The following is a 57,545-nucleotide window of genomic DNA, read 5'->3' on the forward strand; positions in this document are numbered from 1 at the left end:
AGAAAACGCCGAAGTGGAAATTGAAATTCAAATCCACGGCATGACGTGCATGTTCCAATCGAAGCGTTCTTTAGTGGGCCATTACTTCGAATACCAGGGTAAAGTCATGGACATCGAACAGAAGAAAAAAGAAGCGGGGATGTTTCTGCATGACAAGGAACGGGGCAATAAATACCCGATTTTTGAAGATGAAAACGGCACGCACATCATGAGCCCGAACGATGTGTGCATGATTGATGAATTAGAGGACCTGATGGACGCCGGCATCGATTCTTTTAAAATCGACGGAGTTTTGAAGTCTCCTGAATACTTAACTGAAGTGACCCGCATGTACAGAGAAGCAATCGATTTGTGCTTCGAAAGCCGAGAGACATACGAAGAGAAAAAAGAGAGCTGGATAGAGCGGATTGAAAGCATTCAGCCTGTGAACAGAAGCATCGACACAGGATTCTTCTTTAAAGAAACGGTCTATTAAAAAGGAGGGTGCAACGGATGACAGCCGTAAATCAAACCATTTCCAAAGTCGTAAACGGAAAACGCGTCATTACGAAAAAACCTGAACTCCTTGCTCCGGCAGGAAACCTTGAAAAATTAAAAATTGCCGTTCATTACGGAGCGGACGCGGTTTTTATCGGAGGACAGGAATACGGACTCCGCTCAAATGCGGATAACTTCTCAATAGAAGAAATCGCAGAGGGCGTAGAATTTGCCAAAAAATACGGGGCAAAAATATATGTGACAACAAACATTTTCGCCCATAATGAAAATATGGACGGTCTGGAAGAATACTTAAAAGCGTTGGGAGACGCAAAAGTTGCCGGAATTATCGTCGCTGATCCTCTGATTATTGAAACATGCCGGAGAGTGGCCCCGGACGTAGAAATTCACCTCAGCACACAGCAGTCCCTTTCCAACTGGAAAGCGGTGCAGTTCTGGAAAGAAGAAGGGCTTGACCGCGTGGTGCTTGCCCGTGAAACGAGCGGACTGGAAATTAAAGAAATGAAGGAAAAGGTGGATATTGAAATTGAAACCTTTATCCACGGCGCCATGTGTATCGCTTATTCAGGCCGATGCGTGCTGAGCAATCACATGACAGCCCGGGATTCCAACCGCGGCGGCTGCTGTCAGTCCTGCCGCTGGGATTATGACCTGTATCAGACAGACGGTGCAAACGCGGTCGCGCTCTATGGCGAAGAAGACGCTCCGTTTGCGATGAGCCCGAAAGATTTAAAATTGATTGAATCCATTCCGCAAATGATCGAGATGGGCATCGACAGCCTGAAAATTGAAGGCCGGATGAAATCAATTCATTACGTTGCGACGGTTGTCAGCGTGTATCGCAAAGTCATCGACGCATACTGCGCTGATCCTGAAAACTTTGTCATTCAAAAAGAATGGCTGGATGAGCTGGACAAATGTGCAAACCGGGATACCGCGCCTGCTTTCTTTGAAGGCACGCCCGGGTATGAAGAGCAGATGTTCGGTGAACACGGAAAGAAAACAACATTTGATTTTGCCGGTCTCGTGCTCGCGTATAACGAGGAAACTCAAATGGTGACGCTCCAGCAGCGCAATTTCTTTAAACAAGGTGACGAAGTGGAATTTTTCGGTCCTGAAATCGACAATTTCACATTCACAATCGGCACTATTTGGGACGAAGACGGAAACGAGCTTGATGCTGCCCGCCATCCCCTGCAAATCGTTACATTTAAAGTAGACAAAAAGATTTATCCGAGCAACATGATGAGAAAGGGGAAGTAATCACCAATGGGTAAGAGTCCTGTAGTTATAGGCATCGCAGGAGGTTCCGGATCAGGAAAAACAAGCGTCACCCGTTCCATCTATGAACAGTTTAAAGGACACTCGATTTTAATGATCCAGCAAGACCTTTATTATAAAGACCAAAGCCATCTTCCGTTTGAAGAAAGGCTGAACACAAACTATGATCACCCGCTCGCATTTGATAATGACTATTTAATCGAGCATATTCAAGAACTTTTGAATTACCGGCCGATAGAAAAGCCGATTTATGATTATAAACTGCATACGCGTTCTGAGGAAACCATTCCGGTTGAGCCGAAAGATGTCATTATTCTGGAAGGCATTCTCGTTCTCGAAGATAAAAGGCTTCGCGACCTCATGGATATGAAACTTTATGTCGACACGGACGCGGATCTCCGTATCATCAGACGGATTATGAGAGATATTAACGAAAGAGGCCGTTCAATCGATTCTGTCATTGAGCAGTATGTGTCCGTCGTCAGACCGATGCACAATCAGTTTGTTGAACCGACGAAACGCTACGCGGACATCATTATTCCGGAAGGCGGGCAAAACCACGTCGCGATTGATCTGATGGTCACGAAGATTCAAACGATCCTTGAACAAAATGCAATTTTGTAATACCATAGCATAGACATAAATAACTCAGACCATATTATGTATAGGCTGGAAGGGAATGAGACAGTTCCCTTCTTTCCCTGTTTATAAACCGAAACATTTGCAGAAAACACATATTCAGTTTAAGATAAACAGTACCTATATGGGAGAGAAGAACGAGGACTGCCCTGTGTTCTCATTCTTGATTTTTTCGTTTATGCTCTCATACATAATCACACGTTATTGTAAGGAGTGAAGGAACATGGCACAAGAAAAAGTTTTTCCGATGACTCACGAAGGAAAACAAAAACTTGAACAAGAATTAGAGCAATTGAAAACGGTTAAACGTAAAGAAGTAGTAGAACGCATTAAAATCGCAAGAAGCTTCGGAGATCTGTCAGAGAACTCTGAGTATGATTCTGCAAAAGAAGAACAGGCATTTGTGGAAGGGCGCATCACGACGCTTGAAAACATGATCCGCAATGCGAAAATCATCGAGGACGACGGCGGTTCAAATGTAGTCGGTTTGGGAAAAACCGTATCATTTATCGAATTGCCGGACGGTGAAGAAGAATCTTACACGATTGTCGGAAGCGCTGAAGCTGATCCGTTTGAAGGGAAAATTTCAAACGACTCGCCAATCGCCAAAAGCCTGCTCGGCAGAAAAGTGGACGAAGAAGTGACAGTTCAGACGCCGGGCGGAGAAATGCTAGTGAAAATTGTGAAAATTTCATAAGATCTGTTTAACAATGAAACACCTCGTCCAAAATGTGGATGAGGTGTTTTTTTATGATCGTATCAAAAAGGCTGAAAGCGGCCATGATTTGTTTTCTGCTCGTGTTTTTCTTTCTGCTTGCGAGGCTGGCTGAAATTCAGCTGTTTTTCACAGAATCTTTTTCAAAATCCAATATTAATCTGATTCAGGAGAGCGTCAAGCAGCGGACGGAAGAAGTCCTTATTTCAGACGGACGCGGCTCTTTTCTTGATCGGAACGGCAAAGAACTGACCGGAAAAAAGCAGCCTGCGGTCATACTGTTTCCCTTTCTCGTGACGCAGGATTGGCCGGTTGACCGGGTATCAGACATTCTCGGAATGAAACAGGGGGAGCTCAGGCAGCTGCTCACGGAAGCAAAAAAACCGGTGATCCTGAACAGCAGAAAAATAAAACATTTGACGAAACAATCCGTGTCAAATATCAATTCTTTGAAATATCCCGGCATTTACGGCGTATATATGAAAGACAGCAAAGAAACAAACATAGCCGCTCATTTGTTGGGCGCGACAAACCAGGATCCTGAGCTTTTGAAAAAGAAATACCCCGGCAGGAAGGAACTGCCGATCACGGCAAAAATCGGGACAAGCGGGATGGAGCGGACGTTTGATGAGTTTTTACTGGCGGATCAGGACACAAAACTTTTGTATCATGTCGACGGAAGGGGAAACCCTTTATTCGGAATGGACGTCAAATATACGGCTGAAGCAAACGCGTTTTATCCGCTGCAAGTCAAAACCTCCATCGACCGCAATATTCAAAAAGCAATGGAAGATGTATTGAAAGACCGCGGGTTAAAAAAGGGGGGAGCCGTCCTTTTAGACATTGAAAAAAGCAGTGTGCTCGGAATGGTATCAAAGCCTGACGCCGACATGTCAAAGCAGCAGACACTGCAAAATTACATGCTGACGCCGATTTATCCGGGATCAGTATTTAAAACGGTGATCGCCGCAGCCGCAATAGAACAAAACGAAGTGAAGCCGGGCACATCCTTTAACTGCAATCTCAACCTGTACGGAGAGCCGGGGGATGACAAAGGCACGCTCAGTTTTGGAGAAAGCTTTGCCCAAAGCTGCAATTATACGTTTACAAGTCTTGCGGAAAAATTGATCAAAAAAGATGATTCCGTTATTGAAAACATGGCGGAAAAACTCGGTCTCACCCAGCGGGCGGGCTGGGAAGGCAAGCTGTACCGGGAAGACGGATTCAGGCAGCTGTATAATGAAAAAAGCGGGGTCATTTGGGGAGATGACAAAGACAAAACCGTAAAAAAAGCCGTCGCACAGACGGCGATCGGGCAAAAAAACGTGAAAGTCACGCCTCTTGAAGTCGCCAATATGATGGCGGCGATTGCGCGCGGCGGTGAAAAAAAACAAGTCAAAATCGCGGACAAAATTGAATACAAAAACAAAACGACGATGGCGTCATTCAAAGATCAGCCGTTAAAAGGGGAAAACATCGACAAATATACGGCGCAGCAGCTTCAAAAAATTCTCAGAGAAGTCGTCACCTCACCGAAAGGAACCGGCCGAAGGTTTCAGGATCTGCCGTATGAGATAGCAGGCAAATCGGGAACGGCCCAGACGGGAATGTTCACAAAAGAAAAACAGACGCTTTACCACAAATGGTTTGCGGGATACTTTCCCGCGGACAAGCCGAAATACGCTCTCGTGGTGCTGCACATGGACACGCCGGGGGATAAGGCTCTGACAAATACAGTGTTTTATGATATTGTTAAAAAGGTACATGAAAATGAAATAAATCAGACATAGAACAACCGCTCAGCCCATGTTAAAATATATGCTGAGCAAGAGGGATAAAGGAGTGCAGAATGATTGAGCAATAAACAATCTCGTTTTGAAAACCGTGATAAGCGCAGAAAAGCAAATATGGTGCTTAACATTTTAATTGCTATCGTATCTATTCTTATTGTCGTCGTTGCCGTCAGCCTCTTCATCAACAGTCCGTCGGGCGACGTGAGCGAAAAAGCGGACACGAGCCAGAAGCAGGAAACACCTGCATCAGGCAAGACGAAGCAGACATCGGATGAAGACATAAAAGACAGCAAAAAAGATACGGCATCAGACGATGACAAAAAAGATAAACAGGATAAGGACACATCTGATTCATCTTCAGACTCTGACAGCAAAAAAGACGATGATTCATCGAAAAGTGATGACAGCAGCAAAAAAGACTCTGATTCAAGCGATCCTTTTAAAGGCGCAAAAATAACAGAGGGCGGTTCATCAAGCGATGTCGAGAAAACAATTGTTAACCCAAAATGGAAAGCGGTCGGCACAAAGCAGACGGGAGAACATGCGGCGACGTATGACTCAAGCTCTGAAGACTGGGCCGAAATGCTTGACGCCATCTCTTACGCAACGGGCGTGTCAAAAGATCACATGACAGTGCTGTGGCTCGGAAACAATGGAAGTCCGCAAGATGCGAAGGGTAAAGTTTTAGACAAAACGAACGGCAAAAAGTATCAGGTCACCATCACTTGGAAAGACAAAAAAGGCTGGAAGCCGACAAAAGTAGAAACCTTAAAATAACCGCAAAAAAGCAGCTGATTATTCAGCTGCTTTTTTCTGTCATACGTCAGCTGAAAAATGCACCGACGCGCTGTAAAGGACTCTGCCGTCAACGGCCGTCACCTGATGGGATACGGAACGGACGCGAAGCATAATCGCCTGGTTGTTTTCAATCTGAACGTTTATTTTCTTTTCAAGCTCCTGCAAAGATGCCGCTTCGAAAAATTCTACTTTATCTTTGATTAAATCCAATTGAAAATTCATCAGTACAGATCCTCCTGATTTTTCTTCTGAGTCAATGAAAGTATAAGCCTTTCTGCCGTAATTGCGCAATAATCCCAAAGTATTTTAGTACCCTTCCATTCTTTTTTGTGATAGGATAGGAACTGTTCCACGATTAATCCATACTATACTTATAGGAATTATAAATTATGGAGAGTGAAAAATATGGGCCGTGAATTTATTCCTTTATTTGAAGATTGGGCAGCGACTTATGACGCCACAGTGCACGGGGCTGACAGACAATATGCTGCTGTTTTTAAAGGATATGACAACATTCTTGACAGCATTGTCGCACTTTCGGGTTCAAACGTTTTAGAGTTCGGACCGGGAACGGGGAATTTAACGGCGAAATTAGCCGCCGCGAACAAAAAGGTGTTTGGTGTAGAACCGTCTCCGTCAATGAGAAAACTGGCGGCTGACAAGCTTTCTGACAAAGCCGTGTTCAGTGACGGAGATTTTCTGGAGTTTCCCGCTCCGCCTTTTCAAATAGATACCATCGTCAGCTCGTACGCCTTTCATCATTTAACCGATGAAGAAAAGCGAACGGCTGTAAAGCAGTATGGCGCAATCCTTCAGAAGCATGATAAAATAGTGTTTGCCGATACAGTCTTTAAAGATCATGAAGCTTATGATGAAGCCATTCAAAAAGCAAGCCGAAACGGCTATCATCAATTAGCGGACGATTTAAAGACGGAACATTATCCGACACTCGCGACAATGAAAAACATCTTTTCAGAAGAGGGATTTGCCGCGCGGTTTACGCAGCAAAATGACTTTGTCTGGATAATGGAGGCGATTAAACGGTAAATCGAAGGGATTGTGTATAAATGAAACTGGCAGTCATCGGAGCAATGGAAGAGGAAGTTACGATTTTAAGAAGCAAACTAAAAGACGCAAAACAAGAGATAATCGCTCACTGTGAGTTTACAACTGGCAGCTATGAAGGCATCGAAGTCATCTTGCTGAAATCAGGTATCGGGAAAGTCAACGCGGCGATCAGCACGACGCTTCTGCTTGACCGTTTCAAACCTGATTATGTGATTAACACAGGCTCAGCGGGCGGTTTTCATCATACATTGAATGTAGGCGACGTCGTCATCTCAACAGATGTCCGCCATCATGACGTGGATGTGACGGCGTTTGACTATGAATACGGACAGGTGCCGGGTCTTCCGGCAGCATACAAAGCTGATGAAAAGCTGATCAGCATTACTGAGGAAGCGGTTTCTGAACTGAACGGCATTCAAGTCGCCAAAGGCACAATCGCTACGGGAGATTCTTTTATGAATGATCCGAAGCGGGTTGAAGACGTACGCGCCAAATTTGCGGATTTGTACGCGGTTGAGATGGAAGCTGCGGCTGTCGCACAGGTGTGCCACCAGTTCAAAACGCCTTTTGTTGTCATCAGAGCTTTATCTGATATTGCCGGAAAAGAATCTGACGTTTCATTTGATAAATTTTTAGAACAGGCTGCCGTTCATTCAACTGAGCTTGTCCTGAATGTCATCAAACGAATTCACTAAGCGGGGGATTCTCGTTCTCCTCCGCTTTTCCAGGAGGAGGACATATATTGAACGTGATAACAGATATTACAGAACTGATCGGAAATACACCGCTGCTCCGTCTCAAGCATTTTGATATACCGGAGGGAACAGCGGTTTATGCTAAGCTTGAGATGATGAATCCGGGCGGAAGCATTAAAGACAGGCTGGGCGGGATGCTCATTGAAGATGCGCTTCGCACGGGAAAGGTGAAACCGGGCGGCGTTATCATTGAGGCGACTGCCGGAAACACCGGGATCGGACTCGCTCTGTGCGCCAGAAAGCATCAGCTTCGCGCCGTTTTTTGCGTCCCGGAGCATTTCAGCAGAGAAAAGCAGCAAATTATGAAAGCTCTCGGAGCGGACATCGTGCATACGCCGAGAGAAGAAGGCATGCAGGGAGCCATTCGAAAAGCGCTTGAACTGGAGAGAGAGATTAATAATTCTTATGCCGTTCTGCAATTTAAAAACCGAGTAAATCCATTGACTTACTATAAAACGATCGGGCCCGAAATATGGAACGCGCTCGGCGGGGATATCCACGCTTTTGTCGCAGGAGCGGGTTCCGGCGGCACCTTTGCTGGTACGGCAGCTTATTTAAAGGAGAAAAATCCTGCCGTCAAAACGGTGATCGTTGAACCGGAAGGCTCGATCCTGAACGGAGGAGAGCCGCATGCCCATAAAACGGAAGGCATCGGCATGGAGTTTATCCCGGATTATATGGACGAGAACCATTTTGACGCCATTTACACGGTGGAAGACGATACGGCGTTTTCGCTTGTCAGAGAAGCGGCCGAGAAAGAAGGCCTCTTAATCGGAAGCTCTTCAGGGGCGGCTCTTTATGCAGCGCTAGAAGAAGCGAAAAAAGCGCCCGCCGGATCAAATATCGTCACTATTTTCCCTGATGGCAGCGATCGATATATAAGCAAAAACATTTTTCAAGGAGGTCAGTAAAATGAAGAAAAAAACGCTGATGGTGCACGGAGGAATTACGGGAGATGAAAAAACAGGAGCGGTTTCCGTACCGATTTATCAAGTAAGCACGTACCGGCAGCTGAAAGCGGGCGAGCACACGGGTTATGAATATTCAAGAACGGCCAATCCGACGCGGACGGCGCTTGAAAGCTTAATTGTGGAGCTTGAAGGCGGTGCGGCAGGATATGCGTTCGGCTCAGGCATGGCTGCGATTACTGCCGTCATGATGCTGTTTGACAGCGGCGATCATGTTATTTTGACGGATGATGTATACGGCGGCACTTACCGCGTGATGACAGGCGTGCTGAACCGCTTCGGCATTGAAGCGGACTTTGTCGATACGAGCAGCAAAGAAAAAGTCCAGAAAGCCATCCGTCCGAATACGAAAGCCATTTATATCGAAACACCGACAAACCCGCTATTGAAAGTGACTGACCTCAAACTGATGTCTGACATCGCAAAAGAAGCGGGCGTATTGCTTATCGTCGATAATACGTTTTACACGCCGTATTTCCAGCAGCCGCTCAGCTTCGGCGCGGACATCGTGCTGCACAGCGCGACAAAATATCTCGGCGGCCACAGCGATGTCGTCGGCGGCTTAGTCGTCACGGCTGATAAAGAGCTCGGTGAAAAGCTTCATTACGTGCAAAACTCAACAGGCGGCGTTTTAGGACCGCAGGATTCATGGCTCTTAATGAGAGGCATTAAAACACTGGGACTCAGAATGGATGCCATCAATCACAGCGCCGGGAAAATCGCCGAGCTGCTTGAAGCGCATGATGCCGTTCAAACGCTCTATTATCCGGGATCAGCGAAACATCCGGGCCATGAGCTGACAAAAGCGCAAAGCTCCGGTTTCGGCGGAATGATTTCCTTTGATGTCGGCAGCAGCGAACGCGTCGACGCGTTTTTAGAAAAATTGAACCTGTTTACGATCGCGGAAAGTTTAGGAGCGGTTGAAAGCTTAATCTCCGTGCCGTCCAGAATGACGCACGCTTCGATCCCGCGCGACCGCCGGCTTGCGCTTGGCATTACCGACGGGCTCGTACGGATCTCAGTCGGTATTGAGGATACTGAAGATTTAACGGCGGATGTGAAACAGGCGCTTGATTCACTTTTATAAAGAATGGATAGATTTACATTCTCTGTCGGCTGTCAGCTTGTATTATAATGTTGGTAGACTATAAAACTGGCAGGTGACCTTATATGGAGAAGAAAAGACTGAAATCATTAATAGAAGATTTTAAGCATTACGCATTTATTCTGCTTGCAGTCAGCACCTTCATTTATATCGGCGCGGTTCTTCCCGGACAAGGGCTGACTGCGGGCCAGAAAATGCTGATGTTTGTAACGGATTGTGTATTTTTAGCGGGCGCTTATTTCTGCGTTGACCGTTCACTTATTTATAAAAAGAGGCTGGAAGAGGCCGAAGAATAAAAAAAAGCCATTGTCTTTTGACAATGGCTTTTTCATTTCTTATTCAGACGGGGTTTCACGTAATTCTTTTCCCATTCCTTTTAAAAACTGCAGCCCGAAGCCGAGCGCGCGGTTAATATCAGGATCACCGACGGCTTTCATCAGTTCAAACATACTGACTTTCCTGTCCTCTTTTAAAAATCTTTGCGCCTGATCCGTCCCGGCCATGGCGCTTTCTAAAAGTCTGCCCATAAATTCGGGATCAGCTTTTGACAGCGCGCCTCCCGCGGCCATCATCGTATTCAGGAGATTGGTGACAGGTTCCCGGGAAATCTGTCCGAGTGCAATTTTGGCAATCTCCTCTTTTGCCTGGAGCATATAGCCGGCGGCATCAAAAATGCCCAAGCTATTCAGCTCTGCCATGATGGACATCGTTTTCGCGACGGCTTCTTCATTTTCTGCGAGAAGCGTCTTCAGCTCTTCCAGTTTTTCAGCTTTCAGCTGTTCCTCTGTTTTCGTTTCTTTTTGAATTTCAGTAATTGGGCTTGCCATAATGTTTCCTCCTTTCCTTAATCAGTTAAGTGCACATAGCCCGGACGGTTCCATTTTCGCTGAGCTTCCACACCGTTTTGCGGATGACGTTTTTTGTTCCGCGGATTCGTTTTCGGAAGCGGCGGAGTATCACAGGAACCGAGCACTTCCATGCGGACTTTTGTCTGCTTATAGGCAGGTGTATGTGTCCGTGAATCATACGCAGGCCCGGTCAGGAAATTAATCGCAGAATCTTTATCTGTAGAGTTCATCGGCAGATAAAGCTCATTTGCGCGGACACGGTCTGTCACAAGCGCGTTCAATTTAACCGCTCCAAAAGGAGAGACGAGCCGGATCATTGTTCCGTCGCAAATTCCGCGTTCAGCCGCGAGCTCCGGCGATACTTCAACAAATACATCCGGAACTTTAGACTGAATGCCTTTTGACTTGTTTGTCATGTTTCCTTCGTGGAAATGTTCAAGCATCCGTCCGTTGTTAATATGCAGGTCATATTCTTCAGGGAATACAGCAGGCTCCACCCAATCGCTCAGCGCAAAACGGGCTTTTTTGTCCGGGAAGTTAAAGCCGTCTTCATAAAGAAGCGGAGTGCTTTCTCCCGTAAAGCTTCCCCACAGGAAGCTGTTCCAGCCGCTAAGGACGTCGTAGCTTGCTTTTCCGAACAGCGGAGAAAGGCTCGCCATTTCTGAGAAAATGTCGCTGGGATGCGTGTAATTCCAACCAGCGCCTAAACGATTGGCGACTTCCTGAATAATCCACCAGTCGGGTTTTGCATCGCCGAGTGTCGGAAGCGCCTGATACAACCTTTGCACACGCCGCTCTGTGTTTGTAAATGTTCCGTCTTTTTCAAGAGATGGAACCGCAGGCAGGATGACATCCGCGTATTGCGCCGTTCTTGAAAGGAAAATATCCTGCACAACAAAGAAATCAAGGCTGGATAAAATGTCATGAACATGGTTGGCGTTTGAATCGACGAGCGCCATATCTTCACCGACGAGATACATGGCTTTCATGTTTCCTTCTTCAATCGCATGGAGCATTTCGATATTATCAAGACCCGGCTTGCCGTCAATTTCAACACCGTAAGCTTTTTCGAATTTAGCGCGTGCCGCATCATCGGTAATATGCTGATACCCCGGAAGCCAGCCTGGAAGAGTTCCCATATCGCAAGCGCCTTGAACGTTGTTATGTCCCCGCAGCGGATAGGCTCCGGCGCCCGGACGGCGGTAGTTTCCTGTGGCAAGCAGCAGGTTGGAAATCGCCGCTGATGTATCAGAGCCGCCTGTATTTTGAGTAACGCCCATGCCCCAAAGAACACAAGTGCCGTCAGCATCACGAATCATTTCGGCAATACGGATGATCGTATCCTGAGAAAGTCCGGTGATGCGCTCCGCATATTCCAATGTGTATTTTTCCAGCGTTTCTTTATAATCATCAAAGTAGTTGACATTTTCATCAATAAACGCTTGATCGTGCCAGCCTTGGTCAATCATATATTTCGTTACTGCCATGAGCCAGACCTGGTCAGTCCCTTGTTTCGGGCTGATAAAGAGGTCGGACCGTTCAGCCATTTCATTTCTGCGCAGATCGGCAACAATCAGTTTTTGGCCGTGCAGTTTATGGGCGCGTTTCACGCGTGTGGCCAGAACCGGATGTCCTTCCGCCGGATTGGCGCCGACGATGAGCACGAGGCCCGCTTTTGCGATATCTTTAATTGTGCCGGCGTCACCGCCCATTCCGACGGTGCGGAATAAGCCGTCCGTTGCCGGTGACTGGCAGTAGCGTGAGCAGTTATCCACGTTGTTGGTTTCAAATACTTGGCGCGCCAATTTTTGAATGACATAGTTGTCTTCATTCGTAATTTTAGAAGAAGAAATAAAGCCGACAGAACCATTTCCGTGTTCGGCCTTGATCGAACCGAGTCTTGAAGCGACAAGATCAAGAGCTTCTTCCCATGACGATTCAACAAATGCGCCGTTTTTCCGGATAAGCGGTTTTGTAATCCGTTCTTCCGAATTCACGAAGTCCCAGCCGAATTTCCCTTTCACACAAGTGGAAATCGCGTTAACCGGAGCATCGGAAACAGGCTGAATTTTAAGGATGTCACGTCCTTTTGTCCATACTTCAAAAGAGCATCCGACGCCGCAGAACGTGCAGACTGTTTTTGTTTTTTTCGTCCGTTTATCGCGCATAGCCGCTTCCACTTCTGACACGGCGAAGATGCTTGTATAGTCGGGTTCAACATTTTTTACTAAATCAATCATCGGTTCCATGACATCTTCTTTTATTCCTGTCATAAATCCGGCTTGGCCGAGCATTGATTTTTCCATCAGTGCGTTACAAGGGCAGACAGTGACACACTGGCCGCAGCTGACGCAGGATGATTCATTAATGGCGACGCCTTCATCCCAAATGACCCGCGGGCGGTCGCGCTGCCAATCAATTGAAAGGGTCTCATTCACCTGAAGGTTTTGACACACTTCCACACATTGGCCGCAGGCGATGCATTGGTTCGGATCATAGCGGTAAAACGGGTGAGACATATCAACCGCGCACTTTGAATCATCCTTCGGCGTATACGGATATTTCTGATGCTCAATTCCCATCATTTCCGCTGTATTATGCAGTGTGCAGTTGCCGTTGTTGTTATCGCATACCGTACAGTAAAGCAGGTGATTCTCGAGCAGGCGGTCCATGGCCTCTGTCTGAGCCTCTTTTACCCTTCCCGACGTAAGCGAGATGGACATCCCGTTTTCTGCAGCCGTGGAACAAGAGCGCTGCAATTTCCCGTTTACTTCAACAATACAGGTGTCACATGTTTGAATCGGATCCACTTCCGGTACATGGCATATTTGCGGAATCTCAATTCCGTTTTGGTTTAAAATATCTAAAATCTTAGACCCCTCTGGTGCTTCATACTCCGTGCCGTCAATTGTGACACGGATAGACTGAACGTCTGTCACTTCCAATTCCCCTCCATCTTTTAAACTCGAAAAAAAGCCATGCACATAGATACCGGCCTCCTGTCCGGAGAACGGTATAAATACGCATGGCGGAATAGTTCACTAGCAAGTCTTACTAACAGACCAATCCTATTTGTATAAAACGATAGACTCATAACACGTTTCCTATTACAAATCCATCTTCACTGCTTTTATTATAAGGTGATATTTATTATAATACAATACGAAAGGAAAACTTTAACCAGGTGAAATGTCACAAAGGGGAACCGGGAATGTCTTTCATAGGCTAAAATCGGAGGGGACAATATGTCTAAAAAAATTCATGAATTTAACGATATTATCCGGAAATTGCGCAAAGAATTATTTGGAAAGGGGCCTGAACGAATTCACACCGTTTTTGTGGATAACATGGCGGTATCTACACTTTACGGAAATCTAAGCGCAAGTGAGCAGTTTATCGCACGCACGCCTGAAGGAAGAGAAATGGTTCATGCGGCGCGAACCAGCTTAATTCAGGAGCTGTATTCAAAACAAACGCCTGACGGAATGGAAGAGCTCATCGGAGCAAAGCTGGTGCATCTGTTTTCAGATATTAAAATAGAGGAAAATATTGCCGTATCGGTGTTTGTCTTTGACCGCTCAATTGAAGAGCATAAAGAAGAAATCAAAAGCTGACAATATTCAATTGACACGAAATTGTCACATTTGATATGATATGAACTGCCAGCAGTGGCCTAAGGACGATTTTTTATGGAATGTGTGCATGATCTGTACATATTCTATACCGCATATTTTCATTCTGCTTGATATTGTTGTATGGGTATGCATACAAGTTAGGCAGCATTCAAACCCCGTTTTTTCAGACGGGTTAGTTGAATGCTGCCTTTTTTGTTAGGCGTCTTTGGAAACTGCGGGCTGAAATGATAAATGGAGGGGTTATTATGGCTTTTCGTAAACCGGACGAAATAGCGGAGCTTGCGGTCGAATCAGGGGTAAAAAAGGTGCATTCACCGCTTTCAGCACTGATTGTATTAGGATTTTTGGGAGGAGCGTTTATCGCACTCGGTTATTTGCTTGATATCCGTGTCATCGGCGACCTTCCGAAAGAATGGGGAAGCCTGTCGAGTTTAATCGGAGCGTCCGTGTTTCCCATCGGATTGGTGCTCGTCGTTCTTGCCGGCGCGGAGCTGATTACGGGAAATATGATGTCGGTATCCATGGCGCTGTTTTCCAGAAGAATATCCGCCGGTGCATTAGTGAAAAATTGGGTGATCGTGACGTTGATGAATCTTGTCGGCGCACTGTTTGTCGCTTACTTTTTCGGACATGTTGTCGGATTAACCGAAACAGGACCTTACTTGGAAAAAACGATTGCGGTCGCACAAGGCAAATTGGATATGCCGTTTGGAAAAGTCATTGTTTCGGCGATCGGCTGTAACTGGCTTGTCTGTTTGGCCGTCTGGCTTTCTTTCGGCGCGGAAGACGGAGCCGGAAAAATCGCGGGTATATGGTTTCCGATTATGGCGTTTGTCGCAATTGGTTTTCAGCACGTTGTAGCCAATATGTTTATCATCCCGGCTGCGATTTTTGCAGGTTCTTTTTCGTGGGGTGATCTGATTGGCAATCTCATTCCGGCCTTTATCGGGAATGTCATCGGCGGGGCAGTGTTTGTCGGTCTTATTTATTTTATTGCATATTCAAAAAAAGATCAGAAAAAGCAAGGGATGAAAAGAGTTTCCTGAGGTAAGAAAGATGCCGGAAAACACGGACAATTGAAGCGGAATGCCAGCACATTTTCCGTCCAAATCTTGAAAAAAATGTTTACAAAATGGAAGTTGGTGGATATACTTACAAAGTAAGAAAAAAGCAAAGGGAGGTTGAATCACATGACGACGTTAAACGGCAATCAAAATCTACAATTGAACCGATTCAGCCTGTGGAAGAGTTCGTGTCCTTCCTTAACCTCTGCCCGTCAAGCACGTTAATTTCGGAGTATCAGGACATTCGCAGCTCCCCGCAGGGAAAGAAGCACCGTCTTCTTTTGTCTGCGGATTTAGTCTGCCCGCAGCGCATATGAACTTTGCTGCGGGTTATTTTCGCTTGTGCGGATATTGAAAGGGGGTGAGCGATAATGACCATTAATCTTTTCTTTTTAACACTGACCATTTCAAAGCGTTTTAAAAGTGCGGAAGAGTATGAACGAGAACAGCAGGTCGAAGAGTTTTATAATGAAGCGAAAGAACGCCAGCTGAAACATTTTTATATGAACTAACGGACACGAAGGGCCAAAACGGAGGAGAAGGAGGAGATCATCATGTTCAGAATTGAACTGCTGAATCATTACACAATGGAGAAGGACCAGGTTTAGCGAGGATGTTGCTGTCACGTCGCAGACGGCCTGCATACCATGGTAAAGAAAGAAAAATTGGTAAGCGGGTGATAGCATGCAAGGCGGTCAGAACAGAATTCCATCCATCGGGCACGGGTATACGTCAATGCCCCATTCATTTAAACACGGCTACGGCAACCCGTATCGCCGGCAGAGAATGGCGGCGCTTTCCCGGCAGACAAGATATATAGCACCGTATTATTGGTACTAGAGCAGGCGGAAAACCTACGTTTTCCGTCTTTTTTTTATGAAAACAAATATAAATTTCAAATAAATCGAAACGTTCATGAAGAGAAGTGCGTCTAGTTAGTACCTCATACTAATACGAGGTAATATTATTTCTGAATAATAAATCACAGGAATGGAAAAGCGGGTGTTATACAATGTTGCAACATACATCTTCAGCATTAAAACGAATGCGCGCGAAATACTTTGCTGCATCAGAACCGGCAGAGTCAGTCATTCAGCAAATCTTGATGGACATACAGGAATACGACCGCATTTTGGAAATCGGGACCGGAAACGGCTCAATGTTTAAACAAATCATCGGACAGCTTGAAAAGGGCAGTCTTAAAAGCATAGAAACATCGAAACGTAAAATACGGAAAACACAGCGCGCAAACCGTTCGGTTATAAAAGCCGGGCTCGGAAACATTCAGCAGGGAAGGCCGGAAAGCATACCGTTCCGCGACCGCAGCTTTCATAAAGTCTTCTCATTACATACTGCTGAAACAGTCAGCGATTACCGGACAGCATGTAAAGAAGTGTACCGCGTTCTTCAAATTGACGGGTGTTTCTATATGGTTTTGAAACCTTCGCGGATGAGTGAGAAGGATGTGATTGGGGTGCTCTATGATCAGCATTTCAGAGACATTTCAGTTGTCAGCAGAGATTCATTCCATTTTATTACTGCCATTAAATAGAATATTTCTTGGGAAATAAAAAGAGCTGCTTAAGTCACTGCAGCTCTTTTTGTGAAATTGGGCATATTTCCTTATTTTTGGTTATTTCACATATATTTTATATTAAAAAAAGTTTTTTTCTTATACAATGGTAATCAGATGACCGTACATTTTAAATATTTTGAACAAACGGAATGAATATTCATTCCGCATTTAGAAAGGGGGATGAAATGACAGCTTCAAACAAGGTTGAACTCATTATGAAAGCGTCGCTTACTTTGTTTACAGATAGAGGATTTGACGCCACGACGATTCCGATGATTGCCGCTCAGGCCGATGTCGGAACCGGCACAATTTACCGTTACTTTGACAGTAAAGAGACACTTGTGAACGTACTGTATCAGGAAAGTGCGCAGCGTTTTATGAAAAAAGTCAAAACAGACTTTCAGGGGATATCTGTAAGAGAAGGGTTTCATCACCTGTTTTATTGTCTGATTGATTTTACGAAGGAAAGTGAGTATGCATTGTTTTTTCTTGAAACGAATAAGGACGCCTACTTTCTGAATGAAACGAGCCGTAAGCTTCTTGATGAAATAACACAGATGCTTGACGTCTTTTTTCAGCGCGGCAAGTCTGAAGGCGTGCTCCGCAATCTGCCGTCCAATGTGCTGATGGCGCTGCTGCTCGGGGCATATCTCAAACTCTATCAGCTTGTCCGGACGGGAAGCGTCGAAATAACAAAACCGTTTCTGAAAGAATTGGAACAATGTTCTTGGGATGCCATCAGAACTCATTAATTATACGCCGAAGGAAGGAAGATCGATATGAAACAGCTAAGCGCTATACCGCAGCCGAAAACATACGGGCCTCTGAAAAATCTCCCTCACTTGGAAAAAGAAAAACTGTCACAATCGCTTTGGAAAATTGCCGAAGAATACGGCCCGATCTTTCGTTTTGAATTTCCGAGCTCTGTCGGGGTCTTCGTATCAGGCCGCGAGCTTGCGGCAGAAGTCTGTGATGAAAAGCGATTTGACAAAAATCTCAGCAAAGCCCTGCTGAAAGTCCGTGAGTTTGGCGGTGACGGACTATTTACGAGCTGGACTCACGAAAAGAACTGGCAGAAAGCGCATCGGATTTTATTGCCGAGCTTCAGCCAGAAGGCGATGAAAGGCTACCATTCAATGATGCTTGATATTGCCATGCAGCTCGTGCAGAAGTGGAGCAGATTAAATCCGAATGAAGAAATTGACGTTGCCGAAGATATGACGCGCCTGACGCTGGATACAATCGGCCTGTGCGGATTTCATTACCGCTTTAACAGCTTTTACCGCGACACACAGCATCCTTTTATCACAAGTATGCTTCGTGCGCTGCAGGAGGCAATGCGCCAATCGCAGAGACACAGCCTGCAGGACAAGCTGATGATCAAAACGCGACATCAGTTCCAGCAGGATATTGAAGAGATGAATTCGCTTGTAGACCGGATCATCGCTGAGCGGAGGGAAAATCCGGATGAGAATCTGTCTGACCTTTTAGCATTGATGCTTGAAGCGAAAGACCCTGTAACGGGGGAAAGGCTGGATGATGAAAATATCCGTTATCAAATCATTACCTTTTTGATCGCTGGGCATGAAACCACAAGCGGGCTGCTTTCTTTTGCGATATACTGCCTGCTGAAAAATAAAGATAAATTGAAAAAAGCTGTTCAGGAAGCCGAGCGGGTGCTGACGGGAGAGACCCCTGAATATAAGCAGATTCAGCAGCTGACATATATCCGCATGGTGTTAAACGAGACTTTGCGGCTGTATCCGACTGCCCCGGCATTTTCTCTGTACGCGAAGGAAAATACGGTTCTCGGCGGGAAATATCCGATTGCGAAGGGACAGCCGGTGACGATTCTGACTCCGCAGCTGCACCGGGATAAAAGCGCGTGGGGAGAAGATGCCGAGTCATTCCGCCCGGAAAGGTTCAGTGATCCCGCGGCAATTCCGGCAGATGCGTATAAGCCGTTCGGAAACGGACAGCGCGCATGCATCGGGATGCAGTTTGCCCTTCAGGAAGCGACAATGGTGCTCGGCCTTGTCCTGAAACACTTTGAACTGATTGATCATACTGATTATGAGCTTACGATTAAAGAAGCTCTAACCATTAAGCCCGGTGATTTTAAAATCCGTGTGAAAAACAAGGACGTGTCCAATCATCAGCCCGTACAAAACCATAAAGCTGAAGGAAGCGGTCACAAAGAAGAAACGAAAGAAATCCCGTCCCACGGAACGCCGCTTCTCATTCTTTACGGATCAAATTTAGGAACTGCGGAAGGAATCGCGGAAGAGCTGGCTGATATCGGAAGAAGCAAAGGATTTTCAACTGAAACCGGCCCGCTCGATGATTATGCCGGGAAACTGCCTGTAAAAGGCGCGGTCGTTATTGTTACGGCTTCTTATAACGGGGCGCCGCCTGATAATGCGGCGGGTTTTGTGAAATGGATGGAAACCCTTGAAGATCAGGAATTAAAGGGTGTTTCTTACGCCGTTTTCGGCTGCGGAGACCGCAACTGGGCCGCCACTTACCAGAGGATCCCCCGCCTGATAGACAAAGTGCTTGAAGAAAAAGGGGCAAAACGGCTGACCTCTATCGGAGAGGGCGACAATGCCGATGATTTTGAGTACAGTCAGGAAGCCTGGGAAGACTCATTCTGGAAGGACATCATGAAGGCTTTTCATATAGAGGCCGCTCCAAAACAGGCAAACAAATCACAGTTATCAATCGAATACGTAAGTGAAGCAGCCGAGACGCCGATTGCCAAAACGTACAAAGCATTTGAGGCACAAGTTATCACAAACAAAGAGCTTCATACCGAAAGCAGCAAGCGCTCAGTCCGGCATATTGAGCTGAGTCTCCCCGAAACAGAAACGTATCAGGAAGGAGATCATCTCGGGGTGCTTCCGCAAAACAGCGGGGAACTGATCAGCCGTGTCATTCACCGATTCGGTCTTGATCCGAACCAGCACTTTAAGATCAAGGGCCGGCAGCTGCCTCATCTGCCGATGGACCGGCCGGTTAATGCGCCGGAGCTCTTGGCGTCCTATGTAGAGCTGCAGGAGCCGGCAACGAGAGCCCAGCTTCGCGAACTTGCCGCACATACCGTGTGCCCGCCGCATCAAAAAGAATTGGAGCATCTTTATTCTGATGATACGGCATATAAAGAAAACGTGCTGAAAAAACGAATGACCATGCTGGACCTGCTGGAAGATTATCCTGCATGTGAACTGCCGTTTGAGCGCTTTTTAGAACTTCTGCCGTCCTTAAAGGCGCGCTATTATTCAATCTCAAGCTCACCGAAGGCAACTAGCGGGGAGCTCAGTATCACGGTCGGCGTTGTGACGGCTCCGGCATGGAGCGGCCGTGGGGAATACCGGGGCGTGGCTTCGAACTATTTAGCCGGATTACAGAATGGCGATTCTGCCGTCTGTTTCATCCGCTCGCCGCAGTCGGGTTTCGCATTGCCTGAAAATCCGAAAACGCCTCTCATTATGGTCGGAGCAGGCACAGGAATTGCGCCGTTCAGGGGATTTATCCAGGCGCGTGCTGCCGAAAAAATGTCCGGTAACAGCCTGGGCGAAGCTCATTTATACTTCGGCTGCAGACATCCTGAACAAGACGATCTGTACAAAAATGAATTCGACCATGCGGAGAAAAACGGCCTTGTCACCGTGCGCCGGGCGTATTCCAGGTTAGATCAGGACTGTAAAGTATATGTACAGGATGTTCTGCTTCGCGAGGCTGAACAAATTATTGCTCTTCTTGACCAAGGCGGCCATCTCTATATATGCGGTGACGGAAGCAAAATGGCTCCGGCCGTGGAAAATGTACTGCTTCAGGCGTATGAAAAGGTGCATAACACTGATTCAAAAGTTTCCTTGGAGTGGCTTGAACAGCTGCAGGCGGAAGGAAGATATGCGAAAGATGTTTGGGCAGGTATGTAACAGAAGAGTGAGACAACTGAAGAATGTTTTTTAATTGAAGAAAGCCGGCACGATATTTGAAATCTACTGAATCAAAAGGAATAGTTATAGGGAGTATCGTGCCGGCCTTATCTTTAGTATCGGACAAAAGACACAAATCTTTAATGTTTTTATTGATTTACATGCAGACGGCTATGTCCCTTTTTTCTGAATTCCGCCAGAAATAAAACCGGATAAGACAGCAATAGCAAAACCGAAATAAATGAAATGATACCGATCCAATGAAAATGCGTCCAAAAGAAACCGCCGCAAGACCCGGCCACACTTGAACCGATATAGTATGCAAGCAGATATAATGAAGAGGCTTGCGCGCGATGATCACCGGCTGCGCGGCCGACCCAGGCGCTTGCGATCGAATGCGCGCCGAAAAAGCCGAAGGTAAAGACGGCAATCCCCGCGATTTTAAGCGCAAGCTGGGGCAAAAGTGTCACCGCTGCGCCGGCAAGCATAACAAAAATCGCAATCTTAATCATTTTCGCGCTTCCGAAAAGATCTGCTTTTTTCCCCATATAGACCGAGCTGAACGTTCCCGCGAGATAGACAATAAAAATAAAACCGATCACAGTCTGCGACAAATGGTAAGGAGCCGCCATTAAATGAAAGCCGATATAATTATATAATGTCACAAAACTCCCCATTAATATAAATCCCAGAGATATTAACAAAAGCAGCCGTTTGCGGTGCAGGACCGCTCCGTATTCCTTACATGCCGCTTTTACGCCCGCATGCCGCTCAGACGAATGGCGCGGAGCCGGAAGAAAACGCCAAAACAAATAGCTTAATACAATAGAAAGAATGCCGATGATGGCAAGCGCGGGCCGCCAGCCGAATACATCGGTCAGAAGCCCCGTTAACAGCCTGCCGCTCATTCCCCCGATGCTTGTGCCGCTGATATACAAGCCCATCATTTTCCCGAGGCCCTTCGGATCAAACTCCTCGCCTACATATGTCATAGCGACAGCCGGAACGCCTGCCAGGAAAATACCGAGCAGCGCCCTCATCGCCAAAAGCGCCGGAAAAGTCGGACTGAACGCTGTTAATAGACCTAAAACAGATGTAGCTGTTAACGACAGCACCATTAATTTTTTTCTGCCGAATCCGTCAGACAACGAAGCGGCGGCCAATAATGAAAATGCCAAAACGGCTGTTGAGATGGATAAAGTTAAGCTGGCAGCCGCAGCGGAAATATGAAACTCTTCCGAAAACAAAGGCATAAGCGGCTGTGTCGTGTAAAGCGTGGCAAAGGTCACAAAGCCGCTGATAAACAGAGCCAAGCTGGCCTTTCTGTAAGCCTTTGTATGAGGCTGAATAAACGTCATGAATGTCCCTCTTTTCTCACTGTTGGTTATATATGTATCGTACGCTTTTCATTTCAATGTGTCTAATTTATAATAACTATAGAATTAATGCGTGTAGGTTATGAAGAAAGGGGAGAAGGAGAAAATGGAGCTTCATCAAATTGACAACTTCATTGCGGCGGCAACTCATCAGCATTTCACAAATGCGGCAAAAGAAAGGATGATTTCTCAGCCTGCATTAAGCCGATCGATTATCAGGCTCGAAGAAGAATTAGGCGCGCCGTTATTTTACAGAGAGACAAAAGCCGTCCGGCTGACAAGGCACGGAGAGCAGTTCTTAATAAAAGCAAAACAAGCGAGACGAGCTTTAAATGAAGGCGTTGAACAAGTGAAAAAGAATATGAGCCTGGAACACGGCGAAATATCTGTATCTTTTCTTCATACACTCGGGCTGCGCTTAATGCCTCAGCTGATTGCCGAATTTAAAAAGCTATACCCAAACGTGACCTTCCGGCTTTATCAAGGCGCAAATGAAACGCTTCGCAAAATGGTGGAAACGGGAGATGCGGATATCTGTCTCACCTCCCCGCCGCTTCCCAGCGAGCTTTTACAATGGACAGTGCTGGAGAAAGAGCCTCTTTATGCGGTGCTTCCTGAGAACCACCCGCTTGCAGGAAATAAAAGCATTCAAATGAAAGAGATGCAGGACGAGGATTTTGTGGGTTTTAAACCGGGATACGGGCTGAGGTATATGTTTGATCTGATGTGCCGGGATTTGAATATACACCCGCATCTCGCATTTGAAGGAGAGGAAGTGTCAACCATATTAGGGCTGACCGCCGCGGGTCTGGGGGCTGCAGTGCTGCCGAAAACCGCGGAGCATTCATACTTTCCGGTCGTTTTTCTTCCGGTTGCAGATTACCAATGCGAACGCACCATAGCGCTAGCCCAGCTGAAAAACCATGCTCTCTCTCCCGCTGCTGAGCGTTTTAAACAGTTTGCACTTGAGTATTACAAAGCACGCAACTGAGCGGTCATTTTATTAAAATCGAAGTTGAAAATAAAGCAGAAAGAAATACAGAAAACGGAGGAAAACCATGGCGAAAAAAACAGTGAAAACAAATGCTGTCCGTATCATTGAGCAGCAAAACATTCCCTATGAGCTATTAGGTTACAAAACAGAAGGGGGACAGCCCGCAGACGGTCTTTCCGTTTCACAAAAAATCGGATACGCTGCCGAATATGTTTATAAAACCTTAGTAGCATCTGCAGGAACAGATCGTTATTACGTCTTTGTCATTCCCGTTGCAAAAGAACTGAATCTGAAAAAGGCTGCGAAGGCGGCAGGTGAGAAGAAAATAGAAATGATTGCCATGAAGGACCTTTTGGGAGTAACCGGCTATATGCGCGGCGGCTGCTCTCCGATCGGCATGAAAAAAAGGTTTCCGACTTTTATTGATAGATCCGCTGAAACACTGGAGTTTATGATTGTCAGTGCGGGGAAAATCGGAATGCAGCTGAAAGTAGCGCCTCAAGATTTAGCCGAAGCAAGCGGGGCGGTATTTACAGACATTGTATAAATGTCCGATGAATCTAATGGAATACACGTGTCAAGGGAGAATGATAATGAAAAAAAGATATAGAAACTTGAATGGCGTGAAGAATGAACATGGATTCAGGGACATGTTGAAATGGATGAAAGAACGAAGAGAGAAAAGTAAAGACTTAAGCGAGAACATTCCGAAAGCGGTCACTAGGGATGTCCGTGATGTTGCCGTCAATCGGACGGAAACCGCCATAACATGGATCGGCCATTCTTCATTTCTGATCCAAATACAGGGGCTTAACATAATGACCGACCCTGTATGGGCGCGGCGGATGGGTTTTCAAAAACGGCTGACAGAGCCGGGATATGAATTGAGCGAACTGCCTGACATTGATGCCGTGCTCATTTCACATGGGCATTATGACCATCTTGATTTTCCGAGTATAAAAAAACTGAGAGGAAACCCGGATTTTTACGTGCCTGCGGGACTGAAAAAGCTGTTCAACAAAAAAGGCCACAAAAACGTTCATGAAATGAATTGGTGGGATCGTTTTGAAATGCGGGGAGTGAATATATCATTTGTTCCGGCCCAGCACTGGACACGGAGAACGCCTTGGGATACCGATACCTCTCATTGGGGAGGCTGGGTCATAGAAAGCGAAAACGGCGAATCCATCTATTTTGCAGGAGATACAGGCTATTTTGAAGGCTTTAAAGAAATCGGAGAGAGGTTTCGTATTAAGGCGGCTCTGATGCCCATCGGAGCATACGAACCGGAATGGTTTATGCAAGTGTCACATATCAATCCGGAAGACGCCGTGAAAGCGTTTTTGGAGTTGAAGGCTGACAGCTTCATTCCCATGCATTACGGGGCATTCCGGCTTGCTGATGATACAGGCCCGGAAGCATTAAGCAGACTGCACGGCGAGTGGGACCGGCTTGCATTACCTCCTGAAAACCTGAAAGCATTAGCGCTTGGCGAAACATTTTGGCTGTAACAGCAGGTTTTCGCTGCCGACACCAATCGTTTAAAGACGGTTGGTGTTTTATTGTCAATCAAAGGTGAACAGCCTCTGTATAAAACATGATTTTTCCGGAACCTGCGGTAAAAAACAAAACTTTTTACTCATTTGTTTCACTATAAAATGAAAACGGTTTCGTGCGCGCAGTATATTTAACCTATCACAATTGCTCCAGCAGAAACGGACAGGAAGGATAGAAAAACAGATGAAATACATGAATTCAAGGCAGAAAAAGATTTTGTATCTGTTGTTATCTGAACCTGATGACTACTTAGTTGTGCAAGATTTCGCAGACAGGGTCCGCTGTTCTGAAAAAACGATCAGGAATGATTTGAAAACGATTGAAGATTTCCTGAATGAACATGCTCAAGCTCAGCTGATCCGCAAACCGGGATTAGGCGTCTATTTACATATATCTGAACAGGAAAGGTCACGGTTAAGCCGGCAAATTTATAATGAGCACTTTACATGCAGGCACAAGACCGATGAAGAAAGAATACTTCACATCGCTTATGATTTATTAATGAATTCAAAGCCCGTTTCCGCAAAAGAAATTGCCGCACAGCATTTTGTAAACAGAGCTTCCATTAAAAAGGATGTAAGTGCGGTTGAAGAGTGGCTGAAGCGATTTGATCTCACGCTGGTTTCTAAACAGCGGCTCGGCTTAAAGATTGAAGGGGACGAAAAAAACAAAAGAAAAGCATTGGCGCGAATTTCAGATTTGATTGATAATACGGAGTTTACAAGCCAATTTATAAAAAGTAAGTTTTTAAGTCATGAAGCGGACTTTGTGAGAAAAGAAATCAAGTTATTACAAAAAAACCATTCTATCTATTTTACGGATGAAACATTTGAAAGTTTGCTGCTGCATACATTGCTGACTATCCGCCGTATCAAAATGAAACAGCCGGTCGCCATTTCTGCAAGACAGCTGGACGCGGTAAAAAAGAAGAAAGAATATGAATGGACACTGGCTTGTTTAAAACGGCTTGAGCCGGTATTTGCCATACGGTTTCCTGAGGAAGAAGCCGTCTATTTAACTTTACATATAATAGGCGGGAAAGTCCGCTATCCATCGCAGCAAGAAAAGAAGCTTGATCTTGAAGATTCTGAGCTTTCCAAAGTCGTCAGGCATTTGATCAATCGTGTTTCAGAACTGCAAACGCTGGATTTTCATAAAGACCAGGAACTGATCAACGGATTGAACATTCATCTCGATCCGGTGTTGAAGCGGCTGAGCTATGATCTCTCTGTTTCAAACCCCATGCTTCACGACATCAAAAAAATGTACCCTTATTTGTTTCATCTTATCATTGACGTTTTAGAAGACATCAATCAAACATTTGATCTTTATATTCCTGAAGAAGAGGCGGCCTATTTGACGCTGCATTTTCAGGCAGCGATCGAACGGCTGCGCCGAAGCAGTCATAACCCTAAAAGGACGATCATCGTCTGCCATATGGGCATTGGCATGTCGCAATTGCTGCGGACTAAAATTGAACGCAAATTTCATCACATTACGGTAAAAGACTGTATCGCAAAAGCGGAGCTGACAGAGTATATCAAAAAGCATAAAGATATAGATTTCGTCATTTCTACGATAGGGCTTGGAAATGTAACGATCCCTCATATTGTCGTATCACCGCTTTTGGAGTCTGCTGATGAAAAGAAGCTCAGCGCATTTATGCAACAGCTTGATACATCACACCGCCGGGAGCAAAAAACGTTTAAAATGCTGAACGACACGACTCCGTTTCTCGTTTTTTTACAGCAAGAGACAGAGCACCGTTATCAGGTCATTGAAAAGCTGGCGCAGGCTTTATATGAAAAAGGCTATGTAGAAAAAGAGTATGGCATTCATGCAGTAATGAGAGAAAAAATGTCGGCGACAAATATCGGGGCGGGTATTGCCATCCCTCACGCGAACTCTAAATATATCAAACAATCAGCCATTGCAATCGCCACCTTAAAAGAGCCGATTGAGTGGGGGACGGAAAAGGTGTCGCTCGTTTTTATGCTTGCCGTCAAACACGAAGATCAAAACAAGGTAAAGCAATTATTCAGTGAGCTTTCCTATCTTAGCGAGCAGCCGGCACTTATTCAAAAACTGACGGAAGAAAAAAATGTAATGACGTTTTTATCGTATTTAAACTATTAAAAGCAGGGAATGGCTCCCTGCTTTTTTTCTGTTTATAGGGAAAAATGCCGTTATTTCCGGAACTTATGGTAAAAAAACGCGCTTATCACAGGCTGATTTCAGTATAAAGTTGAGACAAGATCTTGAAATTCAGACTGCAAAGGAGGATTTATATGAAACTGTTAGCGATTACATCATGTCCGAACGGCATTGCCCATACGTATATGGCTGCTGAAAATTTACAAAAAGCAGCCGGCAGATTAGGCGTTGAGATCAAAGTGGAAACCCAGGGCGGAATCGGGGTGGAAAATAGGCTGACCGAAGAGGAAATCCGGGAAGCAGACGCAATCATTATCGCGGCGGACCGTTCGGTGAACAAAGACCGATTCGCGGGAAAAAAGCTGCTGGCTGTCGGGGTTCAGGAAGGCATCCGCAAACCGGAAGAATTAATTAAAAAAGCGCTTAGCGGTGAAGTGCCGGTCTATCAATCTGCTTCAAAAGCTGAATCCGCAAGTCAGCAGGGCAAAAAACAAAACCCGATTTACCGTCATTTAATGAACGGCGTTTCTTTTATGGTTCCTTTCATTGTTGTCGGCGGATTATTGATAGCGGTTGCATTGACGCTTGGAGGAGAAAAAACACCAAAGGGCTTAGTCATTCCGGACGAGTCTTTTTGGAAAACGATTGAACAGATCGGCAGTGCTTCTTTTTCATTCATGATCCCGATTTTAGCCGGGTACATCGCGTTCAGCATCGCTGATAAGCCGGGTCTTGTCCCCGGAATGATCGGCGGATATATTGCGGCATCCGGCAGCTTTTACGACAGTGCAAGCGGCGCAGGATTCCTCGGAGGAATCATTGCGGGATTTTTGGCGGGATACGCGGCGCTTGGAATCAAAAAATGTAAAGTTCCTAAAGCAATACAGCCGATTATGCCGATCATTATTATTCCGGTGTTTGCCTCACTGATCGTCGGTTTGGCGTTTGTATTTCTGATCGGCGCCCCCGTCGCTCATATTTTCGCATCATTAACGGTGTGGCTTGCGGGAATGAAAGGTTCGAGCTCAATTCTTCTGGCATTGATTTTAGGAGCGATGATCTCCTTTGATATGGGAGGACCCGTAAACAAGGTGGCCTTTCTTTTCGGATCGGCAATGATCGGAGAAGGAAATTATGAAATTATGGGCCCGATTGCCGTTTCCATTTGTATACCGCCGATAGGGCTTGGGATTGCGACGTTTTTAGGAAAAAGAAAATTCGCCGCCGCAGAAAGAGAAATGGGAAAAGCTTCATTTACGATGGGCCTTTTCGGTATCACGGAAGGAGCCATTCCATTTGCGGCCCAAGACCCCCTTCGTGTGATCCCGAGTATTATGGCGGGTTCTATGACCGGCTCGGTGATAGCGATGATCGGCCATGTGGGGGACAGAGTGGCACACGGCGGCCCCATCGTTGCTGTACTTGGAGCAGTAGATCATGTATTGATGTTTTTTATCGCTGTAACAGCAGGCTCTCTTGTCACCGCTCTGTTGGTTAATGTACTGAAGAAAGATATGGCGAAATCCCCCGCGCCCGGCGAGGTGCTGCCGTCTGCTGCACCAAATGAAGCTGCAGCGGCAAAAGAAACAAAGGAACCATCTCAGGCTGACAGCCGAAAAGCCGGGATGACCGAAATCAAAAAACTGACTGACATTATCAGTACGGACTTGATTGAACCGCATTTATCCGGCGAAACGAGGGATGACATTATCGATGAAATGATCGAGAAAATGTCCCGTAAAGGTATGCTGCTGTCTGACAGCGGATTTAAGCAGGCCATTTTGAGTCGGGAACAGCAGGGAACCACGGCGATAGGTATGAATATCGCCATTCCGCACGGAAAGTCTGAAGCCGTCAAAACGCCGGGTGTCGCATTCGGAATAAGACGTTCGGGTGTTGACTGGAACAGCCTTGATGGTTCTGATGCAAAACTGATTTTTATGATTGCCGTACCGAAGGAAAGCGGCGGAAATCAGCATCTGAAAATATTGCAGATGTTATCCCGAAAACTGATGGATGACAGCTATCGGGAAAGGCTGCTCTCCGTTCAGACAAAAGAAGAGGCGTATGAGCTTCTGGAAGAAATCGAATAAAGCGGGGGATGATCATGTCTACTGAACCGATATTTTTCAATCCGGTTTTCAAAGAAAGAATTTGGGGAGGCGCCGCCCTGCGTGATTTTCACTATAATATTCCGTCCGAGCGGACAGGGGAGTGCTGGGCCTTCGCCGCTCATCAAAATGGACAGAGCACAGTTCGAAACGGCATGTATAAAGGATGTACGCTCGGTGAATTGTGGGAGCATCACAGAGATTTATTCGGAAACCTTGAAGGAGACCGTTTTCCTCTTCTTACAAAAATTTTGGATGCGGACCAAGACCTGTCCGTTCAGGTGCATCCGAATGATGACTTTGCCAAAATGCATGAAAACGGAGAACTTGGAAAAACCGAATGCTGGTATATCATTGATTGTGCAAAAGATGCGGAGATCATTTTCGGCCACAACGCAACAACAAAAGAAGAACTGATATCCATGATTGAGCGCGGAGAATGGGACGGGCTCCTGAACAGAGTTAAGGTAAAGCCGGGAGATTTCTTCTTTGTTCCAAGCGGCACCGTTCACGCGATTGGAAAGGGCACACTTATTTTAGAGACGCAGCAAAATTCAGATACGACTTACAGATTGTATGATTACGGAAGAAAAGATGCGGACGGCAGGATGCGCGAGCTCCATTTGGAAAAAAGTATAGACGTGATAGACGTTCCATCTGTCCGTGAACGGCCGACCGTTCACTATAAACAAACAGATGATCTGCTGGCAGCTGTTTTAATAGAATGTCCTTATTTTTCAGTCGAAAAGTGGGTTGTAAAAGGTGAAGCAAATCTATTCCAGCATCATCCTTTCCTTCTTGTCAGCGTGATCGAAGGAGACGGAATAATGATTGCAGGCGGGCATGAATATCCCTTTAGAAAAGGAGATCATATTCTCCTGCCTTCCGGTTTGGGAGAATATAAACTGGCAGGCCATGCAAATTGTATTGTGTCTCATCTGTGATCCTCAAAACCCTTCTCTAGCATCAGAGAAGGGTTCCTCATCACTTTTGCAAAAATACCGAAATTTCCAGCGTATCAGTGTTTTCGTTCCTGAATTTATTCTCTCAATTTGTATATCTCCCGAGCCATCGATTCAAGTATGTACATAGCGGGGATTTGGGTGGTGACATTCGCATTTTCAACCCATTCTTCCGTCACGTAATATGAAATATTCACATCGGACATTTTGGCAATGGTTGAATGTTTATGATTTGTAATACTGATGACCCGGCTGCCTTCTTGTTTCAGCTGATTCAGATGAGTCACCGTAGAATCTCCTTCACCTGAAACCGATAATGCGATCGTGATGCTGTTATGACGGAAATGGGAATGGGCCGGAAAGTAAGGATCTTTAATATACATTGAAAGTTTCCCTAAGCACGAAAAATATCTGGCTCCGTATTCGGCGAGAATTCCCGAACTTCCCACTCCGATAAAAATGACACTTTCTGCATCGGCCGCAAGGGCTGCTGCTTCCTTCAGCTTTTCTTCCATCCCTCCGCTTACTGTTCTTTCAAAAAACTCGGCAACGGAATGGTGGGGACTCTTTAAAATCGTTTTTTTATTTGCCTCCGTATACATTTTCAGCTTCACCTTAAACTCCGAAAACCCTTCACAGTTTATTTTTTTGCAGAAACGTAAAATAGAAGCCGTAGATACATGGGTTTCATTTGCCAATTCACGGATTCGCATATAGACGACTTTCTCGCTGTTTTGGGAGATGTAGTTGTATAAAGAAGTTTCAAGCTCATTAAATGAAGCAATCATTTCGTGTGTGAACATGCAGGGGGATTCTCCTTTTTATGAGAATGGTGAATGTACATCTAATCGTAACATATCATTTTTAAAAGAAACATAGTGTTATATTTATGTGACAAATCACTTTTTGTGTCATTCAAAACAAGACGTCAGCCAATGATTTACGGCGCGAAACAACTGCGGATATAATTCGTTCATACGCTTTATGCATGATCTCTTCAAGGGTCTCTGACAAAAGCGGCCGAAAAAAGGAGGACAATATGAGTATCAAACTGATAGCAGTTGATATGTGAATGATGAAATGGCATATAACAAAGAGCGTTTTATGAATCAGTATCGTGAATTAAAAGCGCGGGGAATTAAATTTGCCGTAGCAAGCGGAAACCAGTATGCGCAGCTTACATCCTTTTTTTCGGAGATCGAAAGTGAAATCGCTTTCGTTGCCGAGAATGGCGCTTTCGTCGTGAATGCCGGAGAAGAATTATTCGCGGGTAACATGTCTGAAGACACTATAAAAGCAGTGATCCGTGCTTTAGAGCAGTATGAGGTGAAAAACGTCATTGTCTGCGGAAAAAAAAGCGCGTATATTCATGAAAATGCCAGTGAAGATGAATATCTGCATGCCAGTAAGTATTATTATGTGTTAAAAAGGGTGCCGCATTTTGAAAACATCGATGATGACATTTTGAAATTTTCCATCAGCTTTCCCGCCGAACATTGTTCCGCACTTCTGAGGCATTTAAAAGACGCCATCGGGTCTTTCGTCACGCCTGTATCAAGCGGGCACGGTGACATAGATCTGATCATACCGGGGCTTCATAAAGCAAGCGGGATGAAGCTTCTCCAGAAACAATGGGGGATAAATGATGAAGAATGCGCGGCCTTCGGAGACAGCGGCAATGATCTGGAGATGGTGTCCGCCGTGAAATACGGAGTCGCCATGGATAATGCGCAGGAAAGCATTAAACAGGCTGCCGCGTATATCACGCAATCAAACAATGAAGAAGGGGTCTTAAATGCGATTGATTCCATCCTCACATGTGAAAAACCCTTTGTCTGAAAAAGACGTTTTAACTGCGGAGGTGCTGAACGATGATTAAATTAGTGATTACGGATTTAGACGGCACATTTTTAAATAATCAAGGCGATTTTGACAGAACGTTATTTGAAAAGACAAAACGAGTAATGGAGGAACAGCATGTCGCTTTCGCCATCTGCACCGGGAAGCAGTGTGAAAGGGTGGAAGCTTTATTCGGAGAAGATGCGAAAGATTTTTGGATTTTAGGAGACAGTGCCACACGTATAAAAAAGAACGGCAAGTTCGTATATGAATCTTTGATCAGCAATGAAGCGGGACTGTCAATTATAGGCGCTTTAGAAAAAATCAGCTGCGGGCATAGCATTATCGCATGCACAAAGATTGGCGCGATCGTAAAAGAAAATCTGTCTGAAAGTGAGATGAAATATGTAAATGCCTCTTATGCACATGTAACGAAAATAACTGATTTTACTGAGATAAAAGACGATTTTATCAAGATTACGGTTCATGATCCCGACGCCAACTGTCCGGAAACGAGAGAAAAGCTGCATGAATTTTTTCACCAATTATATATCGTGGCATCAGAGGATACCTGGATGGACATATCAAATATCGGAATACATAAAGGAACAACAGTACAAGAACTGCAGCGATTATTAGGGGTTTCGGCTGATGAAACAATGGCGTTCGGAGACGGCCGCAATGACAAAGAATTGATGGAAGCGGCATCCTACAGCTTTGCGGTTAAGAATGCCATTGACGAAATAAGAGATGCGGCGCACTTTGTCATCAAATCAAATGAGGAAAGCAGCGTCATGCACACGATTATGAGAATATTAGCGCTGCAAAAACAATGATGGGCTAAAGCCAATGCGGCAGGACTTACTAGGGAAAGAAAAAGCGGGCTATCCTCAGACTTTAATTCACTCCTGATTTACCTAAAATATGTTAAAAATGAATAAATATCTATATTTGACTCGATTGTATTGGTATAATATGTATAAAATGAATGAAACGGCATAATATCAAGATGAAAAAAATCACTTCATATCAGACAAAAAGTAGGAACTTCCTCGTTTTTGAATAAATTGGGAGGTGTTTGTATTAGCCCGCTGTTGAGTCCCGCGTATATCATTCTTATTTTTCTTCCGGCAGCTTCTTTTCTGTTAGGGATATTAGGGTATTTCATCTTTAAAAAAGTATGGATGATGGTTGTTATTGTCTTCATTTTGTCCTTGATATTCATGTTTATTGTAATAGGTGCCGAGCCGACATTTTTCATATGGGTGGCTATGATGACGGGGAGCTGTTTTGTCTCCGGTTCAATCACTAAGACGATATGGACTTTTGCAAAGCGAAAATATTAGACAGAAGAATCCTGTTTGAACAGCTATCTTTTTTTTGTCGATTGAAGAAAAAGAAGGATAGAGTTATCCGTTATGTTCTTATTTTTTGTCTGTTGTTGTCAGATCGGGCTTTCTGTTAAAAATGTCTGTCTATCGTTTTGTTCTTTTTTAACTAAGCGGAGCACTATAATTGAACTGTAGATACATAGAAAAACAAGAAAGGATAAGGAGGATTTTTATGTTTCAAACCTTAGACCATTTTTTGAAATCTTGGGAGTTCGAAGCCGATGCGACACAGAAACTGCTGAATCATCTGACTGATGAATCACTTAAACAAGAAATCACTTCACAACATTGGACTTTAGGCCGTATTGCATGGCATACTGTCGCTGCCATTCACATCATTACCTCAAACACAGATTTAACATTTCACGCTCCGGCTGAAGATTATCCTGTTCCTGCATCGGCGCGGTTTATTGCTGAGAGTTATCATCAAGCCAGTAATGCATTTGTACAGGCGTTAAAAACGCAATGGACTGACGATACGCTTCAAGAATGTGTCAACTTTATTGGTCAGCAATTGCCGAATGGTTCACTTTTGATGTTTTTAATTCAACATCAAAACCATCATCGAGGACAAATGACTGTCCTTATGAGACAAGCAGGTTTACCTGTTCCGGGTATTTATGGTCCGGCAAAAGAGGAATGGGCAACATTCGGTTTGGAAGCTCCGAAATAGGATATTGTTGTAAGGGCTCGAATGAATAGATGATACCAATCGATGTTGGTATCTTTTTTGTTTTAGTCCTAGAGTTATTAAACCGGTATCCATGACATGCAGACGAATCAACAGTTCAAAAGATGTAAATTAAAAGGTCAATAAATGCAGAAAGGTGATTATGATGATAACTAAAATGACGCGATTCAATATGAAAGACTTCAATAAACCAAACGAACCTTTCGTTGTTTCAGGGAGAATCATCCCTTCATTTGAGGACAATGTTTGGACATATACAGAGGAGAAATTTGCTGAACCTTATGTCAAAAAATATGACGATGAAGACATTGATGTCAGTTATATTGAAGCAGAGGATAAAGCTGTCTTTTTTTATTACGCAGAGAACGACTGTGTCGGCCGGAGTAAGCTTCGTTCTAATTGGAATGGATACGCACTGATTGAAGACATTGCCGTTGCAAAAGATTATAGAAAAAATGGTGTCGGGACGGCTTTATTACATAAAGCGGTTGAGTGGGCAAAGGAGAATCATTTATGCGGTCTTATGCTTGAAACACAAGATATTAATGTTTCAGCTTGTCATTTTTATGCCAAAAATAACTTTGTCATAGGAGCGGTCGATACAATGCTTTATTCCAATTTTTCAACAGCAAATGAAATTGCGGTTTTTTGGTACTGTAAATTTTAAAGATAACAGTATTTGATGTTTCGTCATTTAGCGGGTGTGGTCGCAAAGTATTCAAAACATCGGTTTGAAGATTTATAATAAGGTATATCAATCAATGCAGGGGGAGTTATGGATGAAGTGCAAAAAAATGAACAGGGTACATTTAAAAGAGGGAAGCGTATCAACGGCCCTATAAACTGCGTCTGCCCTCATTAATGGAGGGAAAGTTGTGAATACGCCTTATTCACAGTCAGCTTTACGGCACAACCAAGTGTTCATTTGGCTTTGTGTTTTGTCATTTTTCAGCGTATTAAATGAAATGGTTTTGAACGTCTCATTACCTGATATCGCCAACGATTTTCATAAACTGCCGGCGAGTGCAAACTGGGTGAACACGGCCTTTATGTTAACCTTTTCCATCGGAACTGCTCTGTATGGGAAGTTATCAGATCAGCTGGGCATCAAAAAGCTGCTTCTATTTGGAATTATGGTAAATGGCTTCGGGTCGATCATTGGATTTGTCGGACACTCTTTCTTTCCTGTACTCATTCTGGCCCGATTTATTCAAGGGGCTGGTGCAGCCGCATTCCCGGCTCTTGTGATGGTTGCAGTAGTACGCTATATTCCGAAAGAAAACAGGGGTAAAGCATTTGGTCTGATCGGGTCGCTGGTAGCAATGGGGGAAGGCGCCGGACCAGCTATTGGCGGAATGATCGCTCATTATATTCACTGGTCATATTTGCTGCTTATTCCGACAGCAACAGTTATCACCGTTCCATTCCTGATGAAACTGCTGGAAAAGGAAGAAAGAATCAGCGGGCGCTTTGATATGACGGGGATTATATTAATGTCTGCAGGCATCGTATTTTTTCTGCTGTTTACAACGTCATATAGACTATCTTTTCTGATCATCAGTATTCTGGCTTTCCTGATATTTGTGAAACATATTAGGAAAACTCAAAATCCCTTTGTTGACCCTGCACTGGGGAAAAATGTCTTGTTTATGATGGGCGTCCTTTGCGGAGGCCTGATATTTGGCACTGCTGCAGGATTTGTGTCTATGGTTCCTTATATGATGAAAGATGTTCACCATTTAAGTACTGCGGCAATTGGAAGCGGGATTATGTTCCCCGGGACGATGAGCGTCATCATCTTCGGTTACATTGGAGGATGGCTTGTTGATCGGAAAGGTTCTTTATATGTGCTGACCATTGGGATTGCATTGATGTCTTCCAGTTTTTTAATCGCTGCCTTTTTCATAGATGCGACACCTTGGCTCATGACCGTTATAATCGTTTTTGTTTTTGGGGGGCTCTCCTTCACAAAAACGGTTATATCTACAATTGTGTCTGGCAGTTTGAAACAAAAGGAAGCCGGCGCCGGAATGAGTCTGCTTAATTTTACAAGCTTTTTATCAGAGGGGACGGGTATTTCGATTGCAGGCGGTTTATTATCGGTCCGCTTGCTGGATCAAAGGCTGCTGCCTGTTAACGCTGATCATTCCGCTTATTTGTACAGTAATATGCTCATTCTTTTTGCAGGAATCATCGTTATGAGCTGGCTGGTAACCGTGAATGTCTATAAACGTTCGCAAAGAAATGACTAAAAAGGGAAAAGGATCAAACTTGATAAAAGTTTTGATCCTTTTTTTGAGGAGCTTCCTTATTCCGAAACCTTTTGTCGATCAATGAAAGGGGAGTTAAAGTGAATTACATTTATAAGAAAAAGGAAAAGAAAAATGGAAATTGTATCATTTCAATCAGAGATAAATGGGAGAATGCACTTATTGAGTTTGAACAAAAAAATAATCAAATTGAGATCATGATCAATTATCGTAACGAGAAAACAACCAAGTTTTCACTGCCAATCGAGACTTTTGAGAAAGTGTATGAGGATATTAAAATAGGCCGGAGAGAAAGTTAGTCATTCTGTTTGAAAATGACCATGAAGTTCGTAAGCAGTATGGTTTTAACACGCATTTGGATTCCCCTGACAAAGTAAAGGTTTTTGGGGATTTATGTTAAAACAATAGTAAGAACCTTGTGCAGCGGACAGGGAGTTTCGTTGCTTCATAAGGAGAGGGAACTATGAAAAATAAGATTCACATACTGGGAGCCTCCGGAGTCGGAACTTCAACATTGGGAGTTGCATTATCAAAGCATTTGCCTCATACGCATCTTGATACTGATGATTACTATTGGACAGATAAATTCACTAAGAAAAGAGAAATTCCTGAAAGAAGAAAGTTGCTTGAAAAAGACTTGACAATAAATGAGAAATGGATTCTTTCTGGCGCAGTGTGCGGCTGGGGCGATGATCTAAAAAGTTATTTTGACCTTGTCATCTTCTTATGGATTCCGCAGGATATACGGCTTGAGAGATTAAGGCATAGGGAATTTCACCGTTATGGAAACGAAGTGTTAGACGGCGGCAGTAAATATGAACAATCAAAAACATTTTTAGAGTGGGCTTCTTTATATGATAATGCCGGAATGGAAGTTAGAAGCAAAGCTTTACACGAACATTGGATGGCAGATTTATCTTGTCCATTGTTAAAAATTGAAGGAGATTACTCAGTCAATGAAAGAGTTGATCGTGTCTTGGATTATCTGAATTCTAATTAAACTAACGATGGAGATAACTGCAAAATCCAAAAGTCAAAGACGGTTCCGGCCATTTTAACGGAGCTGTTTTTTTATACCGCTTTCAGTTTCTCTGTTGTGAAGTCATTTATTTTCGGCAGCATCCCACAATAGAGAAGTGATTTGTTCTTTGTAAGGAAGTTTTTGGTTAAGTTGCAAGAAACGGAACTCCAATGAGTAGATACACCCTGAAACCTGTCCAGGTTTAAGCTGGTTACCATTGAGTGAAAAGCCATTGCCGCCGGCAAAGACAATACCTGGAATGAAAAGTATTGCAGGGAAAGCTAATTTGGTCATTTACCGTGAAAATACGGAAGGCTTTTACGCTGGCCGAAATATGTATATCGGTTTAGGGGAATGGCAGGTAACCCCGGAAGTGGCTGTATTGACTGGAGTTTTCACTAAAAAGGCGATTACACGTATTGCGCATGCAGCCTTTCAAAGTGCGATGGAACGCCGTAAGAAGGTTACATGGCTCGGGACTCTTTTTGAATACGTGCCGAGAAATGCCGGAACAATACCCTGAAGTGGATGATTATCATATTGATGCAATGACGGTACATTTAGTTCGTCGGCAGCTTGGGGCTTGCACTGTCAATTAATACAAATGGGAAAGCAGGCAATGGCCCAGGCTGCTCACGGTTCAGCACCTGACATTGCAGGGAAAATATTGCGAATCCTATCGTATTATACTTTCAACTGCTATGTTGTTTGAATGCTCAGTACACAGTATCGTGATAAAAAACTGAAAGAAGCAGCGGAATTAATAGAAAACTCACTTCGGGAAACCGTGAAGGCAGGAATTAAAACAGGAGATCTTGGCGGTCAATCATCAACGTCCGACTTTGCAGAAGCAATTGCAGAAAGGATCGGACGTTAAGGCGGAAAATAAGAGGTGAGAAGCAGATCATCAAAACGCAATAGGACACCTCAATTTAGATTTTCAGTAAGAACGGCTCTGCTCATTAAAAAACTCAATTCGTAGATTAGTGGTATCAATAATGCTGCAGATCGGGTTAGTAACTTAAAGAGGAAGGGATGAGACCCCTTCCTTAAAACCTTCAATTCGTCTAATTTCATTGTAAGATATATTGCTTTTTTGAAATGGGTATCCAAATTTCACTTTTAAAAGATGGCGATGTTACATCTTTATGCTCATTCCACAGGATTTCTGGGCCTTCAATTTGTTCATAATGTGACGATGGAAACCATTCGGAATAAATCCGCCCCCATACTTCCTGCAGTGCATCCGGAAATGATCCGGCTGCTTCGAATACAGCCCATGTTGAGGCAGAGACTTCAAGCTGTGATAGGTGATTTGGGCAATGTTTCGTTGTGGCTGCGCCAATATAGTGATCAAGCTCTCCGTTTTCCTCTGTCCGGCCTTCAGAAAAGTTCGTGGATGCACTAATGAGTCCTACAGGCGCTACATTAGAAAGCTCTTTAAGTTGATTGATTGCTGCTTCATCTAAACTTTCCCACATCGATGCAATGTCAGGATTCACGCCTTTGAACAAAATAGGGACTCTTTTTTTAATGCCGACGATGCGAAATGCCTCTTTTTCTTCAATGCGATAGTTCATTTCATTTCCTCCTTTGATTGATAACTGGAATGTCATTCGCGGATAAGCTTTAAGTGAATGGCCATTATGTCTAGCTTCTGATGGTCTTATGCCATGCAGATTTTGAAATGCTCGTGCAAAAGAATCTGGTGAGTGATACCCGTATTTTATTGCAAGATCAATCACCTTTACGCGGCTGTCTTTAAGTTCAAAAGCTGCAAGAGTAAGACGTCTGCGGCGAATATATTCCGATAATGAAATACCTGTAAGGAAGGAAAACATCCTTTTAAAATGATATTCAGAGCAGAAAGCAAGCCTTGATGCTTCTTTGAAATCAATATCGTTCGTGAGGTTTTCTTCGATATACGTTAATGCGCTGTTCATCCTTTTAAGCGAATCCATTTATTTGACCTCCTTTACCAAAAGAATAACAGGAGCGAAATGTATCTACCCGACATTTCGTGCACAGTTTTGCAGGATAACTTATATGTAATAAATTAAGTTATTCACCTGTATTTGTACAGAAAACCACCTAATAACTGCTTGGGTTTCATTGAAGCGGTAAATCCAATGCATGAAAAGATCAAAGATATCCGTGCACCAACAAGAAGGCAGCTTGTCATTTTCAAAGTATCTGATCAAATGAAAAAATAAATCAAGGCAGGCGATACCTAAAGCTAGGATAGAGGCAGCAACACCCAATATGCTTATAGAGCTCCTTATCATCCTTAAAGAAATGTTTAAAAGTCCAATTGTCCTCTCCGACTGGATTTGTTGAAAATGTGAAGCGACAACGTTGAGTAACGAAGACGTCCTAACAGCTCCTTGAATGCCTCATACTTTACTTCAAAAGACGTACAGATTAGACTACATATAAATCTTACTTGTTGATAAGGAACTTTATTTGACTGATCGGCACATAAATTTACTTTCAGCAAAACATCAAAAAGGTGTGCAACTTTATCAGCTGCACACCTTTTTGACTTTTTACGGTTTATAAAATGTGACATGTTTGCCATCTCTGTCAAACCAGCCTCTGAACGCCCAGTTATCCCAGCCGCCATCTCCTTGGTTGGTGAATTCCCCATCTTCAAACACCCAGATCCCGTATACCACTCCATTAAGAACGGCAGATCCATAGAATTTGACGCCTCTGAAGTGATCTTCGTAATTCTGGGCCAAATTAAATACCATGACATTATATTTCTGTCCCGCAGAGTAAAAAGTAGATTCCATCATGTTTTTGACAAAACCCGGTCGGTTTGCGTTCTGCACAACAGCACCTTGGATTGCATTTGCTATGCCGAGGACGTCAAGATTCACATTGAAATTAACACCAGGTATGCCAGTTCCGGCCTTAGGCTGATTAAGGTTCATTGTTTGTTTAACGGCCGGTGTTGATGTAACAGTGGGTTCAGCCTCTTTTTCTTTAGCGTGGGCAAAAGCAGGCAGACTGGAAGCAGCGAGCATCAGAGCGGTGACGGATGTGATTATCTTTTTATTCAATTCAATTCCTCCTTGAGATTTTTAGAGATCCATAGGCCGACAACAGACAACTTATTTCTCGTTTCCTGCTTTATGCCCCCCCTTTCCTTGAACAAAAGTATATAAAGTTTCTCGTTTGGAATAATGATGAAAAATGAGTATTTTCTGTTCGGTCAGAAATCATATAACTGGAAGGGAAAGAAATTATAAAACGGGTCAGATAGATAGGTCATATAAATCAATCGGGTCTTATTTGATAGATTGAATAGTATAAATTTCACTTTTCCAGAATACTTTGTAAGAAGATATCACAATTGTTTTCAATGCGGTCAAAAAGATTCATTTTCAGTGATTTAAAATTAAAATTGTTTTGGTTTTGCATCGCTAATTGCCTTCCTCATAGATCTTTATCATTGACCATTTTTGTTTTCTCTAATTCTTCTATAGTGTATGTAGTAACAAGATCAGCTTGATCATCATCTTTCTCCTTCCATCCTTTCCACACTCGTTGGCCCTCCCCCTTTTCTTTTTTTATCTATTTTCTTTACATTGTACAGATCTACCACTGTTTCATCGTTTAAACAATCAGCACTTGCCTGGCAGGTTACAAGTATCGGAAATGACATTGACAATTCTTGTATAATTCCAAGTTATTAATGAACTCTCTTCAAAGGGTGTTATAATAAACTAAAATTTAAACTAACCATGAATAGGGAATGAATGAAATGTTACATGACACTAAAATACTTATCATTGAAGATGATGAAGCAATAGCTGATCTCCTTTCATACGGGCTTTCACAAGAAGGTTTTCAAACGTGTGCCGCAGCCACCGGGGCTTTAGGGATGAAAAAAATAGATCAATTCAAACCCGATCTGCTGCTGCTCGATTGGATGCTGCCAGATTTCAGCGGATTGGACATCTGTAAAATAGTGACTCATCGCTATAATATCCCTATACTTATGATCACCGCAAAGTCAGATATCACTGATAAAGTACTTGGGTTGGAATTTGGAGCTGATGATTATATTACAAAGCCTTTTGATTTGCGCGAAGTTACCGCTAGAATTCGAACGATACTTAGGCGCCTTGAACAAGCTGACCTCGTAAATAATCAAGAAACGGCTAACGAAAATCATATTCAGTTTAAAAATATTGTGATCATCCCAGATGAAAGAATAGTAAAAAAAGACGGGAACATTGTTGATTTGACTCCTAAAGAATTTGATCTGCTTAAGACCTTGATTGACCATCCGCGGAAAATATTCACACGTTCTGAGCTGTTGGAATTCATCTGGGGGTATGACTTTGCCGGGGATACACGTACGGTAGACACTCATATACAAAGGCTCCGAAAGAAACTGAACGCAAGCGGATTGATTAAAACAGTGTTTGGTATCGGATATAAATTTGAGAAACAGGAGGAATAGAGAGTGTTACATACCATTAAGGGTAAATTCATTATTGGTTTCTTTCTGATTTTCTCTCTTTCTTTCCTTGTACTCAACCAAACGGTCAAAAGCGTGATTTGGTCAAGCAATGAAAAGATTGTGACCTCAGATTTAATAGACTTGAAAAAAAACAGTATCGTGTATATCAACCAGGCATTTTTAATCAATCATTATAAAAACAACGAACTTTACTTCGGTGATATGGCCGATGAAATAGTGGAAAGTCTAACTCATTCAACAGGAAACAATATAGGTGTTTATACCGTAAATGGCACTTTATTGTCTTCTTCTAATAAAACCGTTTTTTCACAAGGTGCTGATGAGGATCTTAAAAAAGCGATTAACGGCAAGAATGCTTACCATATCACTCATGACCAAAATAAAGCAGAAGTGTTTTTCTCTTTTCCAGTTGTCATTGACGGTACAAAAGTCGGCATTTTACGCATTTCCAAAAATTTTAATTTGCTTTACAAACAAAGCGGAGAGATTTTAAATATTATTTTTTATATTGCCCTTGCTATATTTGTTGCAGCGTTTCTATTCTCTTATATCCTCTCGAGACATATCACGATTCCAATCGTTAAGCTGACAGGGGCTACTTCAAAAGTCAAACAGGGAAAATTGGATGTGGATATCCACTTTCATAGAAAAGATGAAATTGGACAGCTTACGATTAATTTTAATGATATGGTTACCAAAATTAGAGATCAAATCTTAACGATTGAAAAAGATAGGGACAGGTTAAGAAAACTTAACGAACAGGAAAAACGTTTTTTTGACAATATGACCCATGAGTTAAAAACACCTTTGACTTCCATACAGGGATATGCTGAAATCATAAAACAAAAAGGTGCATCAGATCAGAAGTTTTTTAATAAAGGAATGAATCATATTGTGGAAGAAAGCCGGCGGCTGCACAATTTGGTCATAAAACTCCTTGAGGTATCCCGAGAAACATCTAAAGATCAATTTAATAGGATAGATGCAGGATCGATATTAAAAGATGTATGTGAATCTATGAAATTTCGGGCAGGGCGATATAAAAAGAAAATCAGGTTTGAAATTGAAGAAGACCTCTATGTATATGGTCAAATGAATAGACTGCGCCAGCTTTTTATAAACCTTCTGGACAATGCGATCAAATACAGTTTATCGAATTCAGCAATCACTATTACGGCAAAAGTTGTTGGAGATCAGGTTCTTTTCATATTCAAGAATCCAAGTGATCCATATGAAGATAACCAATACACAAAAGTGATGGAGCCTTTTTATTCAATTAACCGAAAGGCTGCGGAAGAGGGAAGTCTAGGCTTGGGATTAAGTATAGTTAAAACAATTGCAGAGGAGCATGGGGGAACAATCAAGATGTTCTATAAAAATAATAATACAATTATAAGTATCGAATTAGCTTATATGAAGGTTGAGAAATAATCATGAAGACCAAACAACTTATCATATGGTCAGGGTTAATATTAATTTTCGTCATTTTTGCGGCCAGTTATAATGTGAGAAAGCAATCTGAAACCATTATCATTCCAAACAAGGAAGAGAATCAGACTGAGGTTCAGAAGTCCGGCTCCTTTCATGTTAAGAAAATATATCGTCTCCCCAAGGTTGACCAGTTGCTTGGATGGTCTGCGTCAAACACTGTGGTTGGTTATTTCAAAGGGAATGACACAACTGAACGTTTAGCATCGCATCCTATTCAGCGCCTTTCTTTCCCCTTTGAAAAACCTGAAACTCTTCAAACCATTGAAAGCAACACTGCTGACATAAAAATGTCTCCCGATGGGAAAAACGCTGTCGGATTAACGATTTCAACGGATAGGATCACATTAAATCTAATGTCACTGACGAACAGAAACAAAAAGAAAATAGCCAGCTTTTCTTCTAACAAGGGTGCCTATGTACAAGATATTTCATGGTCAAATAACGGTAAAGATATTTGTTATATTGTCATTGATCCTGCGAAAAATGGAAAGGCCGCGGTCAATGTGTATAATACGGATTCTGGAACTCTCAAAACATATCCATTGAATGATTTAGATGAAAAAGAGTCCCTTATTGCAGCATCAATTTCAGATGACAGATGTCATTTGCTGCTTACAATGTTACATGGGCAACAAAAACGCATTATAACAGGCACCATAACCAATGATGGGATCGTGATTAAGAACAAACGTCAAACTAGTTATGACGAACCTGTTTGGTTAAACAATTACCAATTTTTATTTTTAGGTACCGGAGGAACGTTGTGCAAATACGATTTAAGAAACAGTGAGCTCTCTGTTCTGCTTGAAAATGTGGATGTTTTCAAAATGTCAAATGATCGAAAAAGAATTGCCTACTCTTTATATGGCAAAGACAACACTTATGCAGGAAGACTGCAAGGAAAAAACATCCTGAATGCAGAACCAATATACCACGGTACCAGTCCGTCAGAAATGTATTGGAGTCCTGATGGCAAAAACCTGCTCATTAATGATAAAGACCTGTATTTCTCTTCGGAAAACTCATCATATATCATAGCCTTTAAATAATTGTGATGTAGAGTCTCAAAAACCCGATTTCTGTTTAAAGAAATCGGGTTTTTTTATTATCTGCAAAGGATTACATTCCTTTATATTTCCTGCACGCAAAAAAATTGCAGTTCGTAAGTATCTTTTTTTGTGACATTTTGTTTACAAGTTGATCAAACTTTTGCGATACCCTCAATTTATATTAATAAAAGATTCATTTCTATCAAAGCTTGTCCATTGACGTTTTGTCTATGTGACTAGTTAAAGAAACTATTGCAAATGAGGAGTTGGAAGAATGCCGAATTCACCCAAAAGCAAACATAAATTGCGAATGGAACGATTATTAGGAGTAGGTTTTTGTGTATTTCTTATACTTTGTATAACTTTAGTATGCCTTTCCTGGAATGCCATGGCTGGTCCTAAGCTAGATTCATTAAAAGAAAGGAAAGCCTCTTCTGAGGAGATACACAAAGAGAAGAACAAAAATGCAGCAGAGAAAAAGGAAGGACAAAAAACATCAGCTGAAATCGGAAAGGTTGTCTATTTAACATTTGATGATGGACCAAACCCAGCTGCTTCAGAGAAAATCATGGATTTGCTCGATAAATACAATGCAAAAGGGACGTTCTTTATGTTAAAGCCTAACATCGAGCAAAATACTGATATTGTGAGAAAAATGGTGAAAAACGGTCACTCTGTCGGGTCTCACGGTGTGACGCATCAAGTATCCGAAATCTATAAATCCCCTGAGAGTTTTGAAAAGGAAATGAACGATACGCTTAACTTTATCAAAGAAACAACCAAAACTAAATCACATTTGATAAGAGCACCCTACGGATCAAAACCTTACATTACTGGTCCATTTAGAGAGGTAGTGAAGCGTGACCGGTTTGATCTCTGGGATTGGACAGTTGATTCAGAAGACTGGAAGTACACTCATGGAGAAATGGTAAAGAACACAATCCAACAAGTAAATAACCTAGTAGGGAAAGAACCTCTTGTTGTGTTAATGCATGAAAAACCAACTACCGCAGCTTACTTGGAAGAATTATTAAAGTATTTCAAAGATAACGGCTACGAAATGAAAGCAATTAATGATTCAATAAAACCGGTTCAATTCAGATTCAACTGAATTTCGCAAGATAAGCGATAATAAAGAACTGTCAATACTTACATTTTTAAATTCTTCATTATGAAAGGAATTATGGATGAAAATCGGAAGAAGGAAACTGAAAATGCAAAATATTATACTGTTTATTCTAGCTCTATTGTTAACGGTTGGAGGACTGACTTACTACACTATTTACCGTACTGTAGCAAAATCGGTCAGTCACATGTATGAGCCTCTGGATAGGGATTCCAAGTCACAAAATGTTGTTAATAAACACGATCCCATATCAATACTCTTGCTGGGCGTAGATGAGCGCCCAGGTGATAAAGGACGCACTGACTCCATGATTGTATTAACTGTTAATCCAATTACAAAAAAATCAACAATGGTAAGTATTCCGCGTGATACCAGAGTATTCATGCAATCGAAGAATACTAATATCAAAATAAACTCGGCATATACTTATGAGGGAATAGAAGGTTCCGTAAAAACTGTCGAACAATTTTTAAATATTCCAATTCATTACTATATCAAAGTAAACATGGAGGGATTTAAAGATATTGTGGATGCTATTGGCGGGATAACGGTAAATAATGAATTTCCTTTCACCCTTGAAGGTGTGCATATACCAAAAGGGAAACAGCACATTGATGGAAAGGTTGCCCTTAAATATGCACGAATGAGAAAAGAAGATCCACGCGGGGACTTGGGCCGTCAGCAGCGGCAGCGTGAAATCATTAACCAAATGATTCATGAAGGCACAAAATTAAATTCATTAAAAAACTATCAAGGAATTTTAGCTGCATTAGAAGACAATATTCAAACTAACTTAACAATGGATAAAATGATTGATATCCAAAATTCCTATAAAGAAGCCGTGAAAAATATTAAACAGCTAGAAATAAAAGGTGAAGATAAAAGAATAGATAACTTATGGTATCATGTTGTAACTGATGAAACGAGAAACCAATTATCAAAAAAACTTAGAAAGCAATTAAATTTAAAATCTTAAAAATATCTAGTTATAATACCCTCACAAAAGAGCAGCTGCTTTAAGCTGCTCTTTAATATGATCAAAAACCTGTCCCATTGGCGGGGAAATGCGCCGTTTTTTTGTTTGAATTCCAACGTTTTCTTTCGTTTTTCGTTGGGTTTTTAATTCGGACTAAGTAATTAGCAGGAGAACAATGAATGTTACGAAATGATCTCGTTTTTAAAGAGCTAACGATTCTGCGACTCCAAGAACTTTACGAGAAAATCGGTAGTCGCCAAAAAAGAAAGAAATTGAAGGCATAACAAGAATTGAGTCTGCTTTTGGAGTTGGCTCGAAGCTCTCATCGAAGCCGGCTTTTTCACGGATCGCCTTGACTGTTGAAGGAGTTATTGACTCAGATACATTGTGAATTTCTGTTTCTTCATTGTTATATCTTGTCCATATCGTAATGATGCAAATACAGTTTTGACAAAAATTCGTCAAACGAGGTTGCTAGTTTGAAATCCTGATCAGTTTCCACATCGAAGTAGTGAATTGGAGGGTTTGAGTTTGTTTCTCGATAATCCATAGCTGTCCAAGTATGTCCGTCTCCATGAATAAGGAGAACATTTTCGGGTAAATCCCATTCCTTTATTAGGTATGAACTGTCTAATTCCTGGGTCTTCACCTAGCCCTAGCAGGTAATCAAACTCAATATGATCTTCTGCCCACGAATTCTGCACAGTTGTGGGGAATGCATTGTAATTTATCATTCCTCCATTTTGCTTGAGTATAAGCTTCTTGTACGACTCAGGCAGAATGATATTTAACCTGTTTTCGGTGTGTTTGATCATATCTTCAGTTACACTATCAAGTTTATAAGGATCTTCTTCAGTTGCTTCCCAAAAATGATGCACTGTTTTTCCTCCTTAAAGCAATGCCGGGGTATAGTTCGCATAGCTATATATTATTCGACATTAAAGTAGATATACCTATATTAATGCCAAAAAATTTTAAAAGGAAAACATTTCCCCAATGTTGTATGATTTGGAAGGAGGGGAGTGAATATAAAAAAGATAGGGTTGGGTATTGCAGCAGTTTTTTTAACATGGTGCCCTGGGATCGGAACTGTTTTGGCCAAAATGACAAAAGATGAACATAAGGTCAGCTTTTAAATGACTGAGAATAAAAAGGGATTCTTTATGGCCGATGACACAAATCTTCATTATAATCCCTTTGTGGAATACTACGGGGTTTTAGGCGTTTTTTGATATGATATGAAGTGTTAAGTCTAATCAAACAATCGGAGGAAAAATACATGCACAATGAAACTATTATTGGTGCAGGGCCAGCTGGTTTGTTTTTAGCGAAAGGAATTCCATAAAATTCAAATTGAAACGTTGTTTTCAAATAATTAATAAGAATACTGTCAACATTGCATTTAGATAAGACGTAACAATTTATCGTTTAGCAAGAAGCTGCTGTAAAAAGAAGTATGGGTAACCAAAAATAATAAATGGAGCTGCTAATATTAAAAGTAACCAAGAACTTGATTGGCTGTTCCTAATGACTCTAATGAAAATACAAGTACCGATGAGGAGATAAAATAAGCTACCTAAAGTCCAATACATACGTTATCCTCTTTTCTTTTCCTTCAAAACCCTCTTGATTCGTTTCTTTATAAAACTTTTTCTTTTTTTAAAAATTTTAGAATATCGGTTTTTAAATGTTTTTTCAGTTAGGATCCCTTTTCTATTGAGTGCTTCAATGATGAGATCAATTGATTTCATTGGAGATCTCCTCCTAGGGGGAAATTCTATAAGAATTCTTATTTATTTTAATTTTAAAATCGAATAAACAAAACGTACTAACAGGCAAGCTTCCTATTGTACTTTTGGGCAAATGCTAAAAAATTGCAACCATTGCTTTGTTATATGTGTTGTATAAAGAATTCACGAATCAAGTATTTGAGGCTGTCATTGGATTTTCTTTAATGATACTGTTATATTTCGTTTTACTATGGGCACGGGAGACATGGTGGAGCGGAATAAAATATGCTGTTATTTCGCTCTTGATTATAGCAATAGAGTTAATTTTGAATGATGTATATGGGATAACTGACGCAACTTTGTTATGTCCATTAGTTTGGATTTTGGCAACGGTTTATGATAAGTACAAGTATTTATCTTCTATTCTGCCCTTGCTTACAATAGTGGTCTTAATTCGTAAGATTTGGAAAAATGCTTATCGAATGAAGGAATTACACCTGCAAGAAATAAACAAGGCGCATCAAGAGTTAAAAGAAGCACACGCTGAACTGCAGGAAGCTGCTATGCATTCCATGAAATATGCAGCTTTAGAAGAGCGTATAAGGCTTGCTCGTGAAATTCATGATGGTCTTGGCCACCAGCTTACATCCTTAATCGTTCAGCTGCAGGCTCTTGAAATTATGCTGCCGGATGAACCGAAAAGGGCATCTGAAGTAACCACACAATTACTTCAGATAGCAAGGCAAGCTATGGCTGAAGTTCGTATTTCAGTAAGAGAATGGTCAAGCGACGAAATGGGTCTCGGGATTATCGCATTAAAAGGACTCGTATCTCAAATTCAAGGTCGCTCTTCAATTCAATTTAATTTTGTTCAGGAATCAAAAATTTCCGAATGGCCCAATGAAACCAGTATTGTATGTACTATACCGCACACTGCAAGAATCCCTGACTAACATTTTACGTCACTCAAATGCCACATCGGTTACAATTCACCTTGAGGAAGTGAATGATGAAATTATTTTAAAGGTATCTGATAATGGGGACTATGTGGATGAGGTGCCGTTGGAAGCAGGGTTCGGGTAAATGGAATGATAGAACGTTGTCAACATCATGGAGGGATGTGTACATTTACTTCAGTGAAACCGCATGGTCTTTGTATTGAGATAACACTCCCAATTGAAAAAAGGTCACATCATGATATACATAATCCGTAAAAAATGAGTTTATTCTTTTGTGGGAGGAAATAGGAAATGGATGAAAAAAATAAGATTCGAATCGTACTGGCTGATGATCAACCTATTGTCCGTCAGGCTTTAAAATATATCATTGATTCACAAGCAGACATGGAAGTTGTTGGTGAAGCAGCTGATGGGAAAACAACGATAGAGATTACAAAAAAAACGAATCCTGATGTGGTCCTTATGGACATTCAAATGCCAAATGGGACAGGCATAGAAGCTACTTATAACATTCTTGATTAAATGCCTTATATCAAAGTGGTGCTTCTTACAACATTCGATGTCCAAGATTATGTATTTGATGGCATTCGAGCCGGTGCTGTTGGTTATTTATTAAAGGATACCGATACGAAAGAACTTCTAGATGGTATTCGTTGGGTTAACCAAGGTCAAGCGATTTACCGAACAGCAATGGCTAGTAAGGCACTTGCACAAGCTATTAGTGAAGATAGGAATAATGAACAAAATGATACCAAACCTTCAGACTTGCCCGAACCCTTAACTGAACGCGAAACCGATGTATTGCAGCAAATGGCTTACGGCCGGAGAAATTCAGAAATTGCGGACATTCTTCATATCTCACAAGGGACAGTAAAGACACATGTCCATCGCATTTTTCAAAAACTTGGTGTTGAAGATCGTACACAAGCCGTAGTATTTGCCATACGAAAAGGGGTAGTTGAATAATTGAAAGATGTTATTTAAATTTAATCACCATGATACCAAAGGTTTTGAGCCCCTTGGTATTTTTTTGTGTGTTTAAAATCTGTCAAGAAACAAAAGGCTTACAATAACCGCATTAAAGACGAAAAAATATATTCAATAGACAATTCGTTACCTTTTTGCATGCTAATCTTCAAATTTTAATAACAATTGATGAATTATACTGGAGATACAAGCAGGTGTTTGTATCATCCCGTTGTTAATCCATTCCTCTATAATTCCTACTACACCTGAAACGATAAATGTTGTTTCAAATTTCTCGGTTTCCGTAATGGATTTTGCAAATTGTCGTATCACGCTCAATTCCTCAATCATTTTCGTTTTGAAAAACGCTTTAAGTTTGTTGATTGAAAGGACATTCATTTTTGGTTTTGTTAACAATGTGAAAATTTCGACGTTTTGATATATGTATTCTGTAGTTTTTTCTATAAAGGTCAGCATGTTCATTGGATCATCACTTGGAAAAGATGCGTCATAAATGCTTCCTAGCTGTTCAAATATTTCGTCTTCGATCTGCTCATATAAGTCGAAAACATCTTTGTAGTGAAGATAAAAGGTGCCTCGTCCTATATCGGCTTTTTTAGATAAGTCGGAAACAGTTATTTTGTTGATTTCTTTTTCTAGAAGCAACTTTAAAAAGGCATGTTTTATAGCACTTTTTGTCTTGATTGAGCGTCTGTCCCCCATAGTGTCCTCCGTTAATATACAATTTAGCTTTGCATGTTCATTAATGTACATGTACAGCTAAATTGCAGATTGATACTCAAATTTTCTTACCATTATAATGAACATGTGTTCAGGAGTCAAAAAATGTTTATTTGAAAAGGAGGTGTATCAATGTTTCTTTATCGACAAGCAAGAGCTGATGAATTAAACAAAGTGGCAAGGCTATTTTATGAATCTTTCAATCAATATCCTTCTATGGATTTTCTGTAAAATACGAAAAAAGATCGTTCATTTATTTTTGAAATGCATAAAGTACTAACAAAAGCATATTTTAAAAAGCATTTCTGTTTTGCTGGTATTCAGAATGGTGAAATTGTTGTTGGGGTTTTAAAAGAAAAGTCCTTCAAACATATAATTAGATTTCTCTTTTGATATTTAAAGATGATCATAACACTTATGAAGATGGAGGTTGAATGAATGTCTTCAAAACCGAAAAAGAGTGTAACCATTTTGACGGAAAGTCAATTGTCTTCCAGAGCATTTAAAGATGAAGCATATGATTTTTATAAAGATTCTCGAAAATCACACCCTCTCTACCCATTATCTTTAGGAACTCTGGGGGAAGGCTGGCTCATAACGAGATATGATGATGCAATACATTTATTAAAGAACGAAAAATTAAAGAAAAACTATGAAAATGTAATTACCGCAAAAGAAGAGAAACATCCTATTCTATTGAAGAATGAAGAGCCTTTAACAAAGCATATGCTTAATTCAGATCCCCCTGATCACAATCGCTTGCGGACTCTTGTTCAGAAAGCATTTACTCATCGGATGATTTTGCAGTTGGAAGACAGAATCCAACATATAGCAGATTCTTTATTGGATAAAGTACAGCCCAGCAAATTCATGAAGCTGGTAAACGATTATGCGTTTCCTTTGCCGATTATCGTGATAAGTGAAATGCTTGGCATTCCCCTAGAAGACCGTCAAAAATTCAGAGTTTGGTCGCAAGCGATCATTGATTTTTCAGATGCCCCTGAAAGACTTCAGGAGAATGACCATTTGTTAGGGGAATTTGTTGAATATCTGGAATACTTAGTTCGTAAAAAAAGGAGCGAGCCTGCAGGAGATTTAATCAGTGCATTAATTCAAGCGGAAAGTGAAAGCACACAATTAAGTACAGAAGAATTGTACTCGATGATTGTGCTGCTTATCGTTGCAGGTCATGAAACAACTGTAAACTTAATCACCAATATGACATATGCTCTGATGTGTCACCATGATCAACTAGAGAAGCTCCGTCAGCAGCCGGCCTTGATGAATTCAGCTATAGAAGAAGCATTGCGGTTTCACAGCCCTGTTGAGTTAACGACGATTCGCTGGACGGCCGAACCGTTTATACTGCATGGGCAGGAGATTAAACGGAAAGACGTGATCATCATTTCCTTAGCATCAGCAAACCGTGATGAAAAGATATTTCAAAATGCCGACATATTTGATATTGAAAGAAAGAACAACCGTCACATTGCTTTTGGTCACGGCAGCCATTTTTGCCTTGGTGCACAGCTTGCACGGTTAGAAGCAAAGATTGCTATTTCCACCTTATTACGCCGCTGTCCAAATATACAGATAAAAGGCGAAAAGGAACAAATTAAATGGAAAGGGAATTTTCTGATGAGAGCACTCGAAGAACTGCCGGTCAGTTTTTAATCTTTTGGTGGACATGTAATCTTCAAACTTATGTCGTTTTTACTCCTCAATAAAACTAAATCATTAAACTGTTGCAATCAACATAAAAAAATATTAGTTTATATAGTTTTTCAAAAACAAAGTTTTAAGCTTACTGGGCGTGAAAATGTCTTGCAAACACCAATGGTTTCCTACTATCGGTGTTTTTTTATTTGTTTTTCACCTAATTTAAAATAACCCAGGACAAACAGTTATTACATAGCAATATGCATTTTATGAAGGTAATAATCATCGAGGGACCGCAAGCTGACAAATGCTGTCAATATTTAATAAAACTCTAAAGGAAAAAGATCCAGGGTGGTGGTAATATATGGGGGGGCAGCCGAGCAAGTGATCAAGCATTAACAGCCAGATCGAGGCCTGCATAAAGAAAGCAGGGACTAAGGATGTGCTGCAGTATGCCGTTGATGGATTTTCTGCGGAGCTTTTAGAACGTCCGGCTTTGAATGGCCTGAGGAAGGATGCCTCAATGAGCGTTTTTCAATCCGCGACACGTAACTTCTTGAAATACCGAGCTCCTTTGCGATCTCACGCTGCGTTTTTTCTTTTTTAAATCAAGCCCGAAGCGGCCGACGATGACTTCCTTTTCGCGGGGAAAAAGTCCAAAAGGTGAAGGGTTATCCAAATGAAATGGATTGTTAAACGGAGTTTTCTTGTTGGAGGGGTTTAATATCAATCAATTGAAAGTTGCTTACGCAGAGGTATATAAAAAATTTTAGTTATGTCGAGAACGATGTTCACCTTCACTGCTTGTTCAATTAGAGGAAGTGATTCCTCCTTAAGGGAGATCACTTTTACTTATTCGAAGAAGCAGCAGTTTAGCGGAAGAAGGAGAAAAATCAGTTGACTTACTTGAATACTGAATAGGTGTAAAAAGCGGTTATTCATACTGATTGAAAAAGAAGAACACGCAGCAGACTCACTTGCTCTTGTTTGGGGCAAGTGTTGACAACCCTATTAGCCGGTTTAATTAAAGAAGGGGTATAAAACCTGTATCAATGATGTTACGAGATATCTGCGACACAGGTTTTATATGTAGATAACTAATATTCTTATATATGTAACATTGCATTTTTTTATTATGCAATAGTTCACTCTATTTCTGCTTTCAATTTTTCGAACCACTCTAAATTAACCAAGTGATGTGAACGGGAATTTTCATTCATACGGCGAAAGTAATTGATTGTGCCGGGAATTTCTTGAGTGATGGACAGGTATTCATCAAGGAGCTCGATTCGAGTTTTAGTCTGATCGATTTGTGATTGGATCAGATCCAGTAATTTATTTTTGTCGAATTCATCGGCAAAGAGTAACGCCCCATAAAATTGCAGGTTCACATATTCCGATTTGGTGCCGTATTTGATCATTAATTTTTCGAATTCTGCCCTTCCCGATTCTGTGACGTTAAAGTTACGGATTTCACGCCCGCTGGTTGAGGGTTTCTGCTGAATCTGTTCAATCAAACACTTTTCTTCAAGTTGCTGCAGATTGTAATAAAATGAACCTTTCGTGAAGTTAACAATGTATTTGTAATGACGTTTTTCCATTAAGGCCAGAAGTTCATAGCCGTGAGCTCCGGGGTTTTGGATGAGCAAGCCAAGGATAAGTAAGGGAATCATGGTTTCATCACCTTCGCCATCCGCGCCTCAAATTCCGCGTACGTGATTTTACCCGAAGCCAAATCCATACTATGAAGGTAAATCTGTTCTGTTTTAGAATAGTCACCATTCACTTTCAGTGATTGCTCCTCTCCCGAAATGGGTTTCAGGATATGGTGCTTTTTCGAAAAAGCCTCGAAATAGCGGTAACCGAATTTGCGTTGTGAAGCTGCGTCTAAATGAATGCCATCAGGGTTCGGAGTCAAATCTGTCGCAGTAACAAAATAACAATTATGTTGTTCATTGGCAAAACGCAGCAATTGTTCATTAACCTGTCGAAATTCAGTCGCGTGCTGTCCAAAACCAGTCTTCCCAAGAAAGTCACCAAGCCCTCCAATAATCAACGGTACCTCATCTAATTCCAACTCGTTTCTTAGCGTCTCGATGATAAGAGTTAATTTCTCGTAATAAGATTCATGCAGCGAACGATAACTGTCACTCTCACCTTGGTGCCAAAGGATTCCGCAAATTTGACTGGACTGGAGGGCGAAGCGGGCTTCGGACAAAGCATGCTGAAAAAGGATGCCTTCCGGATGCCAGTCATTCAATGAACTGCCACCTTCCGCACAAGGGATCAAGCCAATTTCTTCATCGGGATGAGCTTTCGACCAAGCATCTGCAAAAGATGCCGCCAAGCCAACGCCGGAAACCGGACGGTCGTAATTAATCGGCTCTGTCATCATTTGCCACTGTCCATTGCGCAGCATTTTAATTTTTTCATTATAGATAGGGTCTACTTCATTCAAAAATCCACGGCCCGCCATATTCGACTGCCCCAACATTAAAAAAGACTTTATCATCTAATTTTTTCACTTCTTTACATCAATATTTTAGTCTAATTAGACTATAGTCCATTCAGCTTGTCTTGTAAAGTTTCAACTAGGTTTTATTTTTTTGTTGAGCTTAGAGGATATCGAAAAAATTTCCACCCTTGATAAAGGAGAAAGTCTTTTCGGGTCGTACCAAGATCCAGAAATTGCAAAATCGATAGGCGCCATGAAATTCGATCTGTAAGCTTTGTCTAATAAAACAGTTAGGATTAATGAACTTAAAAGGTTAATCCCATGGATTACACAGAGGATATTGATACGAAAACTTAGAGAATTAGAACCTTATCGGGTATGAAAATTATTCGAAAATTCCAAGTTTGTTCATAAGGAAGGGTTAATGCTAAAAAGACTGCGTGCAACTTACATTTTAACGGAAGAACAATTTGATGAGATGGTTAAACCAGAAAATCTGAAACCTAATATTTGAATCTTTTAAGATAAAAACTAGTTACTAATCAGTAACTAGTTTTTCTTTTTTCCACCGTTGAAAATCACCTCAGTAGGACAAACTTCAGGATGATAGCCATTAGCTGTAAGGTTATCAACCGAGGAACAAGGGCTCGAGCATCGGCAGCCAGATCGAGGTCTGCATAAAGAAAGCAGGGACTGAAATATGCCTGTGAAGGATTTTCTGAGGAGCTTTTTAGAGCGTCCGGCGTTGAATCGTTTGAGAGAGGACGCAAGTTAAAGACTTATAAGTCAAGTCATTTGATATCAAAATGCAGTAACGAATGAGAAAAATGATTTTCATAACTGTCACATCTCTTTTTCTATATTCTGACTTTATTGAATGTGAGTCACCGGTGGATATTATGCCGGCTGAAGTGATTTCCGTTTCATCTATTGAAATAAGGCTTAATGAAAATGACAAATTAATAATACCTGCTGATTTGATTATTATTCCTAAACGGTTGCGCTCTGGAGAAGATGAAGAACTGAAAATGGGTGAGAATTTGATGGTTTTCTCCTTAAAAGGCGGACAATCATTTTTTATTCTCGATAAAATTTAATGATAATAATCCTGAAAAAATAAATAATTGTAAAGACCTAATCTATGCTATAGAATAACTATAATATTTTGAAAAATTTCATCCGAGGTGAGTTATGAAAACTATTGGTCTTATTGGCGGAATGAGTTGGGAATCTTCAGCTGAGTATTATCGAATTATCAATGAAGAAATAAAAAAGAAGTTAGGAGGGCTTCACTCGGCAAAATGCCTTTTATACAGTGTTAATTTTAAGGAAATTGAACATTATCAATCCATAGGAGCTTGGGATAAAGCAGGTGAAGCTTTAGGTCAAGTTGCAAAATCATTAGAAAAAGCAGGTGCAGATTTTATTGTAATATGTACAAATACTATGCATAAAGTTCTTGGATATATCCAAGAAATGATCACTATACCTATTTTGCATATTGCCGATGCAACTGCAGAACAAATTATTAGACAAGACATTCGCTCAGTAGGATTGCTTGGTACTAAATATACGATGGAACAAGATTTTTATAAATCACGTATTGCGTCTCATGATATTAATGTCATTGTTCCTGATGATGATGAAAGAGAATTAATAAATAATATTATTTATCAAGAACTATGTCTGGGTGAAATTAAACAGTCTTCCAAAAACATTTATAAGAAGATCATAAATAATTTGGTGGATAGAGGAGCAGAAGGAATTATTCTTGGATGCACTGAAATTGGACTATTAGTAAAGGCAGAGGATTCAAAAGTGCCATTATTTGATACGACTTTAATCCATGCTCAAAAAGCAGTAAATAAATCCCTTTCGATTTCTTCTTAGAATGATTACTTCCTATATGTTAAAACCGCTCTTTAGGAGCGGTTTTTATTATGGTTCATTCAATCAATAAATGGAGGAACGTTATAGGAGTGATCTTATCATGTCCCTTTCCTCAGAAATTGAATTTGATGATATTGAAGATGACAGCGAAGTCATAGGGACCTCTCAAACCTACAAAATAGATTTTGAAAATGGCCGTATCACAAATGAATTCTTCACAGGCCTTGACGCGATTAAACAGTTTGTATATTTATCCCTTCATACTGAGCGCTACGCATATTCTGTTTAAAGTCATGATTGAAAAAGATATATTAGAAAAAGCCGGGATGTCAGATCCGGCTTTTCGCTCACTTTCCCTTCTTCTTCCGCTTCTCCTTTTCCGCTCGATAAAACTCATGGAACATCTTCATCAATGCGCGTTTTTCAATCCGCGACACATAACTCCTTGAAATGCCGAGCTCCTTTGCGATCTCGCGCTGCGTTTTTTCTTTTTTTAAATCAAGCCCGAAGCGGCCGACGATGACTTCTTTTTCGCGGTCGTCTAAAATGTCGATATATTTTTTGACCTTTTCAAGTTCCATGTTGAGCTGAATAGTGTCGATCACATCTTCGCTTTCCGACTTGAGGACATCGATCAGGCTTATTTCATTCCCTTCTTTATCCTGGCCGATCGGATCATGAAGGGAGACGTCTTTTTTCGTTTTTTTCAATGCGCGCAGATGCATTAAAATCTCATTTTCAATACATCGTGCGGCATATGTGGCAAGCTTCGTGCCTTTTCCGGCTGAATAGCTTTCAATTCCTTTGATCAGCCCGATTGTACCGATGGAGATCAGATCTTCTGCGTCCTCTCCCGTGTTTTCGAATTTTTTCACAATATGGGCGACTAAACGGAGATTATGTTCGATCAGCATGTTGCGGGCGTGTTCATCTCCTTCAGCCATAAGGTCTAAGTATT

At 42.1% G+C, this 57,545-nt stretch carries 56 protein-coding genes and 10 pseudogenes (2 of these 66 cut by a window edge); 50 read left to right on the plus strand and 16 right to left on the minus strand.

Features of this window, described 5'->3' with window-relative positions; genetic code table 11:
* The 6 genes from OQ477_RS01855 to OQ477_RS01880 all read left to right on the plus strand — a co-directional run.
* Nucleotides 1–475, plus strand: the 3' portion of a protein-coding gene (locus OQ477_RS01855) for a peptidase U32 family protein (RefSeq protein WP_007408214.1). 455 nt of this gene lie to the left of the window's left edge; only the last 475 of its 930 coding nucleotides appear in the window; the start codon falls outside the window, past its left edge; it ends in the stop codon at nt 473–475.
* 17 nt (nt 476–492) lie between these two features.
* Nucleotides 493–1,761, plus strand: coding sequence for a peptidase U32 family protein (locus OQ477_RS01860; protein WP_007612788.1), 1,269 nt, complete (start codon nt 493–495; stop codon nt 1,759–1,761).
* 6 nt (nt 1,762–1,767) lie between these two features.
* Complete coding sequence (udk, locus tag OQ477_RS01865; RefSeq protein ID WP_003152763.1) at nt 1,768–2,403, plus strand: uridine kinase; 636 nt, start codon at nt 1,768–1,770, stop codon at nt 2,401–2,403.
* A gap of 238 nt (nt 2,404–2,641) precedes the next feature.
* A complete protein-coding gene (gene greA, locus OQ477_RS01870) occupies nt 2,642–3,115 on the plus strand; it encodes a transcription elongation factor GreA (RefSeq protein WP_003152766.1) in 474 nt (157 codons plus the stop codon).
* 53 nt (nt 3,116–3,168) lie between these two features.
* Nucleotides 3,169–4,923 carry a peptidoglycan D,D-transpeptidase FtsI family protein gene (locus tag OQ477_RS01875; protein WP_265971205.1) on the plus strand — a complete coding sequence of 585 codons (1,755 nt, stop codon included), beginning with the start codon at nt 3,169–3,171 and terminating at the stop codon, nt 4,921–4,923.
* 63 nt (nt 4,924–4,986) lie between these two features.
* Nucleotides 4,987–5,703: a YrrS family protein gene (locus tag OQ477_RS01880; RefSeq protein WP_014418462.1), complete on the plus strand. Its 717-nt coding sequence runs from the start codon at nt 4,987–4,989 to the stop codon at nt 5,701–5,703.
* Between the two features lie 39 nt (nt 5,704–5,742).
* On the opposite strand, the gene OQ477_RS01885 is transcribed toward OQ477_RS01880, so the two are convergent.
* Nucleotides 5,743–5,946 (minus strand): YrzA family protein, encoded by a 204-nt coding sequence (locus OQ477_RS01885; RefSeq protein WP_265971206.1) that lies wholly within the window; start codon nt 5,944–5,946, stop codon nt 5,743–5,745.
* A 183-nt stretch (nt 5,947–6,129) separates the two neighbouring features.
* On the opposite strand from OQ477_RS01885, the gene OQ477_RS01890 reads away from it, so the two are divergent.
* From OQ477_RS01890 to OQ477_RS01910, 5 genes are all read left to right on the plus strand, one after another.
* Nucleotides 6,130–6,771 carry a class I SAM-dependent methyltransferase gene (locus OQ477_RS01890; RefSeq protein ID WP_088461162.1) on the plus strand — a complete coding sequence of 214 codons (642 nt, stop codon included), beginning with the start codon at nt 6,130–6,132 and terminating at the stop codon, nt 6,769–6,771.
* Between the two features lie 20 nt (nt 6,772–6,791).
* A complete protein-coding gene (mtnN, locus tag OQ477_RS01895; protein WP_265971210.1) occupies nt 6,792–7,487 on the plus strand; it encodes a 5'-methylthioadenosine/S-adenosylhomocysteine nucleosidase in 696 nt (231 codons plus the stop codon).
* Between the two features lie 47 nt (nt 7,488–7,534).
* The gene (locus OQ477_RS01900; protein WP_015387961.1) at nt 7,535–8,458 is read left to right on the plus strand and encodes an O-acetylserine dependent cystathionine beta-synthase; all 924 of its coding nucleotides are present in this window, start codon (nt 7,535–7,537) and stop codon (nt 8,456–8,458) included.
* Between the two features lies 1 nt (nt 8,459).
* On the plus strand, nt 8,460–9,602 hold the full coding sequence (locus OQ477_RS01905; RefSeq protein ID WP_265971212.1) for a bifunctional cystathionine gamma-lyase/homocysteine desulfhydrase: 1,143 nt from the start codon (nt 8,460–8,462) through the stop codon (nt 9,600–9,602).
* 83 nt (nt 9,603–9,685) lie between these two features.
* Complete coding sequence (locus OQ477_RS01910; RefSeq protein WP_007408222.1) at nt 9,686–9,916, plus strand: YrhC family protein; 231 nt, start codon at nt 9,686–9,688, stop codon at nt 9,914–9,916.
* A gap of 39 nt (nt 9,917–9,955) precedes the next feature.
* Here OQ477_RS01910 and OQ477_RS01915 read toward each other — a convergent pair whose 3' ends face one another.
* Together OQ477_RS01915 and fdhF are read right to left on the minus strand one after the other, a co-directional pair.
* Entirely contained in the window at nt 9,956–10,447 is a 492-nt protein-coding gene (locus OQ477_RS01915; RefSeq protein WP_007612765.1) for a DUF1641 domain-containing protein, read from the minus strand.
* A 17-nt stretch (nt 10,448–10,464) separates the two neighbouring features.
* The gene (fdhF, locus tag OQ477_RS01920; protein WP_265971214.1) at nt 10,465–13,407 is read right to left on the minus strand and encodes a formate dehydrogenase subunit alpha; all 2,943 of its coding nucleotides are present in this window, start codon (nt 13,405–13,407) and stop codon (nt 10,465–10,467) included.
* Nucleotides 13,408–13,713: 306 nt separating this feature from the next.
* Between fdhF and OQ477_RS01925 the strand changes: the two genes are divergently transcribed.
* The 7 genes from OQ477_RS01925 (at nt 13,714) to OQ477_RS01955 (ending at nt 20,684) form a co-directional block, all read left to right on the plus strand.
* Entirely contained in the window at nt 13,714–14,082 is a 369-nt protein-coding gene (locus tag OQ477_RS01925) for a DUF2294 domain-containing protein (protein WP_007408224.1), read from the plus strand.
* Nucleotides 14,083–14,348: 266 nt separating this feature from the next.
* A complete protein-coding gene (locus OQ477_RS01930) occupies nt 14,349–15,149 on the plus strand; it encodes a formate/nitrite transporter family protein (RefSeq protein ID WP_007408225.1) in 801 nt (266 codons plus the stop codon).
* Nucleotides 15,150–15,538: 389 nt separating this feature from the next.
* Nucleotides 15,539–15,679 carry a YrzI family small protein gene (locus OQ477_RS01935; RefSeq protein WP_003152787.1) on the plus strand — a complete coding sequence of 47 codons (141 nt, stop codon included), beginning with the start codon at nt 15,539–15,541 and terminating at the stop codon, nt 15,677–15,679.
* Between the two features lie 172 nt (nt 15,680–15,851).
* The gene (locus OQ477_RS01940) at nt 15,852–16,007 is read left to right on the plus strand and encodes a hypothetical protein (protein ID WP_265971215.1); all 156 of its coding nucleotides are present in this window, start codon (nt 15,852–15,854) and stop codon (nt 16,005–16,007) included.
* 172 nt (nt 16,008–16,179) lie between these two features.
* Entirely contained in the window at nt 16,180–16,719 is a 540-nt protein-coding gene (locus tag OQ477_RS01945; RefSeq protein WP_265971216.1) for a class I SAM-dependent methyltransferase, read from the plus strand.
* A gap of 209 nt (nt 16,720–16,928) precedes the next feature.
* Complete coding sequence (locus OQ477_RS01950) at nt 16,929–17,495, plus strand: TetR/AcrR family transcriptional regulator (RefSeq protein WP_014418456.1); 567 nt, start codon at nt 16,929–16,931, stop codon at nt 17,493–17,495.
* 27 nt (nt 17,496–17,522) lie between these two features.
* A complete protein-coding gene (locus tag OQ477_RS01955) occupies nt 17,523–20,684 on the plus strand; it encodes a bifunctional cytochrome P450/NADPH--P450 reductase (protein ID WP_265971217.1) in 3,162 nt (1,053 codons plus the stop codon).
* A 149-nt stretch (nt 20,685–20,833) separates the two neighbouring features.
* On the opposite strand, the gene OQ477_RS01960 is transcribed toward OQ477_RS01955, so the two are convergent.
* Nucleotides 20,834–22,042 (minus strand): MFS transporter, encoded by a 1,209-nt coding sequence (locus OQ477_RS01960; protein WP_265971218.1) that lies wholly within the window; start codon nt 22,040–22,042, stop codon nt 20,834–20,836.
* 124 nt (nt 22,043–22,166) lie between these two features.
* On the opposite strand from OQ477_RS01960, the gene OQ477_RS01965 reads away from it, so the two are divergent.
* The 6 genes from OQ477_RS01965 to manA all read left to right on the plus strand — a co-directional run bounded on the left by OQ477_RS01965 (nt 22,167) and on the right by manA (nt 29,820).
* Nucleotides 22,167–23,051 (plus strand): LysR family transcriptional regulator, encoded by an 885-nt coding sequence (locus OQ477_RS01965; RefSeq protein ID WP_265971219.1) that lies wholly within the window; start codon nt 22,167–22,169, stop codon nt 23,049–23,051.
* A 67-nt stretch (nt 23,052–23,118) separates the two neighbouring features.
* Nucleotides 23,119–23,601 carry a Cys-tRNA(Pro) deacylase gene (ybaK, locus tag OQ477_RS01970; RefSeq protein WP_265971220.1) on the plus strand — a complete coding sequence of 161 codons (483 nt, stop codon included), beginning with the start codon at nt 23,119–23,121 and terminating at the stop codon, nt 23,599–23,601.
* A 46-nt stretch (nt 23,602–23,647) separates the two neighbouring features.
* The gene (locus tag OQ477_RS01975) at nt 23,648–24,565 is read left to right on the plus strand and encodes an MBL fold metallo-hydrolase (protein ID WP_265971221.1); all 918 of its coding nucleotides are present in this window, start codon (nt 23,648–23,650) and stop codon (nt 24,563–24,565) included.
* Between the two features lie 229 nt (nt 24,566–24,794).
* Nucleotides 24,795–26,747: a BglG family transcription antiterminator gene (locus OQ477_RS01980; RefSeq protein WP_265971222.1), complete on the plus strand. Its 1,953-nt coding sequence runs from the start codon at nt 24,795–24,797 to the stop codon at nt 26,745–26,747.
* A gap of 152 nt (nt 26,748–26,899) precedes the next feature.
* Entirely contained in the window at nt 26,900–28,858 is a 1,959-nt protein-coding gene (locus OQ477_RS01985) for a fructose-specific PTS transporter subunit EIIC (RefSeq protein WP_265971223.1), read from the plus strand.
* Between the two features lie 14 nt (nt 28,859–28,872).
* Nucleotides 28,873–29,820 (plus strand): mannose-6-phosphate isomerase, class I, encoded by a 948-nt coding sequence (gene manA / locus OQ477_RS01990; protein WP_265971224.1) that lies wholly within the window; start codon nt 28,873–28,875, stop codon nt 29,818–29,820.
* A 95-nt stretch (nt 29,821–29,915) separates the two neighbouring features.
* Here manA and OQ477_RS01995 read toward each other — a convergent pair whose 3' ends face one another.
* Complete coding sequence (locus tag OQ477_RS01995; RefSeq protein WP_007612737.1) at nt 29,916–30,641, minus strand: MurR/RpiR family transcriptional regulator; 726 nt, start codon at nt 30,639–30,641, stop codon at nt 29,916–29,918.
* 236 nt (nt 30,642–30,877) lie between these two features.
* Between OQ477_RS01995 and OQ477_RS02000 the strand changes: the two are divergent.
* From OQ477_RS02000 to OQ477_RS21005, 10 genes and pseudogenes are all read left to right on the plus strand, one after another.
* Nucleotides 30,878–31,677 (plus strand): annotated as a pseudogene (locus OQ477_RS02000) (Cof-type HAD-IIB family hydrolase).
* A gap of 32 nt (nt 31,678–31,709) precedes the next feature.
* Entirely contained in the window at nt 31,710–32,513 is an 804-nt protein-coding gene (locus OQ477_RS02005) for an HAD-IIB family hydrolase (RefSeq protein ID WP_265971225.1), read from the plus strand.
* A gap of 258 nt (nt 32,514–32,771) precedes the next feature.
* Nucleotides 32,772–33,023, plus strand: coding sequence for a DUF2651 family protein (locus OQ477_RS02010; protein ID WP_025285029.1), 252 nt, complete (start codon nt 32,772–32,774; stop codon nt 33,021–33,023).
* A gap of 217 nt (nt 33,024–33,240) precedes the next feature.
* Nucleotides 33,241–33,741, plus strand: a complete 501-nt coding sequence (locus tag OQ477_RS02015; RefSeq protein ID WP_265971226.1) for a DinB family protein — start codon at nt 33,241–33,243, stop codon at nt 33,739–33,741.
* 163 nt (nt 33,742–33,904) lie between these two features.
* On the plus strand, nt 33,905–34,426 hold the full coding sequence (gene satA / locus OQ477_RS02020; protein ID WP_094296053.1) for a streptothricin N-acetyltransferase SatA: 522 nt from the start codon (nt 33,905–33,907) through the stop codon (nt 34,424–34,426).
* Between the two features lie 112 nt (nt 34,427–34,538).
* Nucleotides 34,539–34,601 (plus strand): tetracycline resistance efflux system leader peptide, encoded by a 63-nt coding sequence (locus OQ477_RS21000; protein ID WP_416346525.1) that lies wholly within the window; start codon nt 34,539–34,541, stop codon nt 34,599–34,601.
* A gap of 33 nt (nt 34,602–34,634) precedes the next feature.
* A complete protein-coding gene (tet, locus tag OQ477_RS02025; protein WP_265971227.1) occupies nt 34,635–36,011 on the plus strand; it encodes a Tet(L)/Tet(K)/Tet(45) family tetracycline efflux MFS transporter in 1,377 nt (458 codons plus the stop codon).
* Nucleotides 36,012–36,109: 98 nt separating this feature from the next.
* Nucleotides 36,110–36,328 carry a hypothetical protein gene (locus OQ477_RS02030; RefSeq protein ID WP_031378922.1) on the plus strand — a complete coding sequence of 73 codons (219 nt, stop codon included), beginning with the start codon at nt 36,110–36,112 and terminating at the stop codon, nt 36,326–36,328.
* Nucleotides 36,329–36,492: 164 nt separating this feature from the next.
* Nucleotides 36,493–37,029 (plus strand): AAA family ATPase, encoded by a 537-nt coding sequence (locus OQ477_RS02035; protein ID WP_263612078.1) that lies wholly within the window; start codon nt 36,493–36,495, stop codon nt 37,027–37,029.
* 259 nt (nt 37,030–37,288) lie between these two features.
* A pseudogene (locus tag OQ477_RS21005) lies at nt 37,289–37,927 on the plus strand (isocitrate/isopropylmalate family dehydrogenase); the annotation flags it as partial.
* Nucleotides 37,928–38,123: 196 nt separating this feature from the next.
* Here OQ477_RS21005 and OQ477_RS02050 read toward each other — a convergent pair.
* The 3 genes and pseudogenes from OQ477_RS02050 to OQ477_RS02060 form a co-directional block, all read right to left on the minus strand.
* On the minus strand, nt 38,124–39,011 hold the full coding sequence (locus OQ477_RS02050; RefSeq protein WP_265971230.1) for an AraC family transcriptional regulator: 888 nt from the start codon (nt 39,009–39,011) through the stop codon (nt 38,124–38,126).
* Between the two features lie 313 nt (nt 39,012–39,324).
* Nucleotides 39,325–39,457, minus strand: a pseudogene (locus OQ477_RS02055) (phage terminase large subunit); the annotation flags it as partial.
* 139 nt (nt 39,458–39,596) lie between these two features.
* Nucleotides 39,597–40,079 carry a stress response protein YvgO gene (locus OQ477_RS02060; RefSeq protein ID WP_265972402.1) on the minus strand — a complete coding sequence of 161 codons (483 nt, stop codon included), beginning with the start codon at nt 40,077–40,079 and terminating at the stop codon, nt 39,597–39,599.
* Between the two features lie 740 nt (nt 40,080–40,819).
* Here OQ477_RS02060 and OQ477_RS02065 point away from each other — a divergent pair.
* The 5 genes from OQ477_RS02065 (at nt 40,820) to OQ477_RS02085 (ending at nt 46,187) form a co-directional block, all read left to right on the plus strand.
* Complete coding sequence (locus OQ477_RS02065) at nt 40,820–41,524, plus strand: response regulator transcription factor (RefSeq protein ID WP_080130360.1); 705 nt, start codon at nt 40,820–40,822, stop codon at nt 41,522–41,524.
* 3 nt (nt 41,525–41,527) lie between these two features.
* A complete protein-coding gene (locus OQ477_RS02070; RefSeq protein WP_265971233.1) occupies nt 41,528–42,976 on the plus strand; it encodes a sensor histidine kinase in 1,449 nt (482 codons plus the stop codon).
* Nucleotides 42,973–44,085, plus strand: a complete 1,113-nt coding sequence (locus OQ477_RS02075) for a WD40 repeat domain-containing protein (protein ID WP_265972404.1) — start codon at nt 42,973–42,975, stop codon at nt 44,083–44,085. Before OQ477_RS02070 ends, OQ477_RS02075 begins: the two co-directional genes overlap by 4 nt.
* A 274-nt stretch (nt 44,086–44,359) precedes the next feature.
* A complete protein-coding gene (locus tag OQ477_RS02080; RefSeq protein WP_265971235.1) occupies nt 44,360–45,196 on the plus strand; it encodes a polysaccharide deacetylase family protein in 837 nt (278 codons plus the stop codon).
* 76 nt (nt 45,197–45,272) lie between these two features.
* Nucleotides 45,273–46,187 carry an LCP family protein gene (locus tag OQ477_RS02085; RefSeq protein ID WP_265971237.1) on the plus strand — a complete coding sequence of 305 codons (915 nt, stop codon included), beginning with the start codon at nt 45,273–45,275 and terminating at the stop codon, nt 46,185–46,187.
* Nucleotides 46,188–46,611: 424 nt separating this feature from the next.
* Here the strand turns inward: OQ477_RS02085 and OQ477_RS02090 are convergent.
* The 3 genes and pseudogenes from OQ477_RS02090 to OQ477_RS02100 form a co-directional block, all read right to left on the minus strand.
* Nucleotides 46,612–47,065, minus strand: a pseudogene (locus tag OQ477_RS02090) (SMI1/KNR4 family protein); the annotation flags it as partial.
* Nucleotides 47,066–47,608: 543 nt separating this feature from the next.
* Nucleotides 47,609–47,779 carry a hypothetical protein gene (locus OQ477_RS02095; RefSeq protein ID WP_265971239.1) on the minus strand — a complete coding sequence of 57 codons (171 nt, stop codon included), beginning with the start codon at nt 47,777–47,779 and terminating at the stop codon, nt 47,609–47,611.
* A 3-nt stretch (nt 47,780–47,782) separates the two neighbouring features.
* Entirely contained in the window at nt 47,783–47,938 is a 156-nt protein-coding gene (locus OQ477_RS02100) for a hypothetical protein (RefSeq protein ID WP_265971241.1), read from the minus strand.
* A gap of 203 nt (nt 47,939–48,141) precedes the next feature.
* Here OQ477_RS02100 and OQ477_RS02105 point away from each other — a divergent pair, with 203 nt between their 5' ends.
* From OQ477_RS02105 to OQ477_RS02110, 3 genes and pseudogenes are all read left to right on the plus strand, one after another.
* Nucleotides 48,142–48,870: a sensor histidine kinase gene (locus OQ477_RS02105; protein WP_265971242.1), complete on the plus strand. Its 729-nt coding sequence runs from the start codon at nt 48,142–48,144 to the stop codon at nt 48,868–48,870.
* A complete protein-coding gene (locus OQ477_RS21010) occupies nt 48,818–49,000 on the plus strand; it encodes an ATP-binding protein (RefSeq protein WP_416346507.1) in 183 nt (60 codons plus the stop codon). Before OQ477_RS02105 ends, OQ477_RS21010 begins: the two co-directional genes overlap by 53 nt.
* Before the next feature lie 167 nt (nt 49,001–49,167).
* Nucleotides 49,168–49,842: pseudogene (locus tag OQ477_RS02110) on the plus strand (response regulator).
* A gap of 162 nt (nt 49,843–50,004) precedes the next feature.
* Here OQ477_RS02110 and OQ477_RS02115 read toward each other — a convergent pair.
* Nucleotides 50,005–50,565, minus strand: a complete 561-nt coding sequence (locus OQ477_RS02115; protein WP_265971243.1) for a TetR/AcrR family transcriptional regulator — start codon at nt 50,563–50,565, stop codon at nt 50,005–50,007.
* 456 nt (nt 50,566–51,021) lie between these two features.
* Between OQ477_RS02115 and OQ477_RS02120 the strand changes: the two genes are divergently transcribed.
* Together OQ477_RS02120 and OQ477_RS02125 are read left to right on the plus strand one after the other, a co-directional pair.
* The gene (locus tag OQ477_RS02120) at nt 51,022–52,257 is read left to right on the plus strand and encodes a cytochrome P450 family protein (protein WP_265971244.1); all 1,236 of its coding nucleotides are present in this window, start codon (nt 51,022–51,024) and stop codon (nt 52,255–52,257) included.
* 379 nt (nt 52,258–52,636) lie between these two features.
* Nucleotides 52,637–52,765: pseudogene (locus OQ477_RS02125) on the plus strand (recombinase); the annotation flags it as partial.
* On the opposite strand, the pseudogene OQ477_RS02130 reads toward OQ477_RS02125, so the two are convergent.
* From OQ477_RS02130 to OQ477_RS02140, 3 genes and pseudogenes are all read right to left on the minus strand, one after another.
* Nucleotides 52,764–52,888 (minus strand): annotated as a pseudogene (locus OQ477_RS02130) (sigma factor-like helix-turn-helix DNA-binding protein); the annotation flags it as partial. The pseudogenes OQ477_RS02125 and OQ477_RS02130 overlap by 2 nt on opposite strands.
* A 499-nt stretch (nt 52,889–53,387) precedes the next feature.
* Nucleotides 53,388–53,915: a PadR family transcriptional regulator gene (locus tag OQ477_RS02135; RefSeq protein ID WP_007408246.1), complete on the minus strand. Its 528-nt coding sequence runs from the start codon at nt 53,913–53,915 to the stop codon at nt 53,388–53,390.
* Complete coding sequence (locus OQ477_RS02140) at nt 53,912–54,754, minus strand: sialate O-acetylesterase (RefSeq protein WP_265971247.1); 843 nt, start codon at nt 54,752–54,754, stop codon at nt 53,912–53,914. Before OQ477_RS02140 ends, OQ477_RS02135 begins: the two co-directional genes overlap by 4 nt.
* Before the next feature lie 217 nt (nt 54,755–54,971).
* Here OQ477_RS02140 and OQ477_RS02145 point away from each other — a divergent pair, with 217 nt between their 5' ends.
* The 6 genes and pseudogenes from OQ477_RS02145 to OQ477_RS02165 all read left to right on the plus strand — a co-directional run.
* Nucleotides 54,972–55,079, plus strand: coding sequence for a winged helix-turn-helix transcriptional regulator (locus OQ477_RS02145; RefSeq protein ID WP_076982971.1), 108 nt, complete (start codon nt 54,972–54,974; stop codon nt 55,077–55,079).
* Nucleotides 55,069–55,211 (plus strand): annotated as a pseudogene (locus OQ477_RS21015) (class II fumarate hydratase); the annotation flags it as partial. The gene OQ477_RS02145 and the pseudogene OQ477_RS21015, both read left to right, overlap by 11 nt.
* Before the next feature lie 139 nt (nt 55,212–55,350).
* Nucleotides 55,351–55,469: pseudogene (locus OQ477_RS02150) on the plus strand (recombinase); the annotation flags it as partial.
* Nucleotides 55,470–55,524: 55 nt separating this feature from the next.
* Nucleotides 55,525–55,794, plus strand: a complete 270-nt coding sequence (locus OQ477_RS02155) for a DUF2577 family protein (RefSeq protein ID WP_265972406.1) — start codon at nt 55,525–55,527, stop codon at nt 55,792–55,794.
* A gap of 94 nt (nt 55,795–55,888) precedes the next feature.
* Nucleotides 55,889–56,587, plus strand: coding sequence for an aspartate/glutamate racemase family protein (locus tag OQ477_RS02160; RefSeq protein WP_265971250.1), 699 nt, complete (start codon nt 55,889–55,891; stop codon nt 56,585–56,587).
* Between the two features lie 100 nt (nt 56,588–56,687).
* Nucleotides 56,688–56,873 (plus strand): annotated as a pseudogene (locus tag OQ477_RS02165) (DUF2634 domain-containing protein); the annotation flags it as partial.
* Nucleotides 56,874–56,934: 61 nt separating this feature from the next.
* Here the strand turns inward: OQ477_RS02165 and sigK are convergent.
* A protein-coding gene (gene sigK / locus OQ477_RS02170; protein ID WP_007408248.1) for an RNA polymerase sporulation sigma factor SigK crosses the window boundary here: on the minus strand, nt 56,935–57,545 show its 3' portion. 112 nt of this gene lie beyond the right edge of the window; only the last 611 of its 723 coding nucleotides appear in the window; its start codon lies beyond the right edge, outside the window; the stop codon is at nt 56,935–56,937.

The organism is Bacillus sp. ChL18 (assembly GCF_026241425.1).
In the GTDB taxonomy this organism is placed as follows: domain Bacteria; phylum Bacillota; class Bacilli; order Bacillales; family Bacillaceae; genus Bacillus; species Bacillus velezensis.

Bases quoted from the DNA above. Each gene is read 5' to 3' on its own strand.
- OQ477_RS01860 (WP_007612788.1), top strand. From the start codon at position 493: ATGACAGCCGTAAATCAAACCATTTCCAAAGTCGTAAACGGAAAACGC.
- udk (WP_003152763.1), top strand. From the start codon at position 1,768: ATGGGTAAGAGTCCTGTAGTTATAGGCATCGCAGGAGGTTCCGGATCA.
- greA (WP_003152766.1), top strand. From the start codon at position 2,642: ATGGCACAAGAAAAAGTTTTTCCGATGACTCACGAAGGAAAACAAAAA.
- OQ477_RS01875 (WP_265971205.1), top strand. From the start codon at position 3,169: ATGATCGTATCAAAAAGGCTGAAAGCGGCCATGATTTGTTTTCTGCTC.
- OQ477_RS01885 (WP_265971206.1), bottom strand. From the start codon at position 5,946: ATGAATTTTCAATTGGATTTAATCAAAGATAAAGTAGAATTTTTCGAA.
- OQ477_RS01890 (WP_088461162.1), top strand. From the start codon at position 6,130: ATGGGCCGTGAATTTATTCCTTTATTTGAAGATTGGGCAGCGACTTAT.
- mtnN (WP_265971210.1), top strand. From the start codon at position 6,792: ATGAAACTGGCAGTCATCGGAGCAATGGAAGAGGAAGTTACGATTTTA.
- OQ477_RS01905 (WP_265971212.1), top strand. From the start codon at position 8,460: ATGAAGAAAAAAACGCTGATGGTGCACGGAGGAATTACGGGAGATGAA.
- OQ477_RS01910 (WP_007408222.1), top strand. From the start codon at position 9,686: ATGGAGAAGAAAAGACTGAAATCATTAATAGAAGATTTTAAGCATTAC.
- OQ477_RS01915 (WP_007612765.1), bottom strand. From the start codon at position 10,447: ATGGCAAGCCCAATTACTGAAATTCAAAAAGAAACGAAAACAGAGGAA.
- OQ477_RS01925 (WP_007408224.1), top strand. From the start codon at position 13,714: ATGTCTAAAAAAATTCATGAATTTAACGATATTATCCGGAAATTGCGC.
- OQ477_RS01930 (WP_007408225.1), top strand. From the start codon at position 14,349: ATGGCTTTTCGTAAACCGGACGAAATAGCGGAGCTTGCGGTCGAATCA.
- OQ477_RS01935 (WP_003152787.1), top strand. From the start codon at position 15,539: ATGACCATTAATCTTTTCTTTTTAACACTGACCATTTCAAAGCGTTTT.
- OQ477_RS01940 (WP_265971215.1), top strand. From the start codon at position 15,852: ATGCAAGGCGGTCAGAACAGAATTCCATCCATCGGGCACGGGTATACG.
- OQ477_RS01945 (WP_265971216.1), top strand. From the start codon at position 16,180: ATGTTGCAACATACATCTTCAGCATTAAAACGAATGCGCGCGAAATAC.
- OQ477_RS01950 (WP_014418456.1), top strand. From the start codon at position 16,929: ATGACAGCTTCAAACAAGGTTGAACTCATTATGAAAGCGTCGCTTACT.
- OQ477_RS01955 (WP_265971217.1), top strand. From the start codon at position 17,523: ATGAAACAGCTAAGCGCTATACCGCAGCCGAAAACATACGGGCCTCTG.
- OQ477_RS01960 (WP_265971218.1), bottom strand. From the start codon at position 22,042: ATGACGTTTATTCAGCCTCATACAAAGGCTTACAGAAAGGCCAGCTTG.
- OQ477_RS01965 (WP_265971219.1), top strand. From the start codon at position 22,167: ATGGAGCTTCATCAAATTGACAACTTCATTGCGGCGGCAACTCATCAG.
- ybaK (WP_265971220.1), top strand. From the start codon at position 23,119: ATGGCGAAAAAAACAGTGAAAACAAATGCTGTCCGTATCATTGAGCAG.
- OQ477_RS01975 (WP_265971221.1), top strand. From the start codon at position 23,648: ATGAAAAAAAGATATAGAAACTTGAATGGCGTGAAGAATGAACATGGA.
- OQ477_RS01980 (WP_265971222.1), top strand. From the start codon at position 24,795: ATGAAATACATGAATTCAAGGCAGAAAAAGATTTTGTATCTGTTGTTA.
- OQ477_RS01985 (WP_265971223.1), top strand. From the start codon at position 26,900: ATGAAACTGTTAGCGATTACATCATGTCCGAACGGCATTGCCCATACG.
- manA (WP_265971224.1), top strand. From the start codon at position 28,873: ATGTCTACTGAACCGATATTTTTCAATCCGGTTTTCAAAGAAAGAATT.
- OQ477_RS01995 (WP_007612737.1), bottom strand. From the start codon at position 30,641: ATGTTCACACACGAAATGATTGCTTCATTTAATGAGCTTGAAACTTCT.
- OQ477_RS02005 (WP_265971225.1), top strand. From the start codon at position 31,710: ATGATTAAATTAGTGATTACGGATTTAGACGGCACATTTTTAAATAAT.
- OQ477_RS02015 (WP_265971226.1), top strand. From the start codon at position 33,241: ATGTTTCAAACCTTAGACCATTTTTTGAAATCTTGGGAGTTCGAAGCC.
- satA (WP_094296053.1), top strand. From the start codon at position 33,905: ATGATAACTAAAATGACGCGATTCAATATGAAAGACTTCAATAAACCA.
- OQ477_RS02035 (WP_263612078.1), top strand. From the start codon at position 36,493: ATGAAAAATAAGATTCACATACTGGGAGCCTCCGGAGTCGGAACTTCA.
- OQ477_RS02050 (WP_265971230.1), bottom strand. From the start codon at position 39,011: ATGGATTCGCTTAAAAGGATGAACAGCGCATTAACGTATATCGAAGAA.
- OQ477_RS02060 (WP_265972402.1), bottom strand. From the start codon at position 40,079: ATGCTCGCTGCTTCCAGTCTGCCTGCTTTTGCCCACGCTAAAGAAAAA.
- OQ477_RS02065 (WP_080130360.1), top strand. From the start codon at position 40,820: ATGTTACATGACACTAAAATACTTATCATTGAAGATGATGAAGCAATA.
- OQ477_RS02080 (WP_265971235.1), top strand. From the start codon at position 44,360: ATGCCGAATTCACCCAAAAGCAAACATAAATTGCGAATGGAACGATTA.
- OQ477_RS02085 (WP_265971237.1), top strand. From the start codon at position 45,273: ATGAAAATCGGAAGAAGGAAACTGAAAATGCAAAATATTATACTGTTT.
- OQ477_RS02095 (WP_265971239.1), bottom strand. From the start codon at position 47,779: ATGTATTGGACTTTAGGTAGCTTATTTTATCTCCTCATCGGTACTTGT.
- OQ477_RS02100 (WP_265971241.1), bottom strand. From the start codon at position 47,938: ATGAAATCAATTGATCTCATCATTGAAGCACTCAATAGAAAAGGGATC.
- OQ477_RS02105 (WP_265971242.1), top strand. From the start codon at position 48,142: ATGATACTGTTATATTTCGTTTTACTATGGGCACGGGAGACATGGTGG.
- OQ477_RS21010 (WP_416346507.1), top strand. From the start codon at position 48,818: ATGAAACCAGTATTGTATGTACTATACCGCACACTGCAAGAATCCCTG.
- OQ477_RS02115 (WP_265971243.1), bottom strand. From the start codon at position 50,565: ATGGGGGACAGACGCTCAATCAAGACAAAAAGTGCTATAAAACATGCC.
- OQ477_RS02120 (WP_265971244.1), top strand. From the start codon at position 51,022: ATGTCTTCAAAACCGAAAAAGAGTGTAACCATTTTGACGGAAAGTCAA.
- OQ477_RS02135 (WP_007408246.1), bottom strand. From the start codon at position 53,915: ATGATTCCCTTACTTATCCTTGGCTTGCTCATCCAAAACCCCGGAGCT.
- OQ477_RS02140 (WP_265971247.1), bottom strand. From the start codon at position 54,754: ATGATAAAGTCTTTTTTAATGTTGGGGCAGTCGAATATGGCGGGCCGT.
- OQ477_RS02155 (WP_265972406.1), top strand. From the start codon at position 55,525: ATGATTTTCATAACTGTCACATCTCTTTTTCTATATTCTGACTTTATT.
- OQ477_RS02160 (WP_265971250.1), top strand. From the start codon at position 55,889: ATGAAAACTATTGGTCTTATTGGCGGAATGAGTTGGGAATCTTCAGCT.